This is a genomic window from Vitreimonas flagellata, from assembly GCF_004634425.1.
Lineage (GTDB): Bacteria > Pseudomonadota > Alphaproteobacteria > Caulobacterales > Aquidulcibacteraceae > Vitreimonas > Vitreimonas flagellata.
This window is the reverse complement of the sequence record NZ_SBJL01000002.1, coordinates 1-57,671: the sequence shown is the minus strand read 5'-3', so window position 1 is coordinate 57,671 and position 57,671 is coordinate 1. Positions and strand designations below refer to the sequence as shown.

The 57,671-nt window shown below is 62.4% G+C and carries 45 protein-coding genes and 1 pseudogene (1 of these 46 running past the window's edge); 19 read left to right on the top strand and 27 right to left on the bottom strand.

Annotated elements, in window-relative coordinates; genetic code table 11:
* The 8 genes from EPJ54_RS08355 to EPJ54_RS08320 form a co-directional block, all read right to left on the bottom strand.
* A protein-coding gene (locus tag EPJ54_RS08355; RefSeq protein WP_167755639.1) for an Atxe2 family lasso peptide isopeptidase crosses the window boundary here: on the bottom strand, positions 1-603 show its 5' portion. It extends 1,329 nt beyond the left edge of the window; only the first 603 of its 1,932 coding nucleotides appear in the window; its start codon is at positions 601-603; its stop codon lies beyond the left edge, outside the window.
* A 29-nt stretch (positions 604-632) separates the two neighbouring features.
* Positions 633-3,635, bottom strand: coding sequence for a TonB-dependent receptor domain-containing protein (locus EPJ54_RS08350; protein ID WP_167755638.1), 3,003 nt, complete (start codon positions 3,633-3,635; stop codon positions 633-635).
* A gap of 91 nt (positions 3,636-3,726) precedes the next feature.
* Positions 3,727-3,879, bottom strand: a complete 153-nt coding sequence (locus EPJ54_RS20035) for a DUF2958 domain-containing protein (protein ID WP_239590824.1) — start codon at positions 3,877-3,879, stop codon at positions 3,727-3,729.
* A gap of 153 nt (positions 3,880-4,032) precedes the next feature.
* Complete coding sequence (locus tag EPJ54_RS08340; RefSeq protein ID WP_135211261.1) at positions 4,033-5,352, bottom strand: type II toxin-antitoxin system HipA family toxin; 1,320 nt, start codon at positions 5,350-5,352, stop codon at positions 4,033-4,035.
* Positions 5,352-5,594, bottom strand: coding sequence for a helix-turn-helix domain-containing protein (locus EPJ54_RS08335; RefSeq protein WP_135211260.1), 243 nt, complete (start codon positions 5,592-5,594; stop codon positions 5,352-5,354). The genes EPJ54_RS08340 and EPJ54_RS08335 overlap by 1 nt, the downstream gene beginning before the upstream one ends.
* A gap of 69 nt (positions 5,595-5,663) precedes the next feature.
* Positions 5,664-6,614, bottom strand: a complete 951-nt coding sequence (locus tag EPJ54_RS08330; RefSeq protein WP_135211259.1) for a FecR family protein — start codon at positions 6,612-6,614, stop codon at positions 5,664-5,666.
* Between the two features lie 21 nt (positions 6,615-6,635).
* Positions 6,636-7,142 carry an RNA polymerase sigma factor gene (locus EPJ54_RS08325; protein ID WP_135211258.1) on the bottom strand — a complete coding sequence of 169 codons (507 nt, stop codon included), beginning with the start codon at positions 7,140-7,142 and terminating at the stop codon, positions 6,636-6,638.
* A complete protein-coding gene (locus EPJ54_RS08320) occupies positions 7,139-7,489 on the bottom strand; it encodes a hypothetical protein (protein WP_135211257.1) in 351 nt (116 codons plus the stop codon). Before EPJ54_RS08320 ends, EPJ54_RS08325 begins: the two co-directional genes overlap by 4 nt.
* 46 nt (positions 7,490-7,535) lie before the next feature.
* Between EPJ54_RS08320 and EPJ54_RS20410 the strand changes: the two genes are divergently transcribed.
* Positions 7,536-7,772, top strand: coding sequence for a helix-turn-helix domain-containing protein (locus EPJ54_RS20410; protein WP_135211256.1), 237 nt, complete (start codon positions 7,536-7,538; stop codon positions 7,770-7,772).
* 228 nt (positions 7,773-8,000) lie between these two features.
* On the opposite strand, the gene EPJ54_RS08310 is transcribed toward EPJ54_RS20410, so the two are convergent.
* From EPJ54_RS08310 to EPJ54_RS08270, 9 genes are read right to left on the bottom strand one after another with little or no spacing between them, the layout of a single operon-like run.
* Positions 8,001-8,873, bottom strand: a complete 873-nt coding sequence (locus tag EPJ54_RS08310; RefSeq protein WP_239590910.1) for an alpha/beta hydrolase fold domain-containing protein — start codon at positions 8,871-8,873, stop codon at positions 8,001-8,003.
* 38 nt (positions 8,874-8,911) lie between these two features.
* Positions 8,912-10,411, bottom strand: a complete 1,500-nt coding sequence (locus tag EPJ54_RS08305; protein WP_135211254.1) for an FGGY-family carbohydrate kinase — start codon at positions 10,409-10,411, stop codon at positions 8,912-8,914.
* Entirely contained in the window at positions 10,408-11,931 is a 1,524-nt protein-coding gene (locus EPJ54_RS08300) for a fucose isomerase (RefSeq protein WP_135211253.1), read from the bottom strand. Before EPJ54_RS08300 ends, EPJ54_RS08305 begins: the two co-directional genes overlap by 4 nt.
* 18 nt (positions 11,932-11,949) lie before the next feature.
* The gene (locus EPJ54_RS08295) at positions 11,950-13,020 is read right to left on the bottom strand and encodes a glycoside hydrolase family 172 protein (protein ID WP_135211252.1); all 1,071 of its coding nucleotides are present in this window, start codon (positions 13,018-13,020) and stop codon (positions 11,950-11,952) included.
* A gap of 7 nt (positions 13,021-13,027) precedes the next feature.
* Positions 13,028-15,283 (bottom strand): M28 family peptidase, encoded by a 2,256-nt coding sequence (locus EPJ54_RS08290; protein ID WP_135211251.1) that lies wholly within the window; start codon positions 15,281-15,283, stop codon positions 13,028-13,030.
* Positions 15,280-15,798: a TRAP transporter small permease gene (locus EPJ54_RS08285; RefSeq protein WP_135211250.1), complete on the bottom strand. Its 519-nt coding sequence runs from the start codon at positions 15,796-15,798 to the stop codon at positions 15,280-15,282. The genes EPJ54_RS08290 and EPJ54_RS08285 overlap by 4 nt, the downstream gene beginning before the upstream one ends.
* Positions 15,795-16,802 (bottom strand): TRAP transporter substrate-binding protein, encoded by a 1,008-nt coding sequence (locus tag EPJ54_RS08280; protein WP_135211249.1) that lies wholly within the window; start codon positions 16,800-16,802, stop codon positions 15,795-15,797. Before EPJ54_RS08280 ends, EPJ54_RS08285 begins: the two co-directional genes overlap by 4 nt.
* Entirely contained in the window at positions 16,799-18,082 is a 1,284-nt protein-coding gene (locus EPJ54_RS08275; protein WP_135211248.1) for a TRAP transporter large permease, read from the bottom strand. Before EPJ54_RS08275 ends, EPJ54_RS08280 begins: the two co-directional genes overlap by 4 nt.
* 6 nt (positions 18,083-18,088) lie before the next feature.
* On the bottom strand, positions 18,089-19,582 hold the full coding sequence (locus EPJ54_RS08270; protein ID WP_135211247.1) for a M81 family metallopeptidase: 1,494 nt from the start codon (positions 19,580-19,582) through the stop codon (positions 18,089-18,091).
* 154 nt (positions 19,583-19,736) lie between these two features.
* Between EPJ54_RS08270 and EPJ54_RS08265 the strand changes: the two genes are divergently transcribed.
* The gene (locus tag EPJ54_RS08265) at positions 19,737-20,987 is read left to right on the top strand and encodes an FAD-dependent oxidoreductase (protein WP_135211246.1); all 1,251 of its coding nucleotides are present in this window, start codon (positions 19,737-19,739) and stop codon (positions 20,985-20,987) included.
* Here the strand turns inward: EPJ54_RS08265 and EPJ54_RS08260 are convergent.
* Positions 20,984-21,610, bottom strand: a complete 627-nt coding sequence (locus tag EPJ54_RS08260) for a helix-turn-helix domain-containing protein (protein ID WP_135211245.1) — start codon at positions 21,608-21,610, stop codon at positions 20,984-20,986. The two genes, EPJ54_RS08265 and EPJ54_RS08260, sit on opposite strands and share 4 nt — an antisense overlap.
* Before the next feature lie 276 nt (positions 21,611-21,886).
* Here EPJ54_RS08260 and EPJ54_RS08255 point away from each other — a divergent pair, with 276 nt between their 5' ends.
* The 3 genes from EPJ54_RS08255 (at position 21,887) to EPJ54_RS08245 (ending at position 27,080) form a co-directional block, all read left to right on the top strand.
* Positions 21,887-24,121 carry a TonB-dependent receptor gene (locus EPJ54_RS08255; RefSeq protein ID WP_135211244.1) on the top strand — a complete coding sequence of 745 codons (2,235 nt, stop codon included), beginning with the start codon at positions 21,887-21,889 and terminating at the stop codon, positions 24,119-24,121.
* Between the two features lie 76 nt (positions 24,122-24,197).
* The gene (locus tag EPJ54_RS08250; protein ID WP_135211243.1) at positions 24,198-26,096 is read left to right on the top strand and encodes a serine hydrolase domain-containing protein; all 1,899 of its coding nucleotides are present in this window, start codon (positions 24,198-24,200) and stop codon (positions 26,094-26,096) included.
* A gap of 9 nt (positions 26,097-26,105) precedes the next feature.
* Positions 26,106-27,080 carry an ornithine cyclodeaminase family protein gene (locus tag EPJ54_RS08245; protein ID WP_135211242.1) on the top strand — a complete coding sequence of 325 codons (975 nt, stop codon included), beginning with the start codon at positions 26,106-26,108 and terminating at the stop codon, positions 27,078-27,080.
* A 703-nt stretch (positions 27,081-27,783) separates the two neighbouring features.
* On the opposite strand, the gene EPJ54_RS08240 is transcribed toward EPJ54_RS08245, so the two are convergent.
* Genes EPJ54_RS08240 through EPJ54_RS08230 form a run of 3 tightly spaced genes read right to left on the bottom strand, consistent with a single transcriptional unit; the run spans position 27,784 to position 31,941 of the window.
* Positions 27,784-29,115, bottom strand: coding sequence for a DUF1254 domain-containing protein (locus tag EPJ54_RS08240; protein WP_135211241.1), 1,332 nt, complete (start codon positions 29,113-29,115; stop codon positions 27,784-27,786).
* Positions 29,112-30,626: a carboxylesterase/lipase family protein gene (locus EPJ54_RS08235; protein ID WP_135211240.1), complete on the bottom strand. Its 1,515-nt coding sequence runs from the start codon at positions 30,624-30,626 to the stop codon at positions 29,112-29,114. Before EPJ54_RS08235 ends, EPJ54_RS08240 begins: the two co-directional genes overlap by 4 nt.
* Before the next feature lie 10 nt (positions 30,627-30,636).
* A complete protein-coding gene (locus EPJ54_RS08230; RefSeq protein WP_167755636.1) occupies positions 30,637-31,941 on the bottom strand; it encodes a hypothetical protein in 1,305 nt (434 codons plus the stop codon).
* A 158-nt stretch (positions 31,942-32,099) separates the two neighbouring features.
* Here EPJ54_RS08230 and EPJ54_RS08225 point away from each other — a divergent pair, with 158 nt between their 5' ends.
* Complete coding sequence (locus tag EPJ54_RS08225) at positions 32,100-32,930, top strand: hypothetical protein (protein ID WP_135211238.1); 831 nt, start codon at positions 32,100-32,102, stop codon at positions 32,928-32,930.
* Here the strand turns inward: EPJ54_RS08225 and EPJ54_RS08220 are convergent.
* Positions 32,927-33,661 carry a GntR family transcriptional regulator gene (locus EPJ54_RS08220; RefSeq protein WP_135211237.1) on the bottom strand — a complete coding sequence of 245 codons (735 nt, stop codon included), beginning with the start codon at positions 33,659-33,661 and terminating at the stop codon, positions 32,927-32,929. The genes EPJ54_RS08225 and EPJ54_RS08220 overlap by 4 nt on opposite strands.
* 245 nt (positions 33,662-33,906) lie before the next feature.
* On the opposite strand from EPJ54_RS08220, the gene EPJ54_RS08215 reads away from it, so the two are divergent.
* The 9 genes and pseudogenes from EPJ54_RS08215 to EPJ54_RS08175 all read left to right on the top strand — a co-directional run bounded on the left by EPJ54_RS08215 (position 33,907) and on the right by EPJ54_RS08175 (position 47,898).
* A complete protein-coding gene (locus EPJ54_RS08215) occupies positions 33,907-36,132 on the top strand; it encodes a TonB-dependent receptor (RefSeq protein WP_167755635.1) in 2,226 nt (741 codons plus the stop codon).
* Positions 36,133-36,278: 146 nt separating this feature from the next.
* Positions 36,279-37,640 (top strand): sulfatase-like hydrolase/transferase, encoded by a 1,362-nt coding sequence (locus tag EPJ54_RS08210; RefSeq protein WP_167755634.1) that lies wholly within the window; start codon positions 36,279-36,281, stop codon positions 37,638-37,640.
* A gap of 163 nt (positions 37,641-37,803) precedes the next feature.
* A pseudogene (locus tag EPJ54_RS20405) lies at positions 37,804-37,956 on the top strand (tyrosine-type recombinase/integrase); the annotation flags it as partial.
* A 77-nt stretch (positions 37,957-38,033) separates the two neighbouring features.
* Positions 38,034-39,125 carry an AraC family transcriptional regulator gene (locus EPJ54_RS08200; RefSeq protein WP_135211234.1) on the top strand — a complete coding sequence of 364 codons (1,092 nt, stop codon included), beginning with the start codon at positions 38,034-38,036 and terminating at the stop codon, positions 39,123-39,125.
* 128 nt (positions 39,126-39,253) lie between these two features.
* Positions 39,254-41,902, top strand: coding sequence for a TonB-dependent receptor plug domain-containing protein (locus EPJ54_RS08195; protein ID WP_239590822.1), 2,649 nt, complete (start codon positions 39,254-39,256; stop codon positions 41,900-41,902).
* Between the two features lie 124 nt (positions 41,903-42,026).
* A complete protein-coding gene (locus tag EPJ54_RS08190; protein ID WP_135211233.1) occupies positions 42,027-44,030 on the top strand; it encodes an acetoacetate--CoA ligase in 2,004 nt (667 codons plus the stop codon).
* Positions 44,027-44,872 (top strand): 3-hydroxyacyl-CoA dehydrogenase family protein, encoded by an 846-nt coding sequence (locus EPJ54_RS08185; RefSeq protein WP_135211232.1) that lies wholly within the window; start codon positions 44,027-44,029, stop codon positions 44,870-44,872. The genes EPJ54_RS08190 and EPJ54_RS08185 overlap by 4 nt, the downstream gene beginning before the upstream one ends.
* A gap of 51 nt (positions 44,873-44,923) precedes the next feature.
* A complete protein-coding gene (locus tag EPJ54_RS08180; protein WP_135211231.1) occupies positions 44,924-46,243 on the top strand; it encodes a spinster family MFS transporter in 1,320 nt (439 codons plus the stop codon).
* A complete protein-coding gene (locus EPJ54_RS08175; RefSeq protein ID WP_135211230.1) occupies positions 46,240-47,898 on the top strand; it encodes a carboxylesterase/lipase family protein in 1,659 nt (552 codons plus the stop codon). The genes EPJ54_RS08180 and EPJ54_RS08175 overlap by 4 nt, the downstream gene beginning before the upstream one ends.
* A gap of 105 nt (positions 47,899-48,003) precedes the next feature.
* Here EPJ54_RS08175 and EPJ54_RS08170 read toward each other — a convergent pair whose 3' ends face one another.
* Entirely contained in the window at positions 48,004-49,563 is a 1,560-nt protein-coding gene (locus tag EPJ54_RS08170) for a GMC family oxidoreductase (RefSeq protein ID WP_135211229.1), read from the bottom strand.
* 44 nt (positions 49,564-49,607) lie between these two features.
* Complete coding sequence (locus tag EPJ54_RS08165) at positions 49,608-50,195, bottom strand: TetR/AcrR family transcriptional regulator (RefSeq protein ID WP_135211228.1); 588 nt, start codon at positions 50,193-50,195, stop codon at positions 49,608-49,610.
* 370 nt (positions 50,196-50,565) lie between these two features.
* Here EPJ54_RS08165 and EPJ54_RS08160 point away from each other — a divergent pair, with 370 nt between their 5' ends.
* A complete protein-coding gene (locus EPJ54_RS08160) occupies positions 50,566-50,886 on the top strand; it encodes an ArsR/SmtB family transcription factor (protein ID WP_135211227.1) in 321 nt (106 codons plus the stop codon).
* A 2-nt stretch (positions 50,887-50,888) separates the two neighbouring features.
* Here the strand turns inward: EPJ54_RS08160 and EPJ54_RS08155 are convergent, their stop codons facing one another.
* The 3 genes from EPJ54_RS08155 to EPJ54_RS08145 are packed head-to-tail and all read right to left on the bottom strand — an operon-like array spanning position 50,889 to position 52,815.
* A complete protein-coding gene (locus EPJ54_RS08155; protein WP_135211226.1) occupies positions 50,889-51,092 on the bottom strand; it encodes a YgaP family membrane protein in 204 nt (67 codons plus the stop codon).
* Entirely contained in the window at positions 51,089-51,538 is a 450-nt protein-coding gene (gene trxC / locus EPJ54_RS08150) for a thioredoxin TrxC (RefSeq protein WP_135211225.1), read from the bottom strand. Before trxC ends, EPJ54_RS08155 begins: the two co-directional genes overlap by 4 nt.
* Positions 51,535-52,815, bottom strand: coding sequence for an NAD(P)/FAD-dependent oxidoreductase (locus EPJ54_RS08145; protein ID WP_135211224.1), 1,281 nt, complete (start codon positions 52,813-52,815; stop codon positions 51,535-51,537). Before EPJ54_RS08145 ends, trxC begins: the two co-directional genes overlap by 4 nt.
* A gap of 175 nt (positions 52,816-52,990) precedes the next feature.
* Between EPJ54_RS08145 and EPJ54_RS08140 the strand changes: the two genes are divergently transcribed.
* The 3 genes from EPJ54_RS08140 to EPJ54_RS08130 are packed head-to-tail and all read left to right on the top strand — an operon-like array spanning position 52,991 to position 57,479.
* Positions 52,991-54,022 (top strand): efflux RND transporter periplasmic adaptor subunit, encoded by a 1,032-nt coding sequence (locus EPJ54_RS08140; protein WP_135211223.1) that lies wholly within the window; start codon positions 52,991-52,993, stop codon positions 54,020-54,022.
* Entirely contained in the window at positions 54,019-57,273 is a 3,255-nt protein-coding gene (locus EPJ54_RS08135) for an efflux RND transporter permease subunit (RefSeq protein ID WP_135211222.1), read from the top strand. The genes EPJ54_RS08140 and EPJ54_RS08135 overlap by 4 nt, the downstream gene beginning before the upstream one ends.
* 11 nt (positions 57,274-57,284) lie before the next feature.
* Positions 57,285-57,479 (top strand): YgaP family membrane protein, encoded by a 195-nt coding sequence (locus tag EPJ54_RS08130; protein ID WP_135211221.1) that lies wholly within the window; start codon positions 57,285-57,287, stop codon positions 57,477-57,479.
* Positions 57,480-57,671 lie beyond the last annotated feature (192 nt).

Below are 57,671 nucleotides of genomic sequence, written 5' to 3'. Positions count from 1 at the left end.
GTCCAGGGTTTGATAGGATCGTCCGCTATCGACGTCCGGATTGGGCGTGAGTGAGAACGTGGCGTCAAAATCGTCGGTGACGAGAAACCCATCTCGGTCCTGCACGTCACGCATCGCCGCGAGCGTCGCCCGCGGCGTATCGAGATTGAGCAAGATTTCGTTGGTCGACAGCCAACGAAAGTCGCGCACGTCACCGGACGTTGTCGCCAGCATTCGGGATCGCCCTTGCAGGTCGCTCGTCCAAAGCTCGGCGCGGCCATCACGCTCGGCGATATAGGCGACGCTGCGACTGTCGGGCGCCCAGCGTACGACGCGATCGAGCCAAATGCCGCTGCGCCGCCCGCCCTCGTCATGTAGAAGCAAACCGCCGCCGTCGCCGATGACGCGCTGCGTGGATTCGGTTGCTGTGGCGGGCATGAGCAACAGCGTGTAGCGCCCGCCGGCCAGGTCATCGGTTTCTTCGGCTTGAAAGAACGCGAGCCAAGCGCCGTCTGGCGAGAGCGATAATCCCGCGCGATGCGTTCCGATCTCGCGGAGCGCCATAAGATCCTGGATTGTCGGCGATTGCGCCTGCGCGCATGTCGCGAGGGCGACGGCGGTCATAGAGACCGCCGTCGCAAGCAAGGACCGCATCACCATGCGTGGCGCACCTCGACTGCGATGAAGCGCCCGACAGGGGAGGCGATTTGTGAGTCGAACGCGTAGCCGATCGGGTTGTTGGCGAAGGGCGGATCTTCATCGAACAGGTTCTGGATATTGAGCGTGAGTTGCGTGCCGCGCTCATCCGGATTGTCGCGCCAGACATGGCCAAGCTGCACATCCCACGTGGTCCAGGATGCGATCCGGCGATTGGGCGAAGAGAAGGTGTCGCGGTAATCGTCGACGTAATTGGCTGCAAGCGACGCGCTCCAATCGTCGCGGCTCCAGGCCAAGCCAGCGCGCCCGCGCCAATCGACAGGGTTGAGCATGGTGTCGACGACATCGCGCGGGGCGCTGGCGGGACCCGCTTGTGTCGTGTGTTGCAAGACATGGCTTGCGCTGGCGAAGAATTGGAGATCGCCGAACCCGGTTTCCCATAGATAGCGCGCGGCAAGATCGACGCCGCGCATGCGCACGCCGGCCAGATTGGTCAGGCGGCCGTCGAAAATGACCTCGATGCCTTCGGGCGCAGAGCCTGTGAGCGCTGTCGGCAGCGACGAATAATAGGCGATCTGCTCAGGCGTGGGATTGCGGAAGAAGACGCCCTCGAATCCTGCGGGATTGCTCAAGGCGGCGACAATGCTTCCGGGATCGGAAATGCGATCCACGAAATCGATGTCGAAATACGTGGCCTCAAGACTGAAACCGTCAGCCCATGATGGATGGAAATCGAAGCCCGCAGTCCAATTGTCGGCGCGCTCGGGGCGAAGATCTGGATTTGTCCCCGACAAAATCAAAGCGCCGGTGGAGCCATCGGTGGCGAACGGATCGAGCGCGGGCGTGATGGATTGTAGGGAGCCGCCGATGCCGCCGAACAATTGTTGAAATTGCGGCGCCTTGAATGACTCACCCCACGAGCCGCGCAGGGAAAGATCATCATTCACCGACCAGGTCACGCCCAGTTTCGGCGTTGTCGCGCCGCCGAAATCGCTGGCCTCTTCGTAACGCAACGACATCGAGACATCGAGCGCGCGCACGAAGGGCACGGTATTGTTGGCGGAGAGGAGCGGCAGATAGAGCTCGGCGAAGATCGCATCGGTGGACCGCGACGCCGGGGCCACGATTTCATTGAAGGTCGTCCCGCTTGGCGCGTCGCGTGTGAGCAGGAGCTGGAATTCCTCCTCGCGCCGCTCCACACCGAATGCTGCGCGGGCGCGCCCGCCCCAAATTTGGAAGAGGGGGCCGTCCGCTTTCAGGCCGTAGGTGACGAGAGCCGATTCAGAGTCGAGATAATCATCATAGGTCAGGTTCTGCAGCACGGCGGCGGGAGAATTGGAGCCGTCGGCAAAAGGATTGAAGGCGGTGGCGGGATCATTGCTGGCAAGCGCCGCCGCAAGCAGACCCGCGCCGGCGAAGACATTGCCTTGATGGGCGTGATCTTCATTGTGGCTGTAGGACACACTGGCGTCGATGCGCCAATCATTGGCGAGCGCATAGATGCCGCCAAATGCAATCGAATAGGCGTCGGTGCGCGTGTCGTACCGCGTGGGCCCCAGATCCTCGCCCATATTGTAACGCATGGTGATGGCGCCTTGGCCGGGGAAGAGATTGTTCATCACCCGATAGGCGTTGGTCTCGGGAATGGTGAGCGTGACATTGTTCTGAAAGCGGCGCGCGGCCGCTTCGCGCCGTGTCGCCACGATATCGATGAACACTTCAAAGTCTGACGCCACTTCCTGACGCGCTGAGGCAAAGAGGCTCGAACTGGTTTGTTCGGGCAGCAGCGAATTGCCTTCGTTGAAGGGGCGATAATTCAAGACGCCCGGCAAGAGATCGCTCTCGCTCAGCGACGTGCCGTCCTGACCTTCAGGAATGGCGAGCACGACTGGGGTTGCGCCGATGCGCGTGATGTTGCCCGGGTTGCTGGCGATGGAGCCAAAATTCGACCCGCCCCAGGGGCGCAGATCGGAGGTCGCCGAGAATGCGCGATCAGCGGATTCCAAAGCACTGCGATCGCGATATTCATAACCGGCAACGATTGAGCCGGTGCGCCAGGCATTGCCCATGACATGCGAGAAGCCGATCTCGGCGGGATCGCCGCGCGTGGCCTCGCCATAGCGCAGCGATGTCTCCGCACCTTCGAAATCGCGGCGCAGGATTACATTGACCACCCCTGCGACCGCGTCGCTGCCATACGTCGCCGAGGCGCCGTCCGCCAGCACATCGATGCGTTCGACCGCCGCCAACGGAATAGTCGAGATGTCGACAAAATTACCCCAGCCCGAAGCGGCAAGGCGGCGGCCGTTGAGCAAAGTCAAAGTCGCATCGGCGCCAAGGCCGCGCAGATTGATGGTCGAACCAAAAGCGACATTGCGCCCGTAATCGATCGCGCCGATCTGGTTGCCGTCATTCTGTGAGCCCGCGAAATTCTGCGGCAGGGTTTGGACAACGTCGGCGAGCGTGGTGCGACCCGTCGCATCGATGTCGCCACGATCAAGGGTGATGACATTGGCGCCCGAGGGGGCCGCGCCGCGAATGCGCGTGCCTGTAATCACGAGATCGGCGTCAGCTTCATTGTGCGCCGCGGGAGCGCCGATGACGGGATCATCGGCGCTCCCGCTCTGGGGGTGGCGCTGGGGGACCTCGCGAATGACGAGGGTGTCGCCGGCGAATTCGGCGCGCACGCCGCTTTCGCCAAGGAGAAGTTGGAGCGCCTGCGTAGGTGCGTAGCGACCGCGCACGGCGTTTGAGGAAAAGCCTTCAATGTCATGCTGCGCGAACAGGATTTGGGTATTGGTCTGTTCGGCAAAGCGAAGCAGCGCCGAAGAGAGCGGTTGCGCCGGAATATCATAAGCGATTGCCGCTGCATCTTCCGCAGCGGCTTCAGCATAGGTCTGCGCCTGCGCCGCGCCGATCAAGGCAAGTCCCGACACTGACGCCAGCGCCATCGCCAACGCCGAGCGCACGCCAAAGCGGCGTGCATATGAATTCGTCATCCCAAATCTCCCCATTCGGCGTCTGAGCGCGCCTTCCTTGGGAGAAAGACCATCGAGCCGCGAAAACCCCGCAGCCCGATGGCGAGAAAGTTCAGGCTATAATCCGCCCAGCCAAGCGGGTCACATCCGCATAGGCGCAGAGCGGCTTGTCTGCTGCGAAGTGCAGATCGCGTTCCACGGCGAGGCCTGCAGTCCGAAGGACGAAGCTACGGGGTCCGGCGTGCTGGCGTCGTCTCCAGTCCATTTCGTCACCTCGGCGATGGCGCTCTGCTAGCGCTTGGGCTTCGCAGAAAGTTTCAGGTGGGCGCCTGAGGCTCGGCACAGATGCTCGCCTCGCGCCAAGTTGGTCACGATGCATTGGCGCATAGCGACACCGCGCCGACACGCCACAACTGGACTAGGCCGTGGCTGGCGCCTCTTCGATCTTCAATTCCGCGCGTTTGCGCGCGCCTTTGTCAATTGCATCGGCGAGGGCGCCAGGAAAATCGGCAGGAAGCTCTGCGCGAGCTTTGTCGAGCGCTGCGCCGATGCGCGCGCGCACGTCTTCGAAAAGATCTTTGGCCCGATCCGGCGCAATGGCAGATGCTTGCGCTGTTTCGACGAAGTGCCGCGGGACCAACCTGTTGACGCCGTAGTGCCGGCTTTTTCCTGCGGCCATGGCGAGTTTGTATTTGTTCCAGGGGAGCTGCTTGGCGTCGACCACGGGCTGGACTGACATGACATCATAGAGCGGCGCCATGTGAAAGCGATCGCCCGAAAAGAGTCGGATGCTGAAATTCTTGGCGTGGCCATCGGTTGCACCCAACAGCCAGAATGCAAAAACGGCTCTCAAGAAAAGGTCTTGATCTGCTTTGGGGTCGTCGCTGGCTTTGAGGAGCTGAAGCGCGTCGACAATGCCTGGCCCGCCATCGGTTTCGTATTTTTTCGTCGGGGCAACGCCCAAAGCTTGGCAGAAATCTTCCTGCGGCAGGCGAAGCAGGCGTCCATCTTTCGTCCATTCGCGATCGAATCGCTCGACTGAAAGTACGCGCACGTCTTCAAAATCGAGGATTGTCGTTTTAGCTGCGGGCAAATCAAGCGCGCGAAGAACCGCCAGGCAGAAGTGCTCGTTCTCAACGCTCTGGCTAAGATCAATCTCACCTCTCTTGCCGATTTGCGGTTTGATGATGTGTGTGGTTGGCGTTGCGCCCTTCGGGCGGAGCCAGGCGCCGTTCAAATAGAGAAGGGCGGTCTTTTCTTGCGCCCCAGCGAGCGAGATCCGGAAATCCCCATCCTCGCTAAGACCCAATGGCGATTGCGCCAGGTTTTTGATGATGGTCGCTATTTCAGCGTCGCTCAGTTTCTCACCGGCAATATCGTCGGTGGTGGACGCGGTCTCGCCTTCGGGTATGAATTGGAGCGCGCCCACGCAATCGCGACCTATGGCGGAGAGCAGGGAATAAGCGTCGCTACCCTCTGCGCGCACGCTCGAGGCAATTTGGCGACGGATGGCGTCATTGTCGGGCAAGAGATTGTCGAACACCGCGATGACTTCTGCGCCAACGTAGCGATCCTCGCGTAATGGCAGTGAGAGCGATACCGACATCGGGTCGGAGGAAGCGAGCCAGGCCGCATCGTATTGAAATTCGATCGCGCCATTGGTTTGGCGCTGCAGCACCCCGACCTGTTGGCCGTTCAGCAGGACGTTGAGCGGGACGTATGTTGCGCGCCTGGCCATTAGGCGTCACCGCCGCGCAGGACGCCCTTGGTTCTGGTGCGCAGAACAAGCTCAAGATCCAGAGCTGTGAGCAGACTAAAGAGCGTTTCAAGTTGCATTGGCTCGCCGGCCTCAGCCGATGAGACGGTGGCCTGACGCAGCGAAGCTTGGGTCGCAAGCGCCGCTTGGGTTAGCTTCAAAGCGCGGCGGCGCCGGCGCAGGGCAGCGCCAATTTGCTTGGGAGATCGGGCAAGTTGGTCCATGGCCGGCCTTCATGAATATACGCCCCACCGTATACGCTCATCTTATACGGTCAAGAGTATAAATCTGGTTTATACGCTGCGGCGCATGAGAATGATGCTCCCGTCGGCGCGTCGGAGCACCTCGACCCCTAGATTATTCTCCAGCAGCGATAAGAACGCTTCGCCGTCGCGCGCATCAATATAGCCCCCGACGCGCAGCGCCTCGAGTTCAGAATTAGCGAAGACAAAACGCATGCCCGTCTGAGCTGAGACATCAGCCGCCGCCTCGCGCAGACTTTCGCCAGCGAAAGCGAGGCGATGTTCGCGCCATGCCAAACGTTGAGAGGCGCGCTCTTCTGAGAGCGGCGCCACACTCGCAGCCTCGCGCGACAGCACCAGTTCTTGTGAGACACCCACGATGTCAGCTGCGTCGCGCGAAGAGACGCGCCCGGCAAACACGCTCGTGCGCACGAAGTCTGGGCCCACCTTGACCGAAAAGACGCCGGCCTCAGCCAGCACAGCGCCAAACGGCGTACGCACTTCAAACCCGCGCGGATCCTCCGCGACCGTGAACAAGGCTTCGCCACGGGAGAGCGTGGCGCGCCGCCGTTCGGCGGTGAAGGCCACGCGCAAATCAGTATCGGCATTGAGAGCGACAGAGCTGCCGTCCTGCAACTCAGCGGTCTCTCGTCCACCGACGGGAGTGCGGTAGCTCGCGGCAAAGGTGGTGGCAGGCGTCAGCGCCCAGAAGCTTAAAGCGCCTGCTCCAACAACGGCGCCGCCGCCGGCGAGGAGAACTCGCCGTGACAAGGTGCGCCGGCGCGGCCGAGCAGTGACTGGGAATTCAGGCGCCAAGAGCTTCAGCGCATCGAGCTTGTCCCAGGTGCGGCTCAAGGCCTCGTGGGCGATGCGGTTCTCTTCGGATGCGGCCAGCCATTGGCGAAACCGCTGATGGTCTTCGAGCGTGACGTCCGAGGCTTCGAGCCTGGCTATCCAGCGGCTCGCTTCCAGCTCGGCGTCGGTCAGTCGACGCTCACTCATCCGCCCAGGTCCGATCTTGGCTCAATCTTCAGCGCGGAACGCGCTCAGATATTCGTAGCAGAAGGCTATAGCGTCGGCGATGTAGCGTTCGACGGTGCGGTGCGAGACGCCGAGCCTTTGGCCGATTTCCTTATGCGAGAGACCCTCGACCTTGAACAGCACGAGGGCCGCCCGCTGGCGTTCGGGCAGGAGCTGCATGATCGCCCGAAGCCGCTCGGCCTCGTCGGTGCGCTCCAGCACCTCTTCAGGCGAGGGGCGCTCGCAAGGGTGCTCCAGAGAAGCGATATCGCCGACTGCGTCGGTGGCGGCGATCTTCTGCCGCTTCAGCTCATTCAGCGCGATATTGTGCGCGGTGCGGAAGAGCCAGGCGCGCGGCGCCTCGATCGATCCAGGCTTGGCAGCCGCCAGCCGCGCAAATGCATCCTGCGCCACATCATCAGCTGAGATCGCAGACCCAAACCGCGACAGATAACGCCGCAAACCCGGCGCCATCTCCTCGAACAATCGCATGAGATCCTTCTGGCTCATGACGCCATCTCTCGCTGGAGCTCTTGCAGGCGCTCAACGAGGCGGGGCAGTTCAGAGATGTGGAAGGTCTCGATGTGTGGTGACGCTTCTGAATTTCGCTGTCGGGAATAGAGCAGCCCCGCCCAGACGAAGTCACCTTCAGCCACCATTGTTGCGAGGGCGGCATAATCGTCTGGGTGGTCCTCCTCCGCGCAGCGCACGACCGCCAGGCGCGTGGGGGAGAGCGCGATCACCAGATCATGAGCGCGATCGCCGACGAGGACACGGGCGATGATGGTGAGGTCGCCCGTGCGTGTGATCCGGGACTGAACGAGCTCCGCAGGACCGTGGGACGCAGTGGAATACATATTATAGTTGATAACACTAAAGTGTGTGAATTGCCACCGTTCCCGCATGGATATGCGGGCGCTTGTTGGGCGCAACTTCTCGCGAATCCGACGGGAAAAGGGACTTACTCAGGAGCAGTTGGAGGAGCGGTCCGGCTTTAGCCAGCAGTATATCTCTGGCCTCGAGAACGGGATGCGCAATCCAACCGTTGTGACGCTCTTTGAGTTAGCTCAGGCGCTAGGCGTTGGACCTGTCGATCTCGTGATGCCCGATGGGAAGGGCAAGCAACCTCGAAAGAGGTGAGGCTGCTATGGGGCAAAAGCGGTCGTTCGCCCCATCTCAAAATGTCGGCAAGCGGACATCGATAGAGCGCGTCCTTGGTAAGGGAGAGGTCGAGGGGGCTGCTCGACGTCTTCAGGCCAAAAGCCGAAAAGCTTGGCCGCATGGCGCAGTCGCGTGCCCGATCTACATCTGTCCGGCGTTCGCATCTGGTGCCCGACGACCGCCCGCGCGCTTGCTCGGATGCAGCCGTCAACCTGCGCCGTCGATGAAACGTCGGATATGGGCGAGCGCCGCTCTGCTCTCCGGCGCGTGCGGCGCGATCGTGACGAAGGAGTGAAACAGTCCCTCGTGAAGCGCCAATTCGGCGCCGGAGCTTTTCAGGCGTTCATGCAGGCGCAGCGCGTCGGAAAGCAGGATTTCCTCCGATCCGCAGAGCAGCAGCGCGGGTGGGAAGCGGAGATCGAAGATTGCGTGGATCGGTGACGCGTCAGGATGAGCGAACTCTGCGCCCGCATAAGCCTCAGCGGCGACGCGCAGGCCCGGCTCGTAGGCGAGGATCGGATCGCGGTGGGCGTGGGTGCGATGGGTGTCGCTGTTGGCGCTGAGGTCGGCCCAGGGCGAGATCAGGACCAATCTGGGCGGTGGAGATTTATGCGATTGCAGCCCGTGCTGTGTTGAGGCGAGAGCCAAGCCGCCGCCAGCGGAATCGCCGATAAGCGCGGCGATTGGCGTTTCGGCGCAGATCGCTTCGATTGCTGCGGCTGTAACCGGTACAATGGTGCGGAAGCTTGCTTGTGGCGCCAGCGGATAATCGAGCGAGATCAGCGGACGTTCGAGCGCAAGCGCCATTGGAGCGCTGGCGAACAGGCTGGAGTGCGCGGAGAAGGTTGTATAGGCGCCGCCATGGAGGAAGATCGCAGGCGCTGCATCGCCTGCGTTCGGCGGCGCGATGAGCAGCGCCTTCATGCCGGCATAGATTCGCTCGTGCACACTCGCGCCGGTTTGCTTCAGCGCGATTTCGCAATGCATGCGCGCGCGCTCTTCGATGTCGGCCTGGACGGCGCGCCATCCGGCGATGTCGTCGGCGGCAGGAGGCGGCGCTCGTTCGGCGTGCGGCTGCACCCGCGCCAATATTGCCTGAAGCTCCTGCGACAGCATAGCTAAGCGGAGATCGATTTTAGCGCGACATAGGCGCGGCAATATTTTTCGTAAGGCGCGGCATAGGCGGCGTGCGCGTCGGCGCTTGGTTCGACCACGCGATGATCGCCGACCATGGCGTACGCTGCGGCGTCCAGATTTTCGAATAAACCAGCGCCCATCGCAGCGAACATGGCGCTGCCGAGGGCGGGCGCGCAGGCCGCGGATGAGACGCGGATCGGGCGGCCGATGACCTCCGCATGAATTTGGGTCCAAAGCGGAGAACGTGCGACGCCGCCGCAGAGCGCGATGTCATCGCAGGCGACGCCGCGCGTTTGCATGGTTTCGAGCACCAGCCGCGTGCCATAGGCGACGCTCTCCAGCAGCGCACGGAAGGCGTGGCCGCGCGTATGTGTCAGTGAAAGTCCGGTGAAGGCGCCGCGTGAGGCTGCGTCGGTGTGCGGCGTGCGATTGCCTTGAAAATGATCCTGCGCGATCATGCCGTCGCAGCCGATTGGGACCTGCGCGGCTTCTCGATCCAATTCGGCGTAAGCGGCGTTGCCGGCCAAGGTGCGTCGAAACCAATTGACGGCCGAGCCGGTCGAAGTTTGTCCGCCTTCAACGACGAATGCCCCCAGGCGGAGCACATCGGCATATGCGCCCCAGATTCCGGGGCCATGCAGGGCCACGTCGGTGACAGCGAGCTGCAGATGCGATGAACCGGTGACGAGCGCGATCGCGCCGGGGCGTACAACGCCTAGCCCGGCCATGGCGATGAAGGCGTCGGCGCCGCCTTGGACGACAGGAATGCCGGCCGGCAGATTGAGCGCTTCCGCCGCGGATGAAGAGAGACCAGCGATGACAGAACCTGGATCGACAATAGTGCGTGGCCATTTGTCGAGCAGCGCTTCAAGCTCAAGCTTCCGCAGCATTGCGTGTGGCGCACCGCCGGTGGCGTGGCGGAAATGCCAGCGCACGCCTGTATTGTTGGCGCTCGCCGTCATCTCGCCGGTCAGGCGGAAGTTCAGATAGTCCTGATACTCGCAGATATAGGCGGCGCGCTCGAACAGGTCGGGCTGGTGACGTTTCAGCCAGAGCGCTTTGGGGATCATCCATTCCGCCGAAACGGGACCCGCGCCGCCATTGTTGACGTCGAGCGCGGCATCCTTGGTCGCTAACACGTCGGCGGCTTCGGCGCTGGCGCGCACGTCCATCCAAAGCAGAGCGGGTCGCAGCGGCGCGCCGTTGCGATCGAGCACGCAGACGGTGCAGCAAGTGGTGTCGAGCGCGATGGCGCGAATGGCGTTCGCGGAGATGCCTGCCTTCTTCACCGCCTCCGGCAGCGCCGTGCAGAGCGCACGCCACCAATCCTCCGGGGCCTGCTCGGCTTGGCCAGGCGCTGGAAAGTCCGTTGCGTAAGGCGCGCTGGCGACGCCAAGCTCAAATCCGTTCAGATCAAACACAGCGACGCGCAGACTCTCGGTGCCGCCGTCGACGCCGATGACGACAGGGCGCTCGCTCATGACGCCTTGTCCGAGACGAAGCGCACGCGATAGCCCAAGGCCTCGCTGAGCGCGACCATTTCGCCGAGGATGTCGCCATAGGCGACTGCGACGTGGTTGCTCAAATAGTGCGCCATCAGCGTATCCCGCGACATGCCGAGGTCGGCGGCCATGAACGGCCATTCGCGCGTTGTCGAGTTCCACCAGCGGTCGCGTGTTTCCGGCGCTAGCGCCAGCACTTCGCCGCGGCCGACATCCATCCAGAGCTCGCCGCGGCGCACATAAGCGCGCGCCCAGGTGATCTGGCCCGGCAAGCTTTCGCCGGCGAACGTGCCGCCGGGGATCGGGAAGTAGGCCGAAGGCTGGCGATAGCAGTGCACGCCTTTGAGCGTGTCGGGATCGTGATTGAAGGCGTAGGCGCCGCTTGAGCCCGAATTGAGCAGCAGCCAAACGAAGCGCCTGTCGACTTCTTCGCCCCAGCGTATATCGTGGAAGAACACCGATTGATGCAGACCGCGAGCCTTCAGGATGCGCTTCATCATCTCCATCGGTAGAAGATTGCCTTGGTCGGCTTCGGTGGAGTCGATGATGGTGTCGCCGTTGGATTCTGGTCGGCAGGTGGAATTCAACAGACCTTCGGCGAAATCCGAGGGCGGGCGTGAGCCGATCAGGCCGAGCTGGTATTGCCAGCCAATGCAATCGGCCTTGAACTCGGCGGCGAGATCAAGCACGGCGAGATAATCGCGCAATTGTTCGCGTGTCGCCGCTTCGTTGAAGTCTTCCGCCCCCGGCGCGCTGTAATGAAATTCGACGCCGCGATCGACGACGAAGCGATAGGCGTCGTCGATGCGCGTTTGCGCGATGGTCTTGCCGCGCTCGATGATCCAAGCTTGATCGACCTTGTGTTCGGCGAAGCCGACCTTCGAAAGTAGGCGCGGACCAAAATAGCCGTTCGTCATGCCCATCGACGTGTCGCCCAGCATCATGGCCAGCGGCCTGCGCCGCTTCATCCCGGCGGCGATTGTGTTGGCGATGGCTTGCGCCTGCGCCGATGGTCTAGGCGGCGCACGCAGCGATGTTTCATCATAAGAAATGGCGCCGTTGGCGGTCCACGCTTCAAGCCGCTGCATGAAGGGTTCGTCGTCGCGCCAATCGGCGGCGTCGGACCAGATTCGGCTGGCGGCGCGGTCGATCATCTCCAGGCACGCGCCGGTGTTGAGCAGGCCGACGAGCCCCGGCCATTGGCCGGAGAAATTACTGGCGAGCAGCAGCGGGTTGTCTTTGCCCGCGACGCCGTCGGTCGTATGCGGACCATAGACCCAGTGCGCATAGATGCCGATGATCGGATCATCGACCGTGCTGAGGCGTTCGATGGCTTCGTGCGGGCGCGTCAGCATGCCTGGGATGCGCTTGTGCTTGCGTCCGAGGCGGTCGAGCGCGCGCTCAATCTGCTGCGTCGCCGCTTCAACCTGCGGCTCCGCCAGCTTATTCGGTGTGGGGCGATAATCGCCGGGGCAGAAGATCTGAATGGTGTCGGACATAGCGGACTCCGCGAACGATCACGGTGGAGGAACGAAAATGCCGGCAAGTCGCAGCGCAGGTTCAGCGCATGGCGGCAGGGGCGAAGAGGGCGAGGACTCGTACCAGAACGTCGCAGACGACCAGTCGTCGGCGCGTTCGAACAGCTCGGCCTTATAGTCGTCGATCGTGCGCGCTTTGTAAGTCGGGCGATGCCCTATCTGCTGAATGGTGACGCGCATTCGGCGTTGGCACAGGATCGGATCGGCGACGTGCCAGCGATAGATCGACACCATGCCGGTGTCGGTGACGTCGGCCTTCTCGCGGAAATTGCAGCCATTGTGCAGGAAGGCTTCGTCCTGGATGCCAAAAGCGTGGCCGACATAATCTTCCGTGCCGGTGCCGACGATGGTGGCGAACTCGGTGTCGTTGTCGATGTAGGCTTTTAGCTCGCCTTCGCCCCACCACAGCGGGTCGTGCGGACGAATGCCGAGCACGGCGCCGAGATAACGGATGCGGCCCTGGCGCTCCGGCAGGATTTCGAGGTCGCGGGTCTTGGTGGTTGGGTTCTCGCGATTGAACCACGCATGCAAGCGTCCGACCTCTTCCTCGTGGCCGTCACCGAGGGTGTAATCGATCTGGTAGAAGAGCGGCAGGCGCGCGCCGGATTGATTGACGAACTCGATGCGCGCATGCTTCGTGAACGGCATCGGCAGCCATGAATTCATGCCTTTGGTGGAGCTGACCGAGTGAAACACGCTCTGGAAGGCGTTGGCCTTACCGTTGGCGAAGCCGAAGAACTCGCCGAGCGGTAGTTCGACGCTTGGGTGTTTTTGCCCCTCCCAATAGATGCGGATCAGTGCGCCGCGCAGCAGATGCGCTTTGTCGTGCGTGGTGAGCCAGATATGGCGGATCGTGCCGTTGCCGGTGATGTCGGCGAGCGTGATGGTTTCGCCGTTCTGGACATGGCGCACGGCCGAGCCTTTGCGGCCGTGCCCGAGCGGGCTTGCTTCCATGCCGCCAGCGCCGGGCGCGCCGGTGGGATTCTCAAACGAGATCGAGCGCGACACCAGGCCTGGCTGAATCCGGAACGGGTTATCGAAGAGGGTCATCGTGTCCTCAGAAGGCGATGCGGCGTTGAATCTCGGCGTGGTCGCCGAATTGAATGGGTGCGGCGGTTCTGGGCCGTTCGGCGATGATGGCGGCGGACTCCGGATGCTCAGGCGCCGCGGAGAGCTCAAACAAAGTAGCCGGGATCGGTTCGGCGGCGTTGGTTGTCAGCCGGAAGCGCATCACGCGCTCGCTGACGCCGCTAAACGTCACCGCTACGCCACGCGGACGCATGAACGCTTCGGCTTCAGCGATGAGCGTGCCTTCCACGCTGAGCGTTTCGACATTGGCGCCGCGCGCGAAGGTGAGGCCGTAGAGAAAGCCGCTGCGTCCGGCTTGCATTTCGCCTTCGATGGTGCGCAGGCCGGCTTCGTCGCGTGTATCGGTGAGGATGCGCAGCTGAGGTCCCGGCAGGTCGAGATCTGGCGCGGGCTTCAGATGCGCGCGCGAGTCACGCAGGCCCCAGCGCAGATATTCGACCTGATCTTCGTTGAAGCCGGCGCGTTCGGCGTAGGCGGCGTCGGCCGGGCCGTAGGTGTCGATCCGCCATTGCGATTGCCGCGCGTCGTCGGTGTCGATCTGGAGATAATCAACATTGACCGAACGTGGACGCGTCTCGCTATAGGCCGGCGCGAGATATCCGCCGATCGTGGCGGCGAGTATCGCGGCAGCCACGAGCGCCAGCGGCAGACGCGCGGCTCTGAAACTTTGCGCATACCACGCCGCCAACGCCGTCGCTGGCGCCGCCATCACAATGAGGATAGGCGTCTTCAGATACGACACCTGGAAGTTGAAAACGACGTCGAACGACAGGAAATGATACAGCGCGATATAGGCGGCGGCGATGAAGCCGGCGTGGGCGGCGATAATCGGCGGACGTCGCGCGCTGATCTCGATGGCGGCGATCGGCGCAAACGCCGCCAGCGGCAAGAGCGTGAGATACGCGCCGCCGGGCAATAGCGCCGCGAGTGCGATGCTGATAAGGGCGAACAGCGCCCAGCTCAGCCAAAGCAGCGCCTGCCAGCCGGCTTTGCGGCCGACCGATGCACCGACCAGAAGCGCCGCGAGGACGCTGGAGGCAAAGAGCGCGATACGCGCTGGCCAGGGGTGCGGGTGATCGAGCGGGTGAATGCCGGGCCAGAGGCCAAGCGGATAAGAGAGCAACCAGCCGAAAAGCCCATGCAGCGCGAGAACAAGGACAATGCCGGCCAGCGCCCAAGCTGTGCTCTTTACGCCAAATCCGCGCTGCGTCGCGCCCAGGCCGACGACCAGCAAGAGAAGGATTGTTGCGGCGGGCAAGTTTATGACTGACGGCCAGTGCAACAGCGTGACGCCGAAGAGATCGATGTAGGTCGCGTCGCCTTCGCCGCGCAGCGTATCCATCGGCGCGTCAGCGGCATTGCTCAGCACCGTGAACACGTTGTCGCCGTGGTGGGCGAGGCTGGCTTGCGACAAGTTTTGATTGGTATCGCGCGATGAATGATAGAGCGCGACGCCGCGGGAGAAGGCGAAATTCAGCGCCATCGCGTCCGCGTTCTTGTAGATGGTGACGTCGGTGTTGTTCGGCATGCGCTGATAGATTTCGAACATCAGAGAGTTCGCGACAGGGCGAGAAGCCGAGCGGGCCAGCAGGGAAATGAGTTCGCTGTTGGCGAGGCTGGTCTCGAACATGCCGCTGGGGCCAGAGACGCCGCGCGCTTCCATGTTGAGCACAAGCTCGACCGATTGCATCAAAGGATGACGTTCGGCGAAGGCCATGGCGCCGCGGAGGCCCGCTTCTTCGCCGTCGGCGAACAGGAAGATGATGTCGTTCTGCGTCGGCCGATCGGCAAAGAGACGCGCGATCTCCAGCATCGCCGCGATCCCGGCCAGATCGTCGCCGGCGCCCGGCGCGATTGGGGCGCTATCGTAATGGGCGGTGACCAAAATGGCGTCGTCGCCCGCGCCGTCTTTGACGGCGATGATGTTCTCAACCCAGCTGCAGCCCGGCGCCAAGTCAGTGCAGATCAGCTCCGATTGGAGCTGGGGTGTGTACCCCAATTCGCGCAACCGCGTTTCAATGCGAGAGCGGATTAACTGGTTGTGCGCCGAGCCCACCGGGTGGGGCAGGCTCTCGCTGTTGAGATCCTCCAGCGCCGCCACGGCGCGGCTGAGATCAAACGCGTCGGCAGGCACGCGCGGCGCCTCTTCGGCGCAGCGCAGGCCCACTAGTAGAATGGCGAGCGTCACGCAGACAAAGCCAAGCCAGGTCCAGACAGATTTCATGGCTGCGCCTCCAGGCCTTGGTCGTCGGCCTCTTCTTCGCCGCTCAGAAGCCGTAGTGCGCGCGCCAGCGCGTGCACGAGCATCAGGGAGAAGCTGATCGGGACAATCGACACAACGAGCGCAGCAGGCGCTTGCAGCGTCTCGGTGGTGCGCGCTGCGGCGAGCGTCAGAAAGCCGGGCGACGCCGCGACGATGCTGGTCGACAGCATGGTCAGCGCGATGAGTTCAAGCCATTGCGCGGGCTTGCGCAGCCAACGCGGCAGGCTGGTGCGTCGCAGCAGCACCGGGTCGGCGCGGCGGTGAAAGGCGACGGTGGCGCCGAGCAGGCCGGCCCACACCATGGCGAAGCGGGCGAGTTCTTCTGTCCAAGCCAGCGGCGCCGCCAACATGTAGCGTGAAACCACCTGCACCAACATGCAGAAGACCAAGATCAACAGCCCCACGCACGATAGGGCGAGCGCGATCTTGGCCAGCCAAGCCGAGATCGTACTGGCGATACGCGCGAGCGTCTTCATTGTGACGTCTCCCGCGTTTGTTCGATCCACCGATTGTACAGCGCAGTGGCGTCGGGGTGGTCCCAGCGGCTGGGCGGAATGGCGGCGCTCGCACGCATCCACTCGCCGCGTTGTTCATCGCTGAGGTCGATCCATTCGATACCTACTTGCTCCAGTCGGATGCGATCGCGCGAAATGGTTTCGTTGATCCAGGCGCGATTGGCGCTGCGGCCTGCGGCGAAGGCGGTTTCGAGCGCCTGGCGCTGATCGCCGCTCAATTGCGCCAGCCATTTTGTTGAGACGACGATGAACCGCCCGGCCGGGCCCATGCGCAGATCGGTGAAATAGTCGAGCACAGACCCATGCCCGAACATCGGCGCGATATTGGGCGGGTTGAGATAGGCGTCAACCATGCCCGATTGCAGCGCTTGGGCGACCTCTTCCCACGCCACTTGAACGCCGCGCACTTTCCAAGCCTGCAGCAGGCTGAAATCGGCGGAGCTCAACACGCGCAAACGCAATCGGCGCAGGTCCGCCATCGTGCGCACGGGCGTGCCGCGCGTGAAGAGGCCGACCATTGACCCAGTATGGGCGACATCAATGAGCCGCAGGCCGTGGCGATCGAGATCGCGCGAGACTTGTTCGAGATAGGGTGTGTCCGCCAGAAAGCGGTTCATGTGATCATAGGAATTGATCAGAAAGGGCCTCGCGCTGGCGTGCGCAAGCGGCGACCAGCGGCCGATTTCGTCGCCGCCTGTTTCGTTGATCTCAAGCAGGCCAAGCTGAGTCTGATAGACCCGATCGCGTTCATTGCCGATCGAACTGTTCGGATAGATTCGCACAGGCCAGTTCTGCGCACGTAAGGCTTCGACGCAGGCGCCGATCCAGGCATAGACCCCATTGTGCGTGGCGTTGGCCGGCGTCGACATGCCGATCTTGATCGCATGCTCCAGTTCGGCGTTGTCGCATGCGCTGAGCATGAGGCCGCCGCCGCCGAGGGCGAGGAGAAGGTCGCGCCGGTTCATAACATTCCCATCGCGCGCGGCAGCGCAAGAATGATTTCCGGGAAGAACGCCAGCACAAACAGCACCACGAGCTCAGCCGCCACGAACGGCAGCGCGCGCATGCAAAGGCGCCAATAGCTCTGCCCGGTGATGGTGGAGACCATAAGCAGTCCCTCGCCCATCGGCGGCAGGATAAGGCCGATGGCGATGTTGACGCAGATGAGAACGCCAAGCGCCACAGGGTGCGCGCCTTGCGCGACAGCGATCGGCGCAAGCAGGGGCACCACAACGAGCAAGCCCAGCATGAAGTCAAACGTCATGCCCAGGATGATGAAGAGCACCATGATGAGCAGCACAAACCAAATGCCTTCGAGATTCCATGAGGTGACGATGTCGACGAGCGCGTCCGGAATCTGGTGCAGAACGATGAGGTAACTGAGCAACGTGGCGGCTGACACAATCATGAAGATCGAGCCGGTCAGCGTTGCTGTGCGCGAAATACTTTTCGCTACTTCCGCCCAGGTGAGTTCGCGATACGCGAAGCCAAGCAATAGCGCGGCTGCGCAAGCAAGCGCGCCCGCCTCGATCGGCGTGGTGACGCCAAAAACGATGCCGCCCAGAATAATCCCCGGCAAGGACAAGGCAGGCAGCGCGCGGCGCAGCGTCGGCCACAGGGGCGGCAATTCGGCCGTGGCGCCGCCCGGGTGGTTTTCCCTGCGGGCGATGATGGCGTTGGTGATGAAGAGGCTCGCCGCAAGCAAAAGCCCCGGCACGATGCCGCCGACAAAAAGCGCAGCGACGTCCGTAGAGGTGATCGCGCCATACATGATGAGGATGATAGAGGGCGGAATGATCGGCGCGATCACGGAAGCCGAGGCTGTCAGCGCGCCGGCGTAATAGCGGTCATAGCCATGCCGCTCCATCTGCGGCACGAACGTGTTGGTGAGGGCGGCGATATCGGCGGACGCCGATCCGCTAATGCCGGCGAAAAACACCGAGGTCAGAATATTGACGTGACCCAGACCGCCGCGCAGCCGTCCTAGAAGCAACATGGAAAAATCGATCAGCGCGCGCGTCACGCCGGAGCGATTCATCAATTCGCCCGCCAGCACGAAGAGCGGCATCGCCATGATCGCAAACACGTCGAGCTGGGAGAAAATGCGCTGCGGCGCAGCCGCGAGGAAGCGCAGGCTGTCGGTCAGCCAGAAGGCAAAAACGGCCGAGGCGCCGAGCGCATAGGCCATCGCCATGCCGCTGAACAGGAGCGCCAGGATAAGCCCAAGAACGACGATGGCTTTCATCGGCAGCTATTCCGCCGCCGCGAGGGCGTGGATTGATTGGATGTCGTCCAACGGCCAGATCGGCCTGCGAATGCGCGTGTAGGGGCGTGCGGCGACATCGCCGTTTAGCGCTCCGGGCGTGTCGCAATAAATGATGGCCGCGGCGCGCTCATGGAATCCAGCGTAGAAATGATGCGTCGATTTCACCACGACGATGCGCTTGGACCAGACATCCATGCCTGAAGCGATCAGTCCGTCCGGTGAGAAGGGCTGCTGACGCACATCGTTCAGAATGATCTCGACGCCGTTGGTGGAGATCAGCGCCGTGCGCCCGAGCGGGGTCTGTCCGGTGGCGATGTGCGGCTGGGTGGCGTCGGTACGTAGGTGAATGATCTTGGCTTCCACATCGACGGGATCGCCAGACCAGATGCCGACCTTGCCGCCGATCCGCAACGGCAACTCCGCGCCTTCGCCGGCCGCGAACGCCAGATCGAGTGCAGCAGGATCCCACATATAGGCGATGCCCACATCGGTGAGGCCACGGCGGAGTATTTCGCGGAGCAGGAAGGTTGAATCCGACGGCGCGCCGCCGCCCGGATTGTCGGCGATGTCAGCAATCACCACCGTGCCGCTCTTATGCGCGCTGGCTTGATCCAGCGCTTCATGAACATCGGCCATCGTCGCCTGGCCGCTGGCGCGCAGCTCGAAGAAGCGGTTGGCGATCTCATGGGCGGTGCGCTCGGCGAGTTTTTGATCATTGTCGCCGACGACGATGACGCTCGCGCCTGCGTCGGGAAAATCCGACCACGGAAAGCCGTGCGCCAATGTGATCGAGCGAAGCCCAGGCTCTTGCTCGCGGCGCATGATCTCATCGATGAATGGGCGCATGGGGGCGTGCGCGGTCTGGTAGAGGCCAAGCATCGGCACGCGCTGGAACGCGATCGTGGGTTTCACTTTGCGCTCACGGATGTCGGCGCAGAGCGCATAAAGTTCGCGCGCGCGCGCGTCGAAATCGGTGTGCGGATATTCCTTGCAGGCTTTAACGATGGTGGCGTTCTTCAGCATCGCCGCTGTCACGTTGCAATGCAGGTCGAGCAAGAGACCGATCGCGACGTCTGGGCCGACGATGGCGCGCATCGCAGCCATGATGTCGCCCTCACAATCATCGCATCCCTCAGCCATCATCGAGCCGTGCATCATGATGAGCACGAGGTCGAGCGGCTGGGCGGCCGCCGCCTTCAAGTCCTCAAGCAGCCAGGTGCGCAGCGTCTGATAATCGGTGCGATTGAGCGGCCGGCTAGGTTGGGCTTGCGCGCACAGGCCGAGCGTGACCTCATCGCCGCGGCGGCAGGCCTCTTCATAGAAATAGCCCGCGCCCAACAATTGCGCCGATTTCCCCGGCACCGGCGCCTCGCATTGGCCCGGCCGGAACAAGCCCGAATCCTCGAAACTGGCCAGGGTGGTGGGAATGGGGGAAAACGAATTGGTTTCGTGCGCCAGATAAGCGGTGAAAATTCTCATGGCGTTTCCCGGGGCGGGCGATGCCTACCCTTATCTCATTATTTTACAACAACATCGCTGCATAGGCGTGGCGTGTCACTGCGTCTCCATGTATCAGTATTGAAAATATTTTCGTTTGTGAAGTAGAGTTTTCGGGGCGACCGAGGCGGATTGCATGAGGGTGGCGGTAGTTGGAGCCGGCTTGGCCGGCGTGGCAAGCGCCTATGCGCTGGCGCGGCGCGGCGTCGAGGTCACCATCATTGAGGCGAGTGTGGGCCCGGCCCTGGGCGCGAGTTTCGCCAATGCCGGCATGCTAACGCCGTCGATGTCGGATCCTTGGAATGCGCCTGGGGTTTGGCGTGATCTGCTGCGTTGGCTGGGGCGCGAGGACGCGCCCATGCTGCTGCGCCTGAAGGCGATGCCGGGGCTTGCGCCGTGGGGCCTGCGCTTCTTGGCAGCCAGCCGGGAATCCACCTTCACGCGTGCGATCGCGCACAATGTGCGGCTGGGCCTGTTCAGCATCGAGGTGATGAACGCGTGGCGCGACGAGGCGGCGTTCGACTACGAAGGCGCGCGCGTCGGCACGATGAAAGTCTATCGCAGCGCCGCGAGCTTTGCGCAGGGCGTCGTCAAAGCCACGGCGATGGCCGAACTGGGCGTGCCCTTTCGCGCGCTCAACCGCCAAGAGACGGTCGCCTTTGAACCGACGCTCTTGCCCATCGAGGCGGAAATCGAAGGCGCGGTGCATTTCCCGCATGATCAATCCGGCGACGCGCAGCGTTTTGTCGAGGGCTTGAGCCGGGCCTGCGCCGCGCGTGGCGCGGTGTTGCGTTGGGGCGCACCCGCGCGCGCTTTGAGGATTGAAGCAGCCGCAGTGAACGGTGTTGTGCTGGAAAGCAGCGAAGTGATCGAGGCTGACGCCGTCGTTTTGGCTGCAGGCGCGCGCACGCCGGCGCTTGCGTCAAGCGTTGGCGTTCATCTGCCAATCAGTCCAGTGAAGGGCTATTCTATTACCTATGAGGCTGGCGGACTTGCGCTGCCCGGTCTGCCCATCGTTGACGACGCGCTGCACGCGGCGGTGACGCCGTTCCGTGAGCGCCTGCGTGTGGCGGGAACTGCTGAATTTGCAGGGTTTGACGCAAAATTGCAGCCGCGCCGGATCGAGAATCTGTGCGGTCTATTGCAGCGCATTCTGCCGGCGCAGGCAGATGAATTGGAACGTCGCGGCGCGAAAGCTTGGGCGGGTTTTCGGCCAATGCATGCGCGCGGCCTGCCAGCGATCGGCGCCGCACGACGCGGTCTCTTTATCAACGCCGGGCACGGTCATCTTGGCTGGACGCAAGCCGCAGGGTCAGGCGAAGCGCTTGCGCGCGCGATTTTGGGCGAGGGCGGGTTTGACCTGAGCCCGTTCCAGCCGGGGCGTTAGATGTCGCTTGCGCGCGGTGTCGAAGAGACGTTGAGCACGCGCGCGGGCTTGCCATCGAGCGCGCGCACATTGTGGGCCATGGTCGAGTCGATATAGAGGCTTTCTCCGACTTCGAGGACAGCGGGCTCGTAAAACTCCGTGAGCACCTCGACGCGGCCCTCAATCACGAAAATGAATTCCTCGCCCTGGTGCTTCACTGGCTCTGGATTGCGGCCAGGCAGAACTTCAATCACCACTGGTGTCAGCAAGCGGCGCGAAAAATCCGATGCGTGGTATTCGTAACGGGTGTTTTCTGTTTGCGTGATTTTGGCGTCGCCGTGCCGAGTGAGGCTGCGCCGACCGGTGACGAGCGCGGCAGGCGCTTCAGGCTCTGCGGGCTGCACCAATTGCATGACGTCGATGCCTAAGGCCGAGCTGACGCGCAGCAATTTCTCAAGCTTCAGCGACATCTGGCCGTTCTCGACCTTAGATAAGGTTGAGAGCGGCACGCCGCTGTGCTCGCTGAGCTCTTTCAGCGACCACTTCTTCTGCAGGCGAAAGCGTTTGATGCCGGCGCCGATGGCGTTCTGGCTAGGATCGAGCGCCATCACCTCAGCGAGTGTTGCGCTGCCGCGCGCTGTCATGGGTCATCCTTCCTTGGCGCCAAAGTGTAGGCCCTCCCGGGTTCTTTCTCAATAACGAAAATTTCGTCTTAGAGAAGCGCTCGGGGACGCCTTACGCTACGGTTTTGATTGCGCATAAAAGCTCAAATAAACAGCTAGATAGTCCAGGCTTGGCGCTGGTAAGCGTTTCCCGCCCCCTCCTGTCCCGCTTGACTCGCTGCGCTTCATAGTTTCTAAAATGAAAAGCTTATCCGCAGAGAAACTTCTAGAGAATTGTGCGGCGAGGGGAGGAAGCGAATGAAAATCCGTGGTTATGGGCCGATCGCTGCTGCTGGGGTGTCACTGCTCGCTTTTACAGCGATGGGCCATACCGCAGCGTCGGCCCAGGAGGCGGTGGTCGAGGGGGAGACGATCGTCGTCACCGCTTCCCGGCGCGAGCAATCGCTGCAGGACACGCCGTTGGCCGTGACGGCCATAGATCCCGAGGAGCTTTCGCGGACGGGGCTTAACCGCTTGCGTGAGGTCGTCGAGGTGTCGCCCGGCGTCCATTATTCGGGCGGCGGTCTGCCGAACGGCAACACCATCACCATGCGCGGCGTCGCTCAGACCGGTCGCGCGACGACTGTCGGCATCTATGTCGATGACGTGCCGATCGGGTCTTCGAACTCCTTCGCTGCGGGACCTTCGCTGCACTATGATGCGGTTCAAGGCGACGTTGAACGCATCGAATTGGTGCGCGGCCCGCAAGGCACGCTCTACGGTAGTTCCTCGATGGGCGGCGTTGTGCGCTACATCAGCCGCGATCCTTCAACCTCGGACTTTGAAGGCAACATTCGCGCTGACCTTTCGGAGACCGAAGAGGGCGAAACCAACACCACCTACAGCGCGCGGGTTGGGATTCCGATCGTCAGCGATCGACTTGGTCTCAGCGTCGCCGGCTATCAAGAAGATTTCGGCGGATTCATCGACCGCATCCCCGCCTCGCCAACGGGTGCGGCTGAGAATGTCGACGCCTATGAGCGCACCGGCTTGTCCGCGCGATTGGTCGCGCGACCGACGGATCGTCTCGAATTCTCTTTGATGGGGATGCGAAGCGATCTGGAATCGACCGGCGCCAACACGGTGGCGCTCGTCGGCCCGCCCTTCGCGCCAGCCAACGGCCCCTTCAACACCGACGAAGGCGCGATGCAGCTGACCGATGAGTTCGAGCTCTATGCCGGCACGGTGAGTTATGATTTCGGCTGGGCGCGGCTCTTGTCATCGACAAGCGAGCAGACCCGCGACGTCGCCAACGCTTCAGACCTCGTGGCGACGTTTGGCTCGTTGATCGATCTGCTTTCCGGTGAGGCTGCGGGCACAACCACGCAGGCGTTGTTCACTGGCCGGACGTTGACGGATCGGTTCGTGCAGGAAATCCGCCTGGAATCGCCCGTGAACGAGCAATTCGAGTGGGTCGTTGGAGCGATCTATTCGCGCGAAGAAAGCAGCAATATTCAATCCTTGCTCGGGCAGCCGGGTAACTTCCTGGCGCTCGACGTCGATCTGGGGAGTGAGCTGGTTGAAACGGCGGTGTTTGGTCAGGCGACGTTCTATCTGACCCCGAATTTCGACATCGCCGTCGGTGCGCGCGTCGCCGAGATTGAGTCTTCGGTCGCGCTTACTGACGGGCCGGGCCTGATCGTCGCCAACCTGCCGGAAACCACTGATTCAGATACGGTTGACACCTATAGCCTCACCGCGCGTTTCCGTCCGACCGACGATTTGTCGCTCTATGCGCGCATCGCCAGCGGCTATCGTCCGCAGAACGCCAACCTGCCGCTGATGAGCGGCGGCGTAAACGTTGCGCCGCTGATCATCGCCACCGATACGCTGTGGAGCTACGAAGCGGGCGCGAAGGGCTCGTTGATGGATGGCGTTCTCCGCTATGATTTGGCCGTTTGGTACAATCAATGGTCGGATCCGCAAGCCGTCACGTTCGTGAACGCGGCCACAACGGGCGGCAACGCCAATAGCGACATCACCGCATATGGCTTTGAAGGCGCCGTGGAGCTTACGCCGACGCGCGGTTTGTCGATTATCGGCAGCCTGAGCTACGCGCACTCCACGCTCGACAGCGATGAAACCGCTGCTTTCGGCGCGCTCGAAGGCGAGAACCTGGCTATGTTGCCGGAATGGTCAGCGGCGCTGCGTGCGCAATACAATTTCCCGATCACCGCAAACGTTGACGGCTTTGTCGGCGGCGGCGTCCGCTACGTGGGCGAGCGCGATACGGGCTATGATGGCGGCGTCGGCAGCGGCGGCGTGGTGATTGTGCCGAAGATCGCCAATTTCACGCTCGACGAATACGTCGTCGCCAACCTGGCGGCGGGCGTGCGCGCAGGGCCAGTGGAAGCGCGCGTCTACGTCAACAACCTGTTCGACGAATACGGCTATACAGGCGGCACGGCGCGCCCGATCGTCGGCGGCGTCCGGGCGACGGCGAACGTGCTGCAGCCGCGCACGATCGGCGTGGGGCTTTCCTACGCGTTCTGATCGGGCAAAGAGGGACAAGCCGAGCGCGCTGGCGGCGTCTGACGCCAGCGCGCTCTTGTTCTGGGGAGGGCGCGCAATGCGCAACGTATTGGCTTCGCTTGCGTTCCTGACGAGCGCTTTGGCGTCGGCGCATGCACAAGATCTCCCTGCACTTGAGCCGGCCAATGTGCAGGCTTGGGCCGATCGTCATCTGGGCGCGATGGTCGAGAATGGCGGCGCAAGCGGCGTCGTAGTGAGCGTCGTGCGTGGTGGCGAGATCATCTATGAGGGCGGCTATGGGCTAGGCGACGTCGTCGCTCAAACGCCTGCCGATCCTGTCGCCACGCGTGTGCGGATCGGCTCCAACACCAAAACCTTCACCGCGACGCTGATCGCGCAATTGATGGACGAAGGGCGCATCGCCTCGCTCGATGATCCCGCCAATCGCTATCTCCAGCGTTATCAATTGCCGCCGAATGGACAATCGCCGATTCTGCTGCGCCATCTCTTGACGCATACGGCCGGCTATAGCGATCGCTTCTTTTTTATCGGCGCCGATCGCCCCGTGGACATACCGGTGTCAGCGCAGGTGTTTGATCGGCTGCGCCCATCCTTTGCCCGCCCAGTCGAAGAGCAGGTCGTTTATTCAAATTTCGGCGTGGCGACGCTCGGGCTGGTGATTGAAGACTTGACCGATGCGCCGATCGACGAGGCGATGCGGACGCGTCTGTTTGAGCCGTTCGGCATGACGCAAACAGAATTGGCGACGACGATTGAGGCGCCGTCAAACCTCGCACGCCCAGGGCTGATCGCAGCTGGCGGGCGTATCGTGGGGCCGACGCCGTTTACCGCCATCAATCCCGCTGTCGCGCAGACGGGCTCGATCGTCAGCACCGCCCATGACATGGCGCTCTATATGAATGCGCAGCTTGGCCACGGCGATTTGCTGAGCGCGGAGGCGCGCGGCCGCTTGCGGCAACGGCTTGCGGCCAATGCGGCCGAAGGCGCGGGCGTGGCCATGGTGTTTATTGAAGACAGCTGGGCCGGGCGCCAGACGATCAGTCACGGCGGCAATTGGGCGGGCTTCCATTCATGGTTCACTTTGGCGCCGGATGAAGATGTCGGCGTGTTCGTGGCGATCATCGGCGAAGCGGCGCCGGTGGGCATGTGGGACCGGCTGCGCGGCGCCATCCATGCCGATTGGGCGCCGCCGCCGTCGCCCGCGGTGCTTTCCGCAAGCGGCGCCACCAGCGCTTTCATGAGCGAATTCTTCGGCGCCAAGCGGGCATTCGTGCCGGTGACGATATCGGCGGAAGACCTCGCGGCTTATGCGGGGTTCTACCGCGCCGATCGCAGACCCTACACAACCAGCGAGCGGCTTTCGGCGCTGACCTATTTTGGCGCTGATGTTGTCGAGCTCAGCGTCGGCGAAGGCGGGCTCTATCTGAATGGCGCAGGCCCCTGGGCGCCGCAGGGCGATGGACGCTTCATGCTGGACGCACCGACGCGGCCGCAAATCATCATACGCCCCAATCCGCGCACCGGCGAATTTGTGCTGACGCCCGACATTGGCCTCTACACGATGACGCGCATTGATGATGTGGCGCATCCGAAACTGCACGCCATCTTGGCGCACCTTCTGGCCCCGCTCGCGCTTCTGGGTCTGCTGGCGCCGCTGACATTGGGTAGGACTTGGCGCGCATGGCCGCCGATTCTTGTAGGCCTGGGCGCTGCGGGCGTCATTGGCGCCAGCTTGGTCGGGCTTGGCGCGGGCGAGTCCTTGATGACCGGCTATTTTGCGGGCCATGTAGGGCGCATCGGCGTGCTTGTGGCGAGCGCGGACATCATGCTGCTCGCGGGATTGGGCTGTGTTTGGGGCGCGATCACCGCCTCCGGCGCGTTCGCGCGGATTTGGCTTGCGCTGATCGCAAGTATCGCGCTCGTCTTCACCGGCCTGCTGGCGCTCTATGGCGGCGTGGCCCTGGGCGTGAGCTGAAGCCGCAAAATGAGGCCAAAAGTGCGCTTCATCGATCATGCCGAGGTGGCGCGCCGCCTGAGTTATCCGCGCGCGATCGAACTCGTGCGCGACGCCATGATGGCGCTGTCGCGCGGCGACACGCTGCAATTGCCGCGCGCCATCATGGCGCTTTCCGAGCAGAGATTGTTCGGGATTATGAGCGGCGCGCTGGGCGCGCGCGCAGTGTTTGGGACAAAGCTCATCAGCGTGTTTCGCGAGAACGCCGCCAAAGGCGCGCCCTCGCATCAGGGCGTGATTGTCATTTTCGATCCTGATAGCGGCGCACCGCTCGGCGTCGTCGACGCCGGCGAGGTCACCGCGATCCGCACCGCCGCAGCAAGCGCAGTCGCGACCGATTGCTTAGCCCGCCGCGACGCTACGCGCCTCGTTATCGCCGGAACTGGTGAGCAGGCCCTCACCCATGCCAAGGCCATCGATTGCGTGCGCCCGCTGTCGTCGATCGCCGTGTGGGGCCGCAACGCCACGCGCGCAGCTGAGCTCGCGTTGCAGATGGAGACTGCGCTCCAGGTGGCAGCGGCGCCTGTGGATGACCTCGAAGTCGCGGCCCGCGACGCTGACATCATCTGCACAGTCACGGCCGCAATTGAGCCGATCCTGTTTGGCGCATGGATCAAACCGGGCGCGCACGTGAACATCATCGGATCCAGCCACGCCGGACCGTCCGAGGTGGATTCCGACCTTGTCGCGCGCAGCCGCTACATCGCCGACAGCCGCGCCAATGTGCTGCAGCAGGGCGCGGAGTTTTTGCACGCGAAGGCCGCGGGCGTGGTCGGCGACGATCACATCGTCGCCGAGATTGGCGAAGTGCTGCTGGGGCGCGTCACAGGCCGGCGCGCCGATGCCGAGATCACCGCCTACAAATCGCTCGGCCACGTAGTGCAAGACATCGCCTGCGCGGCCGCCGTGGTTGGCGCGGCTGTCGCCGATGACCTCCGCGCGTGAAGCGCAACGGAGGCGGCCTGATGGCTGTTGATTCTTTGCTCTTGGCCGCGTGAGAGGGCGGACGCTGTCGACAGACGCATGCAGGAGAGGGTGGGCTTGCTCACGCCCGCGCGCGTTCGCGCTTCCGATTGATCGCTTCGGAGACGACGCTGAGAGGCTTGTGAGGTCTGCTCTTGCGAGAAGCGGAAATTCCATGTCCGCTTTAAGGCGCTCGAACGCCAATGTCGGGTTTTGGGATTGAGCGGCCGAAGTTTAGTTGCATCCCTCCAGCGAACGACCGCAGCTTATCACCCCTCCCGCTCCATCGCTTTTGAAGTAGCGCCACGAGAAGTCGCTGCATTCAACGATGTAGGCGTCGGGGATCACCGTTCCATCTGACGCAGGTGCGAGCATGGAGCTGTGCACGCTAGCGCACTCTCCGGAAGCTAAAAGCATGTCTGCAGCTGCTTGGATCGCCACAACATCCGCAGGCGTGGCGTCCGGATCCGAAGCTGGATCAAACGGGCCTTGAAGGGAAGGCGCGGTGGAGGAGGTGGTCGGCGGAGATGCGGGACTGCAACCACCCGCCAACAAGAAAAGCGAAATCAACATTCGATGCATCATGAGCGCAGGGTACGACCGTGCAATTCAGATTGCGAGCGTCTGCTTTGCGATGCGCTACGCTTGATTTCTGCTTTTGGGATGCTTCCGACTTTGTCCAACATCACAGGCGTACGACGGCCGGGAGCCGCCACGTCCCATTCAGCATCGGCGTCTGAGGGAGATAGGCGCGGAAGGTAATTACGAATGCGCCAGCAGGCGTGGGCAGCCAATTGGCCCGACCGGCGCCTGGCTCGTTCCGCTGCAGTGAAATCGTGTAGGAGCCGTCGGCGTTGGCCATGAGGCCCCGCGTTCGATCGCCGATAGCAAAGCGGTTGATAGCGTTCTCGGTGAAGAAAAGCCGCCCGTCGTTTTCGCGTTGATACATCGACAATGACCAGAACGCGCCGGCGGGGACGTTCGCCGGAATTGTCAGTGTGTAAGCGTGCTCGCCCGTGAGCGGATCACCGTGATTGTCGTCGTCAGCTCGGGCATAGGTGGCTTCCACGGCTTCGAGAGCCGCGAGACCCGAAAGCGCGACAGCCGCGCGCACATCATCTGCGTCGCCCGGCGCACCCACGCCTGCTGGGGGATAATGCCAGCCATTGAGTGTCTCGCCGCGCAGTGCAAAGCCCGTGCGCAATGTCTGCTGTGCACGCGCTGCGGCGACGGTCCAGCGATCGCGCTGAGCCTGCGTGAGCGACGACCACGCATCAACATCGCCTGGCCGTAAGCCCGTGTCGTTATAATCGGACGCGCGTCGCCCAACGGGATCGACCAACGGTCCGCGCGCAAGCATGGCGTTCGTAACCGCAAGGAAGTTCTCTAGCTCGTCCGAGCTTGTGGGCGCGAGCGGCAACAGGCTTGGCTCCGGCGCGTCGAGGAAGCGGATTTGATCTTGCGCCGCATTGGCGGCGGCCAAATCTTCGGGCCCGTCGACCAAGATTCGCGCCAGCAGCCACACATCGTCGGTTTGTGAGCGAATGATGCGAATGCCCGCTGGCGACTGGCCTTGCCATGTCGGACCAACGATTAACGCCCGCCCGCCCTCGCCGCCTGTCGCTCGGGTGCCGACATAAGCGAAATTGTCTGTGTAGGCGTTCATGAACGCGATCGAGAAATACCGATCAGGCAACGTTGGCAATTCCGCGAGCAGGGGGCCGTTGCTGAGATCGAGGCGCGCCGATGTATAAACCGTGTCATTGTTTGGTGTGGTGATGTTGCGCCCTGTGTGATCAGTCAGCGTGCGCCGATGCATGGGTTGATTGAAGCGATGCGCGCGTTGCGCGGTCGGTCCTGCAGAGGCCCAGGCAGTGCGCGCGAACTCATAGATTGGGAAGGCATAAAAATACGCGGCTACATAATGATCGATCGGATCAGCGGGCGCTGTGGCGCAAGCGCCAAGCGTGACAGACGCGACGCCATTCAGCAGGGCGCGGCGTGAGAGAGAGATCATTGCGGACGCTCCGTAAGGGTGTTGAGCAGAAGGTTGATGGCCTGCCGACGCGGCTGAGGCGTCACCCGTGTCTGCGGCCCAAAAAGCATGATTTGATCACTATCAGACGCATAGGCTGGCCAAGCCGCATCGCCGCAGGTCGGTGCGCCATCGCGAGCAAAACTCACCCAGCACGACGAGATCAAAGCTGAAAAGGCGCGGTCCTCATCCGTGATGAAGCCCGGCGGGATCGGCAGGCGTTGCCAGGTTCGGAAGATGTAGGGAATCTCACTGCCGTGCGAAGCGCCCGGGGCAATCCCGCGCCGGCGCGCCGCCACATAAGTGAAATTGTATAGAAAGCTTGGCGCGCCATCGGCCGTTTGCGCCGCCACCCAAGCGGCTGGCGCCACGAAGAAGGCGTCGCCCAAAGCCTGGCGCTGGAATTCTTCCTCAGCGATTTCGCCATACAACGTACGCAGTTCAGAAAGGCGCGGACCAAGGACGCCAAGCACGCTAGGCGAAACGCCAAGCGTGCCCATCACGCTCGCCTCATTGTCATTGGCGCCGATCATCAGCGGCACGTCATGGGCGCGGTCGTCGGCAAACGCTCGCGACGGAGGTTCGGTAATGAGCCGTCCATCGATGAACGGTCCAAAGCCTAAGCCTTCAAGGGCGCCAAGCGCTTCGATCCATTGATCCGCGGAAGCGGCGCGCAAATCTTCAGCACGCGCGTCGGCGGCGATACCGATCCGGCTTGCCGCGTCGACGCCGCTTTGTTCTTGCGCCGCAAGCGTCGTAGGGCGTTGCAGGCCGCCGCCGGACTGGACGATGGCTTGCTGAAAAAGGCCACGCGTGTGGGGCGAGGCCAGCAAGTACAACGTGCTTGCCGCGCCCGCGCTTTCGCCGAACACGGTGACGCGCTGCGGGTCGCCGCCAAAAGCGCGGATATTGCGTTGGACCCATTCGAGTGCGGCGATCTGGTCCATGAAGCCGTAATTGCCGAGCGGTGCGTCGGGCGCGGCCTCTTGGGTAAGTGCAGGGTGCGCAAAATAGCCCAAGAGTCCGATGCGATAATTGATGGTGACCAACACCACGCCTTGGCGCGCGAGCGCTGCGCCATCGTAAAGCAAATACGCCCCAGAGCCGATGCGATGGCCCCCGCCATGTATCCACACCATCACAGGCAGATCGCGCGCGCCCTGTGGGGCCCACACATTGAGCTGAAGGCAATCCTCGCTTTGCCGCTCGGCGCGGCCCCCGCCAACGCCGCTATTGCGCTCGGGCTGCGGGCAGGCGGGGCCGTACGCGCTCGCATCACGCATGCCTTGCCATGCCGGCGCAGGGGCCGGTGGGCGCCAACGCAAATCGCCAACGGGTGGTGCTGCGAACGGAATGTTGCGGTGCACGACAATCCCGTCTTCGATCACACCGCGCAGGCGTCCGCTTTCAATGCGCACCTCTGTCTGCGCCGCAGCGCTGGTCGCGCACGCGCCGAGCACAAGCGATGCAGCCATGGCCTGCAGCATTTTCATCGCGGATCTCCTAGCCAAGCGCGCGCGCCAGCGTGACTTTCAACGCATCGATCGCGGCCTGAATCCAATCAGGGTCGGTTTTGTCCACGCGATCTTGTTCAACGTGGTGATAGCGATGCGCGGCGAAGAGCCCGAACGCGGGCGCATAGCCGCGCGCGAGCACTTCACCGAGTTCGCCTGCGGCGCCGGCGGAAGCCGGGTATGCGGCCTCTAAGCCAATTTGGCCCGCAAAGGCTTGGCGCAGTATGGCCACGAGCGTATCAGAACCGAGCAGGAAACGCTGCGGATCTGGGCTTGGCAGTGGCGCGAGCGCAAATCGGCCGACCTCGTGAAAATCGCGCGCGGCGAAGCCTGCGCCAAGATGCAGCCATAGCGCCACGCGATCGGGCGGCGGTGCATGGCGCTCGAAGAACATATGGCTGCCAGCGTTGTCGTATTCGTGCGCAGTGGTTGAAACAAACATGAGGCTGTGCGCGGGCAAAGCCTGCGGCGCCCAAGCGGCCAGCGCGTTGAACGCCGCAAGCCCCGGGCCGCGCTCGGCGACGGCGCGGGTCCAAGCCGTGCGGGGCGTCGACACAACGAGGTAGGGCGCGTCACGCTCGATCGCACCCCAGATGTTTGGACTGCGTACGCGGCGCACGTCGCCGTCGATGATCAGTGTGGCCTCGCCGCCCGCGCGCGCGACGCTCAGGGCGCCGGCGCCGGGTTTAGGTCCAAGCACCGCGATCGGGATCGCAGGCAGACCAGCGCCGTCGATCGGCGCGTTCAGCATGATCGTCTCCCCGGTCGGGCCGTTGGTGACGAGCACTATGCCACGCGGGGCCGCGCCCGCGACTTGCGCGAGGATGGAACGAATGGGCTCACCAAGAAGCTGTGAATGGCGGCCCATGGGGAGCATTACCAGGGCAATGGCGTCGGCCATCATCGCCGTATCGCTCGCATCGCGCCAAAGGCGCAGCGCGCCACGAACGCCGCCGGCGCCGGTTGTGCGCACAATCGGCTGAGGCTCAACGGCGACTTCGCCGCCCGCCCACACCAAAGCTGCGCGACGCGCATCAAAGGCGGGCGCGTCAACACGCTGCGAGGATGTGCGAAAGCCCGCGGCGCGCAGATTTGCGCGCACCTGATCGGCTACCGCCAAATCTCCCGCACCGCCCGTGCGCAGATCCGCTTGGCGATCGAGTAGGGCAAGGCTCTGGCTGATCAACGCGCCATTGTCTTGCGCATGCGCCGGCAAAGCCGCCATGGCCGCGGGCGTCGCGCCCAATATGGTGCGTCGCGTGATCATCGCGCGTTCGTCTCCCCTCGGCGGCATCTTCCGTCTTGTGCGCGCGAGCTTAACGCGACATCCTGCAAAGAGTCGACAATCTTGTTGGATCTCAGATGGGGCCCTCATTTCACTTATCTCGGCGCGCCGTGTTGGCGGCCGCGCCCGCTTCAGGGTGTGCGTCCTTAGCGCGCGAGGAGCTCTTCATGCCGCCGCAAGGTATCGAAACGCCAAGCGAGTCCGTGATGCTGTCGGTGACGGATGAGGGCGCTGGAATACATTTCAGCGCGCGCCTTTGCCGCTATCCTGCCTATCGTGTTGCGTGGATCTGGACCCATGTGCAAACGCCGGACGGCTTTTTCGCACACGTTGATCACGCCGCGCCCTGCGCGGGGGACGAGACATCAGCGGATGAAACGCGCACGACGTATGCGGATGCGAGCTCCGTGCTCACCTTCACACGCGAAGGAGCGTCAGGAGCGCTCGATGTGGCGAACTTGGCTGCGCGCTTTGAGGCGGCCGCAAGCGGATCATTGCAGGCGGACATGCGCTTTGCGCCGAGGCTCTCCCGTGCGGGATTGCTGCCAGGGCGTGTCGAAGCGTTTGGTCGCGTCGAGGGGGATTTGCGCGTGAACGGCCGCGCATGGCGCCTGCGCGGCATGGGCCAGTTTCACGAACAGCGGCAAACCGAAGCACGATTTACCACGCCATTTTGTTTTGCAAGTTTGTGGGGCGATGGCGTGGGTGCAACCTTGCTGCAGATACCGGACGATTCCGGCGGCTATATTCTACGCGATGGCGAACCTGCGCGGCCCGGCCGTGTGCGCTTCGGTCCGCCAAGTGACCACCGGCAATTGCGCATCGATTTCGGCGCAAACGATTACATCGAAGGTCGCGCGACAGCGATCACGCGCTATACGATCCCAATCTATGGGCAAGCTTGGCACGGCGCCTTCGTCACCGCCGAGCTTGGCGGGCAGCGGCTTCATGGCGCGCTCAATGATTGGCGTCCTGAGCTGCTTTTCGTGCAAAACTAGACGCGCTTACTGAGTTTCGCCGCGCTTTTTCGTGTAGCTTTCGCGGGCTCGCGCGTGCTCTCGATATAGGCGCGTGAATAGTCGAAGATGGCCTCCATGGCTGCGCGCGCGCCAGTGGCGTCACCGACGCTTGCTGCTTCGCTCATTTGGGCCCAATAACGCGCCTGGGTGATGCGGTTCTTCCTTGAATCGACGATCTCATCCTGAAATGCCTCATGCCCGAAGGTCAGGCTGTTGACCAGCTGAACGGTTCGCGGTGTTTGCGCCGCTTCGATCAGCGCGCGTATCACTTGGCGAACGTCGGCCGCGAACTCGTGGCCGTTGGCGGCCTTCTCAGCGCGTTTTGGCAATTCGCTCGTCAACACAATGAAGTGACTCTTGTTCTTCGATTTTGGCGCGTTCGCGACCTGCTGGGCCATGAGACCTGCAAGCGCGCGGCGAATGAGGAAGACTTCAAGGAAGTTGGCGTCGTCTGGCGTCGCCACGCGGGCGCCCTTCATGGGCTCGATCACCACGCTGCCTTGGCTCTCCAACAATCGCAGCGCCTCGCGCACCGGCGCCCGCGAGCATTTGAAACGATCCGCCAATTCCTGTTCGCGCAGACGCGCACCCGGCAGGTAGACGCCGCGCTCGATATCGCGTGCCGTGGCGCGGGCGATGCCGAGCGCGGATACGCGCGCGTCGGGAGTGCGCAGCGGGACGATCTTTGGTTTGGAAGTCGGTCTGGCCATTGCAATTCGGTTCATGCTGGTGCGGCGCCATTTAGGCAAGAGGTGCGCCCGCCGCGTCAATCGTAAGTTCGACTAAAGATGCTGTTCAGTTGTCTTCTCCAGGCGCGCGATTGAGGCTTTGAGGCGGCGCGCAAGGTGGGATGTTTGCGCGAAGGAGTGGACATGATGGCGGACAGGGGTCTATACATTGTCGACAATCCGGCGAGGGGAAAACCTCAGACCGGCGACCAGGGGAGGGTCATTTGATGCGCCAGGTTTTGTTAGCCACCGTGCCCGCCTGCTTCTTCGCATTCGCGGCGTCAGCCTTCGCGCAAGACGTGCCGAGTGCGGCCCAAGACGAAGCGGCCAGCGAAGGCGACATCGTCGTCACCGCGCGTCGGCGCGAAGAGACGCTGATTGAAGTGCCCGGCGCGGTTTCGGCGATCACGGCGGCGGATCAACAGAATTACGTCATCAGCAACACCGCCGACATGCTGCGCCAATTGCCAAGCGCAGCTTTGGTCAACGGCGGCCCGGCCTACACAAATGAAATCTCGTTGCGCGGTCAGGGCGGTGGGCGCAATGGCTTTTCGGAATCGGCGGTGGGGGTCTATCGCGACGGTCACTATATCGCCGGCGGCGGCTTCGGCGGTCGCGGTTTCAACGCCGTCGACTTGTTTGATCTGCAGCGCATCGAGGTGCTGCGTGGTCCTCAAGGCGCGCTCTATGGGCGCAACGCAGTGGGCGGCGCCGTCAATGCTGTCGCCAACCGCCCAGATTATGACGCCTTCGGCGTACGCGGCTCTGTGTCCTACAATGACATTGAACGCACCGAGGTCGAGGCGGTTGTAAACGTGCCGCTCACCCAAGACGCGGCGTTGCGTATTGGCGGTTTCTGGTATGACCAGGAGGGCGGCTTTGTCGAACAATTGTCGACGGGCGACACTATCGATACCGAGGAAACCAGCGGCGCCCGCGCGGTCTTCCAGGTTTCGCCGACCAATGACACCACCATCCGCGTCACATACGAATATTATGATTCCACCGCGCCGAGCTTTGGCATCAACGGCTATCGCGCGCTGCGCAACAATCTAACACCGCTCGATCCAGATCCATTCGTGCGCGATCTCAATCGCTTGGGCTACGCCGACATTCTGGAAAACTCCGGTTATCTCGACATCGAGCACGATTTCGGCTGGGCCAATCTCGAATTGCGCGGCAGCTTCAAAATCCGCGAAGCAGGGCGAACCAACGACGACCTTGACCATTATCTCGGGTTCCAGGGCATCACATCTGTATTTCCGCCGGCGACCCCAGCGCAGCCGATTGATCTGGTCTCCAACCAATATGAGGATTTCGACCGCGCGGGTCTCATCGGCGTGCTGACCTCGCCGTCGACGCAGGGCCGCTTCACTTGGCTCGTTGGCGCCGAGCTGCAGCAAAATTCCTCGGCTGTTCTTTTGCAGAACGTAGGTTTTGCTGGCGCCGCCGCGGGCCTGCGTGCGCAATTGCGCGATGACGATTCCAAGGAAGAATTGGATTCATGGGCGCTCTTTGGCGCGGTGGAATACGACATCACTGATCGCCTAGCGCTGGGCGTCGAAGCCCGCGTGCAAACCGACGACAAGACCTTCACCTTCGATCGCACGCGCAATTCCTCAGCCTCTACGGCGGTCGAAATTCTCGGCGTTGATCTTAGCGAATCCTGGACGCGGGTCATGCCGGTCGCCACGCTGCGCTATTCTTTGAGCGATGACGCTTCGATCTACGGCCGCATCGCCACGGGCTATCGTCCCGGCGGCTTCAATGTTGGCATCCCCTCCGACATTCCGGGCTCAGGCAATCTCATCCCATACGATCCGGAATTTGCGACGTCGTACGAGGCTGGTTTCAAGCTTGGTCTTTTTGGCGGGCGTGTGTTTCTGGAGGGGGCTGCATACTTCACTGAGACCGACGACGTGCAGATCGTCACTGCGGCCAGCACGACCAACACCGCCTTCATCCTGCAAAATGGCGAGGGCGCTGAAGTGTGGGGCGCCGAGTTGGAGGCGCGCGGCAATTTCGACCTTGCCGGCGGTCGCTTGAATTTCGGCGTTGGCCTTTCGACCAGCGATGGTGAGTTCAATGACGGCACCAGCGCGATTATAAGCGGCGTGCCGACCGACATTTCGGGCAATCGGATGAATCGCACGCGCGACCTTATCGGCACGCTGAACCTCACTTACCGTCATGACATTGGCGCGGGGTTCGAGGGTTTTGCTTCGACCAGCTACCAAACCCAATTGGGCGGGTTCGAGAACGCCGAGAATTCCCGTGAGTTCGAGGATTTCTCCCGCGTGGATGCACGCATCGGCGTTGACAACGGCAATTGGCGGTTCTCGATTTTCGGCAAGAACCTCACCGACGAGATCTACACGATCCAAACTATCGCCAGTAACGTCTATCTCAGCGACCCGCGCACCTATGGCGCGGAGCTGAGCTTCAGCTATTGAGGCCGTCTCCTCAACGTCGGCGGGATGCGCGTGTCGTGTCCCGCCGGCGCCTCCCACTCTAACCGGGTGATGCGATGCTTAGACGCTTGATACTAATCTGCGCTGCGTCCGTTCTCAGCGCCTGCGTTTCGGCAAGCAGTCCAGAAATGGTGTCGGGGCCGCCCAATATCGTGCTGATTATCGCCGACGATTTGGGCTATGGCGATCTGTCCGTATATGGCGGACACCGCGTTGAGACGCCGAATATCGACGCGCTCGCGGAGCGGGGCGTGCGCTTCACCAACGGATATGTGACATCCGCCGTGTGCGCGCCATCGCGCGCGAGCTTGCTCAGCGGACGCTATCAGCAGCGCTTCGGCTACGAATTCAATCCGGTTCGGCGCGACCTTGAAGGAATTGGCATCCCCGAAGGTGTGCGCATCCTGCCCCAATTTCTGCGTGAGCGCGGCTATCGCACAGCCTTGATCGGCAAATGGCATCTTGGACGCACGCGCGAGACGCATCCGCTCAGCCACGGCTTTGATCGCTTCTACGGCTTTTCGCCGGGAGCGACGGGATATATGGCCGCGCCCGCCGACGATGACGCTTGGCTGCCCGATCCCGTGCCTGGCGCCCCGCAAGGCTTTTTCGCCATGCGGCTGGAGGATGGTTTTGAACGCGCGCTGCCGCGTGAAGGCTATCTTACCGACATTCTCACCGATGAAGCGCTGAGCTTCATCGACGCTGACCGGACACAACCCTTCTTTTTGACCTTGGCTTACAACGCACCGCACTCGCCGCTACAGGCGACGAGCGCTTATTTGCAGCGTGTGGCGCACATCGAGAATGAGGGTGAGCGCATCTATGCGGCCATGCTGCTCGCACTGGACGACAATGTCGGGCGTTTGCTTTCGGCGCTGGAAGAGCGCGGGCTTCGCGAAAACACGCTTGTGCTTTTTATCTCGGACAATGGGTGTCCGGACTATATCGGCCCGGGCGTCTGCTCGAACGCGCCCTTTCGCGGCTTCAAGGCCATGTACCTTGAGGGCGGTGTGCGGGTGCCGATGATCGCGTCTTGGCCGGGGCGTTTGCCGGAAGGGGCGGTCTATGGCGCGCCCGTTGTCAGCTTCGATTGGAGCCGGAGCATCTTGGCCTTGGCTGGTGGTGAAGCGGGCGATCAGGTGCTCGACGGCATTGACATTTTGCCGCTGGTGGCGCGCGGGGCCGCACCGCCGCCGCGCGCCATCGTCTGGCGCACCGGCCCCAACTACGCAGTGCGCAGCGGCGATTGGAAACTGATCGTATCGGAACGCACCGATGGCCAGGGCGCACTCACCTATTTGTTCGACCTGCGTGAGGATCCGCAGGAGTCGAATAATATTGCGGCGCAAAGGCCCGACGTGGTGGCGCGCTTGCGCCGAGAATTCAACCAATGGAACGCCCAGATGCGCGCCCCATCATTCGACAGCGAACGCCGCTTGTCCGCGCCTTTGGCGCCGGGGGAACCACCGGTCAATCTTTACAATTGAGCGTCCGCAGAAAAGGCGTCCGCCATTGGCGTCTGCTTTGCGACGCGGGAAGGGCAAGGACTGTTATTGGGATTTCGCCGCCCTTCGTCACATGAACTCTTGGTCGGCAAGCACCCGCCAGCGATCAAATCTCGCTGGGTGGAGACGGACGTTCGCGTGCGGCTCCGCCTGTGGCGCCCACTCCCTGCGCCGAACCGAGGCGGCGCTGATCTACCGAAAGACCGGCAACATCAGGGCAGTGCAGCTACTTCTGGGCCATGCGAAGCTGGACAGCACCGTCCGATACTTAGGCGTCGAGGTGGAGGATGCGTCAGCTCGGTTACTTGCTGGCGCATTTGCCAACCGATGCTATGAGAGCGCCCGCAACGACAAAAAAGCGGGCGCGAAACCCAGATGGACGCTTTGGGCCAGAGAGAACCCGGCCTGGATGGTGAGGCAGTCAAGAAATTGCTTGGGGGCGCAGTCCTAAAGGGACGTGATCCTCTGGCGATTTTGCAGGACGCCGCAATCAATCCCGCGATCTATGGAGACGCCAAGCGCGCGATTGATGGGCCGTCGCTGGTGCGGCTGGTGCGCGCCATCCAGCTTTCAATCGATGACGTCTATCTGGGCTTCCTGCCGCACGGCATCAGGATGGCGTTGGAGACAGAACGTCTCTTGTCCTTCCTGCATTGCAGCACATTTGGCGAAGCCTTGCGTGTGAGCATTCGCTTTACAGATGCAATGTCGACCGATGTCGGACCAGTCATCGCCGAAGAGCACGGCGCGGGGCTGCATCATATTTGCAAGTATCATACGGTCGAAGGCGTCGATCGCGACATCCTCGTCTGGATTCGCTTCGTTTGGATTTATCACCTGTTTTCGTGGCTGATCGGCCGCCCAATCGCGCTGCGCGGTCTTTCGATTCAGGGGCCGCGGCCTGTGCAAGAAAATGGGTTCGATCGATTTGCGCTGTTCAATTGTCCGGTGACATTCAATGCGCCTTACGACGCGCTTTGCTATGATTGGAGCGACCTCACGGTGCGCTTGGTGCACTCGTCCATTCAGGAATACGACGATTACTATGCCGGCGCGCCGGATTGGTTTGCCTCGCCCAGCGGTGGGCTCAACTGGCAAATCAAGACGCAGCAAGTGCTGATCGAGTTGCAGAAGGCGGGCATGTGGTCGGCGCCGATCGAAGTCGTCGCGGCGCGGTTGCGCACGCGGCCACGGCGCTTGCGTCAGGATTTGGCGCAAGAGGGCGAGAGCTTTCAAGATATTCGCACGCGCCTACGCGGCGAATTGGCGGGCGCATATCTCCTGGGGAGCGACATGCCCATCACCGCGATTGGCTCGCTGTTGGGCTTCAGTGAGCCCGGCAGTTTCTCGCGCCATTTCATTGCCTGGGCGGGTGTGTCGCCCTCGGCATACCGCACTCAGTATGCGGGCGATGCGTCAAAGATCGCGGCGGCCACCGCCCTATTGAACGAGCGGCGGGTTTCTTAGCCCGTAGGTCATTGGCGCCAAATGCCAGCGTCAATCCTGTCATGGCGTTTGGAGGCGCCGATGTCAGTTTTCCCCTAACGACCGTGGGCTCTCGATAGCCCCGGCGAGAACGACGATAGGGGGACGACATGACGTTCAATCGCACCGCAAGGTTGCTGCGCAGCAGCATGCTCAGCCTGGGCGCTACGACACTGTTTTGCGGGGTCGGCTTTACGACGCTCGCCCTTGCGCAAACCGCTGAGGAAGCGGTGGAGGCCGACGAGGAGATCGTCGTGACGGGCACAAGCATTCGCGGTGTGCCGCCGACAGGCTCCAATCTGATCAGCCTGACGCGCGAAGACATCGAGACGCACGGCGGCGCGAATACGCCGGACCTGAGCGCCAGTATTCCCCAGCTCAATTCGTTCAACACCGCACCGCAAACCAGCGCGGGCACGGGCCCGGGGCTTGGGTCGTTCGCGCCAGCAATGCGCGGCCTGCCGGCGAACGCGACGTTGCCGCTGATGAATGGTCACCGTCTGGTGAGTGCGGCTGTGCAGGTGACGAACCCAGACTTTCCGCTTGTGCCGAATTTGGCGATGGAGCGCATTGAGGTCGTCGCCGATGGCGCCTCGGCGATCTATGGTTCAGACGCCGTTGCGGGCGTTGTGAACTTCATCACCCGCCGCGAGGTCGATGGTTTCGAGGTGTCGACGAGCTTCGGCGTCGCCGACGACTACTATGCCGCGCACATCGGCGCGATCGCCGGCCAGACATGGTCGACCGGTTCGATCTACGCCGCTTATCAATACACCGAGAACAGCAATCTGCTCGCGGGCGACCGAGATTATCGCGTCACCGATTTCACACCGTATGGCGGCATCGACTCGCGTTCTGTGGCTTGCGTCTCGCCGACTGTTTACCCCAACCCGACCTACACCGCGCCCTATCAGGCGCCGACGTTCACGCCCGGCGCCAATCGTTGCGACAGCGGCGCGCTGAATGATCTGCTGCCGAGTTCGAGCATCCATGCGCTCTTTGTTTCCGCACACCAGGAACTCAGCGATTCCGCCACGCTGTGGGGCGAGATTCTGTATTCGCAACGCCACGACGAATATCAGGTCGCGCCGCCCGCCCAGACTGTCGCCATGTTGGCGCCGGCGTTCGGCGGCAACCCATTTTTCCAAGGTCCGCCTGGCTCGTTCTACGAATTCGTTTCCTTCCGCCCTGACAATCTCATCGGCGCCGATCACTTCACCAACAGCAACGATAAGGATGTCGGCAATTCTTCATTCGGCGTCGATTTCGAACTGCCGCGCGACCTCAATCTCACCCTATCCGCGACGGTGGATTGGGCGCGCAATGAGTCCTTCGTGCCGGGCATCAGTAAGGCAGCGCTTGACGCCGCTGCCGCGGGTACGACGACGGCGACCGCCTTGGATCCGTTCGGCACGGGCACCGCGCCCGACGTGATCGCGGCGATCCTCGACTATCCGACGTACGCCAGCGAAGAGCAGGGGGTGAACGTGCTTGCCGCGAAACTCGATGGGCCGCTTGCCGATCTGCCGGGCGGGCAATTGAGATTTGCGGCGGGCGTCGAGGTTCGCAACGAGACGTTCGAGCAGCGAGGCTATATCGGCACGCCAAGCAACGATATTCCCGAAGACATGGATCGCGATGTGCAATCCGTCTATGGCGAGCTCTTCATCCCGATTATCGGCGAAGGCAATGCCACGCCGTTCGCACACAGCCTCGTGCTCTCGCTGTCGGGTCGTTATGACGAGTACAGCGATTTCGGTGAGACCACGAACCCCAAGGTTGGTTTGAGTTGGGCGCCGATCGAGGGGCTCAATCTACGAGGCTCGTACGGCACGTCGTTTCGGGCGCCGGGTTTGCGCCAGATCGGCGCCACAGTGGGCGCGTATTACCTGAGCGCAATAAATTCCGCCACGTACGCCAACGATCCGACGCGGGGCGCAGCGCAAGTTGAAACCATCTATCTTTTGGGCGGCAACGACAATCTTGAGCCGGAAGAGGCGACGACATACTCGTTCGGCGTCGATTTCAATCCGACATGGCTGCCCGACCTGCGCGCCAGCCTCACGTACTATGATATCGAATACACAGGCGTGATCGGCACGCCGGCGGTGCCCTATGTGTTCGAGGACCCCACCTTCGCTTCGCTCATCCATCGTGGCGATCCGACTACGCCGGAATTCACGGATCTGCTGGCGATCGCCACGCCGGTGAATCTGCCGGCAGGACCGTACGGGTCCGACATCAACCTGCTCGACTTGCGCAACAACAATTTCGGCGTGCGCAACACGGACGGCTTGGACTTCGATATCAATTATCGCTGGACCACGAGCTTCGGTTCGGTATTCGCCGATCTGGCTGGCAACTACATCCTCAATTTCGAGACGCAATTCTCACCGGGCGCGCCGGTCGCCAATTCACTCGATCTTGGCGTGCCGCGCTGGACAGCGCGCGCGACACTCGCGGCCAACATCGATCAGATCTCGTTGGCCGGTTTCGTCAATTATCGCGACGGGATCACCAACAATTTCACGACGCCGACGGGTGTAAGTTCGTACTCGGCTGATCCTTACGTCACGGTGGATTTGCGTCTCGGGTGGACGCTGCCGGACAGCGGCTGGACCCAAGGCACGATGCTTGCGCTTCAGGTCAACGACGCCTTCGATGAAGCACCACCCTTCTTCCCAGGCACGGACGGTATCGGCGGTCCCTACAATCCAATCGGGCGCTACGTCGCGCTCAATTTGCGCCGGACCTTCTAATCGCAGCGATGCTGGTGGTGGAAGCGCCTCTCGCCGAGGCCGCTTCCACCACCAGCATCGCGCGGTCCTTCAAAGAATAGCTCCTCCCCACAGCGCACGCAGCGCGCAGGTCCACGCCCTCCGAATGTCGAGAGATCCGCCAATCTCCCAGATGCAGCTCTATCGCGACTGGCTCGAGCGCGAGAAGGGTCTGCGCTTCAGCAACTACGCAGAGATGTGGACATGGTCGACGACGGACCTGGCCGCGTTCTGGCGCAGCATCTGGGATTTCCACCAGATACAATCGCGCACGCCGTTTGAAGCCGTGCTTGGCGATGAACGCATGCCCGGCGCCAAATGGTTCGAGGGTGCGGAGGTCAATTACGCGCGCGAAGTCTTCCGCCATATCGAGGCGGCGGACGCTATGGGCCTGCCGGCAATTGTCGCTGAAGATGAGTGCGGGCAGGTCAGGGAAATTGCGTGGCCTGAGCTGCGCCGGCGAGCCGTGTCGCTCGCTTTGGCGATGCGCGAGAGCGGTGTGGTGCGCGGCGATCGAGTCGCTGCGTATTTGCCCAATATTCCAGAGGCCGTGATCGCGCTGCTGGCCTGCGCCAGTCTTGGTGCGATCTGGACCATTTGTTCGCCGGACATGGGCGCGCCCGCCGTACTCGATCGTTTCCGCCAAATCGCGCCGAAGGTGCTCATCGCCGTCGATGGCGTACATTATGCGGGCAAAGCGCTTGATCGGAGCGCCGCGATCGCGGAATTGCGCCAGGCGCTTCCCAGCGTCGAGACGCTCTTCGTGGTCGAGAGCGGACTTGCGCAAACCGATATTCCCGGCGCTCGCAGTCTTGAGGCTGCGCTTGCGCGCGACGATGCGGTGGTCGCTGCGTTCGAGCCTGAATGGCTGCCCTTCGATCATCCCTTATGGATATTGTATTCCAGCGGCACCACCGGCCTGCCGAAGGCGATCGTGCATGGCCACGGCGGCGTCATCGTCACGACGCATGTGGGGCGGCTGCACTTCGATCTGGGCGCGAGCTACGCGCCCAACACGTTCGGGGAGCGCTTTCACTGGTACAGCGCCACTGGCTGGGTGATGTGGAACCAGCAAGTCGGCGGCCTGCTCTTTGGCACGACCATTTGCCTATTCGACGGCGCGCCAAGCGGTTCGAAAGGAAGCCACGACTGGGGCACGCTCTGGGCGTTCGCTGCGCGCCATCGCGTAACGTGGTTTGGCGCCGGAGCGGCGTTCTACAGCGCTTGTCGCAAAGCCGAGATCAGGATTAGCGATCACGGCGATCTCAGCGCCATTCGCTCGCTCGGCACGACAGGCTCGCCACTACCTGCGGAAGTGCAGTCGTGGGGCTCGGCGCAGTTCGCCGCCATCAAGGGCGGCGAGATGTGGTGGTGCAACATTAGCGGCGGCACCGATGTGGCGGCGGCGTTCTTCGCGGGACATCGCGAATTGCCGCCGCATCCGGGCAAGCTGCAATGTCGTCATCTGGGCGCTGCGGTCGAGGCCTGGGACGATGCGGGTAAACCGCTCGTGGGGCAGGTGGGCGAGCTTGTCGTCACGCGTCCGTTTCCGAGCATGCCGCTCTATTTCTGGGGCGATGAAGACGGCAGCCGCTATCGTTCATCCTACTTCAAAGCTTGGCCCGGCATCTGGCGCCACGGCGATTGGCTGCAAATCGATGCCGATGGCGCCTGCACGATCACCGGGCGTAGCGACGCCACGATCAATCGCCACGGTCTTCGCATGGGCACGGCTGACATCTACGCCGCCGTCGAACATTTAGGCGATGTCGCTGATAGCCTTGTCATCGATATCGAAGACGGGCAGGGCGACAGCAAGCTCTTGATGTTCGTCGTACCGAGCGATGGCCGCGCGCTGGACTCGGATATGGAAGCCGCGATGAGTTCTGCCATCCGGCGCGCGTTGTCGCCGCGCTTTGTGCCGGACCGCTTCATCAACGCGCCGGGAATTCCTCGAACCTTGTCAGGCAAGAAACAAGAGCTACCGATCAAACGGCTCTTCCAAGGCTGGCCAATCGCCAAGGTCGTCAATCTCGACGCGATCGCCAACCCTGAGATCATTCCTTGGTACAGCGCCCGCGCGAAGGATTGGCTGGAGGGTGCGCGATGAAGGTAGGGGTAGTGGGCGCCGGCCTCATGGGCGGCGAGATCGCGCTGACGTTTGCGCTCGCCGGCGACACAGTCATCCTGCACGATCTTGATCAAGTACGGCTGGAGCAGGCGCGCGCACGCTTGCGGACGATCGTCGATAAGGGCGCGGCGCGCGGCGCCTATACGGACGATCAACGCGAATTCGCGCTGACACGCATCTTGGCCACGACGCGCCTTGAGGGCATGGCCGAGTGCGATCTGGTGACGGAGGCCGTGTTTGAGTCCGCTGACGTGAAGCAAAGCGTACTCCAATCCCTGGACGCGATCTGCGCGCCAAGCTGTGTCCTCGCCTCGAACACCTCGACCCTGCCGATTTCGACTTTAGCCGCCGCGCTTTCACCCAGCCGTCGCCCTACCTTCATCGGTACGCACTATTTCTCACCCGTCTCGCGTATGGCTTTGGTGGAAGTCATTCCTGGCTTTGAAACCAGCGCGGCGACGACCGCCTTCGCGCTCGAAGCCATGCGCAGAATTGGCAAATCGCCTGTTCTGGTGAAGGACGTTGCAGGTTTTGCCGTCAATCGCATGCTGCACGCCATGCTGATCGAGGCGGTGAAACTGGTCGAAGAGGGCGTGGCGACGCCGCAGGATTTGGACATCGCCTGCAAACTTGGCCTCGGTCATCCGATCGGCCCGTTTGCGCTGATGGATGCGGTGAGTTCGGGCTTGTGCTTGCAGGTGCAAGATATTCTGCATGAGGCCTATGGCGAACGCTTTCGTCCGCCCGCATTGCTGAACCAGCGGGTGGCGGCGGGCTATGGCGGGGGCAAGGGGCGGCCGGGTTGGCTTGATCATCACTAGACAAGAAAGCGAGCCAACGCGCCAAAGAACGCGCGGGGCAAGGGGGACGGAATGAGCGAGACTGCGGTTGAGACGGGCGGCGCCAAATCGGGCGTGGCGAATCCAGGACAGCGCGGGCTGGTGCTTGGGCTGCTTTGTTTCGTCTATGTGTTGAATTTCCTCGACCGTCAGCTCTTATCCATCCTGGCCAAACCTATTCAGGACGCGCTGCAAATCAGCGACGGCCAACTCGGCCTGATCACCGGCTTTTACTTCGCGCTCTTCTATTGCTTCATCGCCATTCCCGTGGGCTGGCTCGCTGATCGCACCAATCGCGTGCGGGTGCTGTCCATCGCGTGTGGCTTGTGGAGTGCGGCGACGGCAGCCTGTGGCATGGCGAACAATTACGGTCAGCTGGTCGTTGCGCGCATGGCGGTGGGCGTGGGTGAGGCAGGCGGCGTACCGCCATCTTATGCGATCATCTCGGACTATTTCCCGCGCGAGCAGCGCGGCACGGCGTTGGCCATTTTTAATTTGGGGCCACCGCTGGGCTCCGCTTTGGGTGTGGCGTTCGGCGCTTCGCTCGCGGCAGCGTTCGATTGGCGTTTGCCGTTCTATGTGATTGGCGGCATCGGTGTGATCACGGCGATCATTGTCTGGCTGGTGATCGCTGAACCCAAGCGCGGCGCATTTGACACAGCACCCGACGCCAACGCCACCCCAACGCCGCGCGAGCCATTCTTCACCACCATCGCGCGCTTCTTTACAAACCCTGTTCTCTTGCTTGCCGCGCTTGCGAGTGGCGCGGCGAACTTCATCACCTATGGCCTCAGCAATTTCGCGACACTCTTTCTCATGCGCGAGAAGGGCATGGAGCTCAGCGAAGTTGCGATCTGGTACGCGCTGGTTGTCGGCCTTGGTATGGGCGGCGGTATCTTTGTTTCGGGGCGCTTGATCGACAAATTCGGGCCGCGCGCCAAGGCCGCCTATGCGATCATTCCAGCGCTTTCGCTCGTGTTGGCGCTTCCGTTCTTCCTTGGCTTCGCATGGGCGCCGCAATGGGAGCTGGCGTTGGCCTTCTTGATGGTCCCGATGTTCTTAAACTCGTTCTTCCTGACGGCCACGGTGACCTTGGTGCAAGGCGAGGTGAGCGCCGACCAACGAGTCATGGCCGGCGCATTGTTGTTGCTGGTGATGAACTTCATCGGCCTCGGCCTTGGGCCGACATTTGTCGGCGCGGCCAGCGATTTTTTTGCGCCGGACTATGGGCCGCACGCCCTGCAGGCAGCGCTCTACGCGCTGTCACCCATGTATCTGATCGCAGCACTCCTCTATTTCGCCTTGGCGCGTCTCATCAAAACATCGACGACTTCCGGAGTGCTCGCACGATGAAAAATCCCTCACTTGTGCTGGCCTGCGTCTCGCTGTGCGCCTTCCTACTCTCATGCGCGACGCCTCAGGCCGCCATACAAACCGCCGCGCCCGTCGTCGATGCGCCCGCTGGTGCGGTGCGCGGCGTGCGGGAGGACGATGCAAATGTGTTTCGCGCCATTCCGTATGCGCGCGCGCCGATCGGCGATCTGAGATGGCGCGCGCCGCAATCTCTGCCACGCTGGAGCGGAGTGCGCGCCGCTGAGCAGCGCGGCGTGGCCTGCATGCAGCCGGCAATGGCGGCGGGGCCCTACAATCGCGGTCAGGTCGCGATGTCCGAAGATTGCCTGACGCTAGATGTCACAGCGCCTGCTAACGCGCGCAATGCACCGGTCATGGTGTGGATTCACGGCGGCACGCTGATCTGGGGCAGCGGGCACTCGCCGATGTATTCCGGCCGCGAATTCGCCGAACGCGGCGTCGTGCTTGTGTCGATCAATTATCGCTTGGGTGTGCTCGGCTATCTGGCGCACCCGGAATTGAGCGCAGAATCCACGGACGCCATATCGGGCAATTACGGCCTCATGGATCAGATCGCCGCGCTGCAATGGGTGCGTGACAATATCGCCGCGTTCGGCGGCGATCCGAATAATGTGACCATCTTCGGCGAATCCGCCGGCGCGTTGAGCACCGAAATGCTCCTCGCGTCGCCTGCCGCGCGAGGCCTGTTCGATCGGGCGATTGTGCAGAGCGGCTATCTCTTCACAATGCCGGAACTCAAGAACGGGCGGTACGAGGAATATTCAGCCGAAGCCATCGGCGCGTGGGTGGCCACACAAGTCGCGGCGCCCGATCTGGCGCATCTGCGTGCGATGGATGCGCGCGACCTGATCGATCGCGCCGCCGCGGCTGGCTACGCGCCTCTCGGCACCATCGATGGGAGAATTCTTCCACGCCAGCTCGTCGATACCTTCGAGCGCGGCGAACAGGCGCCTGTGCCGTTGATGGCGGGACTCACGAGTGGCGAAATCCGTGGGCTGCGCTTCCTGCTGCCGCCGCTCGCCGCCAATGCGGACGCCTATGTTGCAGAGATTAGAGCGCGCTACGGCGATCTTGCCGACGAATATCTGCGACTCTACCCGCCGACGGACCTTGAACAGACGCGGCTTGCGGCTTCGCGCGACGTGGTGTTCGGTTGGGCGTCCGAGCGATTGGTGCGCAACCAAAGCGCCATCGGCCAGCCTTCCTTCCTCTATTACTTCGACCAGGATTATCCTGCGGCCGCCGAAGCGGACCTAACCGCCTTTCACGCGAGCGAGGTACCGTTTGTGTTCGGCACCTTCGATGCAACGCCAGCCCACTGGCCGCAAATCCCTGATACCGCCGATCAGCGCAGCGTCTCGGATGCGATGATCGATTATTGGACGAGCTTCGCACGCAACGGCGGGCCCGTAGCCACGAATGGGCCTGCTTGGGCGCCGTATGCGCGAGAGCGCGCCTTCATGCGGTTCAATCAAGGCGCGCGCCTCGAAACGCAATTCATGCCGGGCATGTACGAATTGCATGAAGAGGTGATGTGCCGCCGTCGTCAAAGCGGCGCACAATCCTGGAACTGGCGCTCCGGCTCCACAGCGCCCGTGCTTCCGGCGTCAGCGGCGGCGTGCGTGGCGGAGTGATGCGCGCCGAGAGGCTACTGAGGCGCGCGATACGCGCATTTCGGACGTGGGGAGTCTGTTGTCCGGCGTGGGACTGTTGATTTCCGCTTCTGGGATTGAAGGGATTCAAGCGGTGCTCGATCTCGCATGGCGCAGAGTTGAAGTATCCAGAGCCTGAGCGCCGACCAAATGCGCCGCGCGGTCGGCGATGGCGGTGATCACGGCGTTGGGGTGACCGCTGGGGATGGCAGGCATCACCGACGCATCCGCGATCCACAGTCGCTCGACGCCGCGCACCGCGAGGCTTGGATCGACCACAGAGTTTTCGTCCACGCCCATGCGGCACGTGCCAACGGGGTGATAGATCGTTTGTGCGGTGGCGCGGATGGCGGTCGTGATCGCTTCATCGTCCAGCGCGCGCGGCAGCATCATTCCGGTGTTCTCGTTGGCAAGCGGCGGCTGCGTGGCGATTGCGTGCGCGCGGCGGGCGCCGATGATGATGCGCGCGAGGTCCGAGCCGTCCGGATCGCTAAGATAGCCGGGATCGATCAGCGGCGCTGAATGCGGATCGGACGACTCGAGTGTGACGCGGCCGCGTGATTTGGGCGCCAGCAAGACGACGCCCATGCTGAAGCCGTGCGCAGACGGAGGCGTGAGGCCCTCGTTCTCGAACAAGGCAGGGGCGAAGACGATCTCAAGATCGGGCGCTGCGCCCTCGGTGCTGGCGAAGAAGGCAATGGCTTCGGCGATGTTGGAAGCAAGCATGCCGCGGCGCTTCAGGATGTAGCGGAGCAGGTTGGCCGGGCTTTCGGCCGAGCGCAGCGAGATCGGCCGCTTGGCGCGATAATGCATCACGAACATCAAATGATCTTGCAGGTTGGCGCCGACGTCGGGAGCGTGATGTCTCGCTTCAATGCCAAGTGCTTTGAGCTGAGCCGCTGGGCCAATGCCGGAGAGCATGAGCGTTTGCGGCGTGTTTACAGCGCCGCCGCACAGGATCACGCCCGCGTTTGCGGTGACGCGCTGGACGTCGCGGCCTTGGCGGAGTTCGACGCCGATGGCGCGTTTGCCGTCGAACAGGACGCGCTCGGCGTGCGCGTGGGTAAGGATGCGAACGCCAGCGGTCTTGGCCTTGCCGAGATAGGCGTCAGCGGCGCTGAGACGCGCGCCATCGCGGTGCGCGACTTCGGCGACCCAGGCGCCGGATTCTAGCACGCCGCTATTGTAGCTACCTTTTGTGCGCAAACCCCTAGCCGCCGCGGATTGGATGAAGGCGTGGGTGAGCGGATTGGGTTCACGCAGGGCGCCGCCATTGAGCTCGCCATCGACGCGCTTCAGCGCGGGCGCCAAATCCGCGCTGCGCCAGCCTTCGATATTCCAATCATCGAAATCGTGCGCGCTGCACCATTGATGGATTTGCGCGTTCATCGATGAGGAGCCGCCCAGCATTTTGCCACGCGGCCAGAAGATCGCGCGGTTGTTGAGTGCTGCCTGCGGGGTTGTGCTGTAGGCCCAATCGCGTTGCGTCTTGAACAGCTTGGGGAACGCGGCGGGGATTTGCACATGCATATGGCGATGATCGCCGCCAGCTTCGAGCAGCAGGATGCGGAAGCCGCGCGCGCTCAAGCGTTCTGCGAGGACGCAGCCCGCCGTGCCCGCGCCGACGATGATATAGTCGGCGGACATGGGTTACTCCGAGAAATGTAGTCACCCGACTACACTCGGTGTCGTTAGGCGTCAACCAAGCCTTGAAACAGCGCGCCCATGCGCTTGCGCAACTTCTCGTGATCCACGCCGTCGAGCTTCAGCACCGGCGAGAGGTAGGATTCGAGCAGCAGCCAGCCGATTCCGCCGGCAATGATGGCGCCGGCGATGGTGCGGCTGGCCTCGTTGCGGGAGCCGCGTCGCGCCGCCACGTGATCAACGACAGCGCCGGTGATCGGAAACTCGAATCCGGCAGTTTGGAAGTCGAAGCCGTCGAGCACGGCGCGCATCAGGATTTGCCAATCCTGTTTGCGTGCGGCGGCGAGCGGGTAGAGGCGCTCGATGAAGTCTGGGTCGCCTGGCTTGAGATTGGCGCGAACAAGACCGCCAACGTCCTCGAACATGCCTTGCAGCACGGCGTGCAACACAGCATCCTTGGCGCCGAAATGGCGGTGGACGAGGCCGTGGTTGACGCGCGCGGTTTCGGCGATGTCGCGCACGCTGACGGCGGCGTAGCCACGCTCGGCGAAAAGATCGCGCGCGGCGGCGATGATCGCGGTGCGGACTTCGTGCTTGCCGGTGGGCGTTTTGGTGGAGCGTTTAGGTGTAGCCATGTGGCTACGTTAGAATGACGCGTCAGCTGTGACTATCGTTCTCGATACATCGGTCAGCTGGTTTCGCGACGTAGGGCTTGGTGAGTGCCATAGGAAAGATGGCGCCCTGTTGGCTCTCAACCCCCGGCGTCGGCCCAGGAGCTTCGCTCCAATGTCGCGACCCATCGTCTGCACTTTGTAGACAGCAGAAGGCCAATGTCAGCTGTTCGGTGGCGAGGGGCTAGGGTCTCTTGTTGGGATTTTGCTGCCCCGCCTGGCGTCGCGTCATTGTATGCAAGCGCGCGCGATCGGCGCAGCTGAGATGGGTTTGATCTGCGTCAAGAAGCTTGGAAAAATATGCGCGAACGCTAATATAAGCCAAGGAGTGATTATGGCGACGGCTGCGAAGAGCAAAAAGGCGATCCGGGACCTTGAGAGCCGGGCAGGTGAGGCGGCCGATCTCTTGAAGCTGCTGGCTAACGATCAGCGCCTGATCATCTTATGCAGATTGAGTGATGTCGAAATGTCTGTGTCGGAGCTCGGCGAGCATGTGAGCTTGGCGCAATCGGCCCTATCGCAGCACCTGGCCAAATTGCGTGCACATGGATTGGTGGCCACGCGTCGCGACGGGCAGAGCATCTATTATCGTCTGGCCAATCCCACCGCCCAGAAGCTGGTGGGCGCGCTCTGCGAACTCTACGGCGGCAAATAGCGCTATTTAAAGAGGATGCCGGGCTTGAAGCCCAGGCGCTTGAACACGATCGCGGCTGGACAGAATCCGGTGAACGCGGCCTGAAACATGTTGAGGCCCGCAAACGCTGACAGAAGCGACCAATAGGGGTGCACCCAAGTCGCCAGCGCAAGGCCGACGAGAACGACAAGGCCGGCAAAGGCGAACACGGCGCGGTCGATAGTCATGATTGGTTCTCCGCTAAAGATCTGGCGTGTGCTCGGTTAAGCCACGCATTCAGTTGATCGGCGCTCATCAGGCCGGCTTGGCGATCGATTTCACGACCTTCATGAAACAGAATAAGGGTAGGAATGCCGCGTACGCCGAGCTTCGCCGGCGTCTCGTTCTGATCGGCGTTGAGTTTCAGAAAGCGAACCCGTGGCTCAAACTTACTGGCCGCCGCCGCGAAGGTCGGCGCCATCATCCGGCATGGGCCGCACCAAGGCGCCCAAATATCGACGAGCACCGGCATGGAACTCACCTTCAAATGAGCGGCAAGCGCCGCGTCGTCGACGTTGATCGGCGCCCCAGTGAATAGTTTGGCGCCGCAGCGCCCGCACTTGGCCGCTTGGGGTTCGCCGTCGCCGACACGGTTGCCCGTGCTACAGCTCGGACAGGCGGTGAGAAGCGTCATCTCTTGGTCTCTTTAAGTTTGGCGATGCCCAGCACTTTGAGGGCGAGCGCTTCGTAGAAGGTCTCGCTTTGACCACGCCGGAGTTTGCCGAGGAAATATTTCTCGAACTGCTCCTTAGCGAGATGCACCCACTTGCCGTGCGCGGACCAATTGACGTTGCGCGGCGGGATTTGCGGTTGCGCGATAAACGCAACCCCTTCATCGCCGAAATCCGCAAGACAGACGGCGTTCCAAGTGGCTTGTTCCTCTGGAGGCTTCCCGCGCAACAGAGCGCCGATGTTGCGCGCCGTGGCGGTCACCATCGACTCGATCATAAAGCCAGTCTTCGGCACACCGACAGGGACTGGCGTCTTGCCCGTGGGCGGAATGGCGACGGTGACGCCAATGCCAAAGATGTTGGGGAAGGTCGGGTTGCGCTGGTGTTTGTCCACGAGCACGAAGCCGCGCGGATTGACCAGACCTTCGACGCCGATGATCGCCGGCACGCCGCGGAAAGCGGGCAGCATCATGGCATATTTGAACGGCAGCTCATGGGTAGCTTTGACAGCGCCTTCTTCGGTCAATTCCTCGACGATCATTTTGTCGGCGGCGATTGTGGCGACGCGGGCATTGGTGATCCACTTGATGTGTCGCTCGCGCATTTCGCTTTCGAGCAGACCTTTGGTGTCGCCGACGCCATCGAGGCCAAGGTGGCCTACATAGGGCTCGGCGGTCACGAACGTCATCGGCACTTGGTCGCGCAATTTGCGGCGGCGCAGCTCTGTGTCGAGGATCATGGCGAATTCGTAGGCTGGCCCATAGCAAGATGCGCCCTGGACTGCGCCGACAATGATCGGCCCCGGCGCTTCGCAGAACACATCGAATGCTGTGGCGGCGCGCTCGGCATGGTCGACGTGACAAATAGATTGGGTGAACCGCTCCGGTCCCAGACCCTCGATCTCATCGAAGGCGAGATCGGGGCCCGTCGCGATCACAAGATAGTCGTACGCGAGCGATGTCCCGTCGTTCAGTTCGACCCGATTGTCGCCGGGATGAACACGTTTTGCACCCGCCGCTGTGAACTCAATACCCTTTCGCTTCATCACTGAAGGCAGCTTCACCTCAATGGCGTCGCGTTTGCGCCAATGCACCGCCACCCAAGGGTTGGAGGGAACGAAATGATAGGTGTCGCCCTTGGAGATCAGCACGACCCTATCCGACGCGCGCGCTTCAGCTTTGATTTCATAGGCCGCCAGGACGCCGCCTAGACCGGCGCCGACAATTGCTATGGTCGCCATCTTTGTTCCTCCCGGCGCATGGAGCGCCGTTGCATATATATTAGCACATGCGTATATACGCAAATACGTGGATGAAACGCAAAGCAAGGATCGCAGCCGCGCAGGCGCAGCGCCTTGATCTGGCGCAACGTCAGGAACGCTTTGGTGTCGCAGGGTTTGGCCCAGGGAGTGCGCAATGAGACGGGTTCATGGATGGCTTGCGGCCTTGGCGCTGCTTGGCGCGTGCGCCCAGCCTGAGCGAGCGGTCGAGGCGCCTGCGCAACAGCATGCCGAACCGTTCACGGTCGAGCGGGCCTTAGCGCCTCATTATAAGACTGCTGCTGCTGTTCTCACGAGCCGCGACGTTGGCGACGCACGTGCGCGAATAGGGGGCACTCTTACCCGGCTCATGGTTCGCGAAGGCGAGCAGGTGCGGCGCGGTCAAGTGGTGGCCATCATCAGCGATCAACGCCTGGCCCTAGAGGCGCAAGCCGGCTCGGCTGGGATTGCGGCGGCAGAAGCGTCGGCCGAGCGCGCGCGCGCCGATCAGGCGCGCTTTCAGGTTCTCTTCGAACGCGGATTTCTTTCGCAAGCGCGGATGGATCAAGTCAACGCTGAAACGCGCGCAGCGGAAGCGCAACTGCGCGCCGCTCGATCACAAGGCGGTGCGCTCTCGGAGGCCAGTGCGCAAGGTCGCGTGCTGGCGCCGGCGGATGGGCGCGTCACACGCGCGCCGATCCCGCAAGGTGCTGTTGTGATGCCTGGTGAAGTCGTGGTCGCTATCGCGACCGGCGCGCGTGTGCTGCGTCTTGAATTGCCAGAAGCGCAGGCGGAATTTCTGAGCGAAGGGCAAGAGATTCGGATTTTCGATGCGCAAGAGGACGGCGCCGCCCGTCTGGTGCGCGTGCGTCAGGTCTATCCAGCGATCGAGAATGGTCGCGTCATGGCCGACTTGGACGCGCAAGGCCTGGGCGGCGAATTCGTAGGCGCACGTGTTAGGGTGCTGATCCCCGCAGGCGATCGCGAAGCGATCGTGATCCCGGCGCGCTATATCGAGACGCGCTATGGCGTTGATTATGTGCGTCTGATGCGCAGGGGCGGAGCCGTGATCGATGCGCCGGTCCAACGCGGCGGCGCGATGCCGACGGACGCTTCACCCGATGGCGTGGAGATTCTGTCGGGCCTTGAACCCGGCGATGTCATCGTTTTGCCGGAGCCCGAGGCATGAATCTCGGCATTTCCGGCTTTCTCACGAAAAGCACAATTCGCTCACCCCTGACGCCGCTCTTTCTGCTGACCGCGCTCGCGGTCGGACTTTTGGCGTTGTTCACCATCCCGCGCGAGGAAGAGCCACAGATTTCCGTGCCCTTGGTGGATATCAGCGTGCGCGCAGATGGTCTGCGCGCGCCGGACGCGGTTGAACTGATCACCAAGCCGCTGGAGACGATCGTCAAGGGCGTGGAAGGCGTCGAGCACGTCTACAGCCAAACCGAGGATGACCGCGTGCTGGTCACCGCGCGTTTCCTCGTCGGCACCGATCCAGACGACGCGATCGTGCGCATTCAGCAAGAGATCCGAGCCAATTACGATCGCATCCCGGTCGGCATTCCAGAGCCGCATATCGTTGCGCGCGGCGTGAACGATGTGCCGATCATGGTGATCACGCTCTCGCCCAACGCGGAAGCCGCGGATCGTTGGGACGATAGCGCGCTCTATCAGGTCGCCGACGAATTGCAGAGCGAGCTGATGAAGGTCGATGATGTCGGGCTTACCTTCATCGTTGGCGGTCGCCCGCAGGAAATTCGGATCGCCCCCGATCCTGGTCGGTTGGCGCTCTACGACGTGCCGCTTGGCCGCGTTATCGAGGCTGTTCAGAACGCCAATCGCGCGTTCCCAGGCGGTGATCTGCGCGGTCGTGACGGCACAACCTCCACCGCCATTGGCCAAACCCTCGACGATCCTGCGGAAATTGGCTTGCTGACCGTGCAGGCCGCCGATGGGCGAGCCGTGTATGTCCGCGACATCGCTGAAGTGACGCTCGGGCCACGCGAAGATCAGGCCCGCGTGTGGCGCTTCACGCGTGATGGCCAACATCAGCGCGTGGCGCCAGCGGTCAGCCTCGCGATCGCCAAGCGCGACGGCGCCAATGCGGTGCTCGTTTCGCAAGCTATTGAAGCGCGCCTGCATGCGCTCGAGGGAAGTTTGATACCGGAAGGTGTCGAAGTAGCGGTCACCCGCAATTACGGCGAGACCGCTAACGAGAAGGCCAACGAACTCTTATTCCATCTTGGTCTCGCCACGCTCTCGATTGTCGCGCTCATCTTCTTCGCCATCGGCCGCCGCGAAGCCATGGTGACAGCGGTCGTTATCCCGACCACCATTCTACTCACGCTCTTCGCCTCGAATTTGATGGGCTACACCATCAATCGCGTCAGTCTCTTCGCCATCATCTTCTCAATTGGCATCCTGGTCGACGACGCTATCGTCATTATCGAGAACATTGCGCGCCACTGGGCCATGCGCGACGGCCGGTCGCGTGTCGATGCCGCGATCGCGGCGGTGGCGGAAGTGGGCAATCCGACGATCGTCGCGACTCTGACGGTTGTCGCTGCACTGCTGCCGATGATGTTCGTCTCAGGTCTGATGGGCCCCTATATGGCGCCGATCCCAGCTAACGCTTCGGCGGCCATGCTCTTTTCGTTTTTCGTCGCCGTGGTTATCGCACCTTGGCTGATGATCAAATTCGCGCCCAAGGCCGACGGACCAGTTTCGTCGGCTCACGACCATGACGAGGAGGGTTTCTTCGGCCGCATGTACCGGCGCGTCGCCGCGCCGATTGTCCGCTCCCGCAAGGGCGCGCGAAAATTCCTCGTGATTGTGGGTGTCGCCACCTTGGTGGCTTGCGCGCTGTTTGCGACGCGAACTGTTCGCGTGAAGTTGCTGCCGTTCGACAATAAATCAGAATTGCAGGTCGTGCTCGATTTGCCGGAGGGCGCGTCGTTGGAGGCGACGGAGCGTGTTCTCATCGAGGCGGCGACAATTTCAGCCGCGGTGCCTGAAGTGGTCTCCGTCGATGCGTACGCAGGCACAGCAGCGCCCTTCAACTTTAACGGCCTCGTGCGCCACTATTACATGCGCCAGCGGCCGGAGCTTGGGGATCTCCAGCTGACACTTTTGCCAAAGGGAGAGCGCAGTCGCACCAGCCACGCCATCGCGCTTGATCTACGAGAGCGACTACAGGCGCTAAGCATACCGGCTGGGACGGTGGTGCGCGTCGTCGAGGTGCCGCCTGGGCCGCCCGTGATCGCCACCTTGCTTGCCGAGATTTATGGTCCGGACGCCCAAACGCGCCGGGAGGTCGCGCGCGAGCTTCAAGGCATCTTTGCTGAAGTGCCGTACTTGGTCGATATCGACAACGGGTTCGGCATCGAGCGCCCGCGCCTGCGCCTCACGCCCAATCGCGAACAGCTGGAATTCTTCGGTGTGTCCGAGCGCGACATGATGGATTCCGTGGCCGTCGCAATGGGCGGACAAATCATCGGCTATTCGCATCGCGGGGAGGGGCGCAATCCAATCGAGATTTCCGTTCGCCTGCCCCAAGCGGCGCGTTCCTGGAATCAGAACTTGGCTTCGATGCCGGTTGCCGCGAGCCAAGACGGCGCCCGGCTGGTTGAGCTCGGCGAACTTGTGACTGCGGAAAATGAAGCGGGCTCCTATCCCATCTTTCGCCGCAACGGGCGTTACGCCGAAATGGTGATGGCTGAGCTCGCCGGCGCTTATGAGGCGCCGATTTACGGCATGCTCGACGTTGAGCGGCTCGTGCGCGATCACGATTGGGGTGAGCTGCCGGCGCCGAAGATCATAATGTACGGGCAACCTGGAGACGAAAGCGTCCCGTCCTTGTTGTGGGACGGGGAATGGGAAATCACCTATGTCACATTCCGCGACATGGGCGCAGCCTTCGCGGTGGCGATCCTGGCGATCTACATTCTCGTTGTCGCCCAATTCAAAAGCTTCAAGCTGCCGCTTGTCATTCTGACGCCGATACCGCTCACGCTCATCGGCATTGTCATCGGTCACATCCTATTCAATGCGCCATTCACGGCGACGTCGATGATCGGCTTCATAGCGCTCGCTGGCATCATCGTCAGGAACTCGATCCTGCTGGTGGATTTTATTCGTCACGCCAAGACCGCAGATCGCCCACTGCGCGAGGTTTTGCTCGAAGCCGGCGCTATTCGCTTCAAGCCCATCATGTTGACCGCACTTGCAGCTATGATCGGCGCTGCCGTCATCCTCTTTGATCCGATTTTTCAGGGGCTGGCGATTTCGCTGTTGTTTGGGTTGGCGTCATCGACGCTGCTCACCGTGCTGGTGATCCCTGCCATTTACATCGTCATGCGCGACGACGAGAAGCCGCACGATGCGCGGCCTGTGCCCGAGGCGCCGCACGTCGCGAGACTTAAAGCTGCTGAGTAAGGAGAAGAGCAATGCCGACCAATGAAGGCGCCTTGGACCGCATTATCCGTGTGATCGCGGGCCTCGCAATCATTTCGCTCGTCTTTGTTGGACCGCAGAGTCCGTGGGGATGGCTTGGTCTTGTGCCGTTAGCAACAGGCTTGGTGGGGTTTTGCCCAGCCTATGCGTTGTTTGGCTTCAATACTTGTGGTTTGGCCAAGCGGTAGCGCAGAACGGGAGGTGCGCCGCTGACGTCCGCTTTCGGGCGGACAATGGCTAAGGTCTCAAATTGGCCAATTTTGTTGAAAAAGTCGATGCGCATTTCAGCGAACGCTGATTCCCTTGCGTTGTGAGCAAGGGAGGCGGCGATGATGGGAGAGAAATCGGGCGCGCAGGGCCAGCTGTTCTATCAGTTCAAC

What these genes read in the sequence shown, in the direction of transcription:
- EPJ54_RS08195 (WP_239590822.1), top strand. Translation starts at nt 39,254, where the DNA reads ATGACGTTCAATCGCACCGCAAGGTTGCTGCGCAGCAGCATGCTCAGC.
- EPJ54_RS08335 (WP_135211260.1), bottom strand. Translation starts at nt 5,594, where the DNA reads ATGGACCAACTTGCCCGATCTCCCAAGCAAATTGGCGCTGCCCTGCGC.
- EPJ54_RS08330 (WP_135211259.1), bottom strand. Translation starts at nt 6,614, where the DNA reads ATGAGTGAGCGTCGACTGACCGACGCCGAGCTGGAAGCGAGCCGCTGG.
- EPJ54_RS08295 (WP_135211252.1), bottom strand. Translation starts at nt 13,020, where the DNA reads ATGACCCTCTTCGATAACCCGTTCCGGATTCAGCCAGGCCTGGTGTCG.
- EPJ54_RS08155 (WP_135211226.1), bottom strand. Translation starts at nt 51,092, where the DNA reads ATGACTATCGACCGCGCCGTGTTCGCCTTTGCCGGCCTTGTCGTTCTC.
- EPJ54_RS08280 (WP_135211249.1), bottom strand. Translation starts at nt 16,802, where the DNA reads ATGAACCGGCGCGACCTTCTCCTCGCCCTCGGCGGCGGCGGCCTCATG.
- EPJ54_RS08290 (WP_135211251.1), bottom strand. Translation starts at nt 15,283, where the DNA reads ATGAAATCTGTCTGGACCTGGCTTGGCTTTGTCTGCGTGACGCTCGCC.
- trxC (WP_135211225.1), bottom strand. Translation starts at nt 51,538, where the DNA reads ATGACGCTTCTCACCGCCTGTCCGAGCTGTAGCACGGGCAACCGTGTC.
- EPJ54_RS08285 (WP_135211250.1), bottom strand. Translation starts at nt 15,798, where the DNA reads ATGAAGACGCTCGCGCGTATCGCCAGTACGATCTCGGCTTGGCTGGCC.
- EPJ54_RS08260 (WP_135211245.1), bottom strand. Translation starts at nt 21,610, where the DNA reads ATGACAGCGCGCGGCAGCGCAACACTCGCTGAGGTGATGGCGCTCGAT.
- EPJ54_RS08215 (WP_167755635.1), top strand. Translation starts at nt 33,907, where the DNA reads ATGCGCCAGGTTTTGTTAGCCACCGTGCCCGCCTGCTTCTTCGCATTC.
- EPJ54_RS08175 (WP_135211230.1), top strand. Translation starts at nt 46,240, where the DNA reads ATGAAAAATCCCTCACTTGTGCTGGCCTGCGTCTCGCTGTGCGCCTTC.
- EPJ54_RS08275 (WP_135211248.1), bottom strand. Translation starts at nt 18,082, where the DNA reads ATGAAAGCCATCGTCGTTCTTGGGCTTATCCTGGCGCTCCTGTTCAGC.
- EPJ54_RS08270 (WP_135211247.1), bottom strand. Translation starts at nt 19,582, where the DNA reads ATGAGAATTTTCACCGCTTATCTGGCGCACGAAACCAATTCGTTTTCC.
- EPJ54_RS08320 (WP_135211257.1), bottom strand. Translation starts at nt 7,489, where the DNA reads ATGTATTCCACTGCGTCCCACGGTCCTGCGGAGCTCGTTCAGTCCCGG.
- EPJ54_RS08160 (WP_135211227.1), top strand. Translation starts at nt 50,566, where the DNA reads ATGGCGACGGCTGCGAAGAGCAAAAAGGCGATCCGGGACCTTGAGAGC.
- EPJ54_RS08305 (WP_135211254.1), bottom strand. Translation starts at nt 10,411, where the DNA reads ATGAGCGAGCGCCCTGTCGTCATCGGCGTCGACGGCGGCACCGAGAGT.
- EPJ54_RS08235 (WP_135211240.1), bottom strand. Translation starts at nt 30,626, where the DNA reads ATGAAAATGCTGCAGGCCATGGCTGCATCGCTTGTGCTCGGCGCGTGC.
- EPJ54_RS08180 (WP_135211231.1), top strand. Translation starts at nt 44,924, where the DNA reads ATGAGCGAGACTGCGGTTGAGACGGGCGGCGCCAAATCGGGCGTGGCG.
- EPJ54_RS08250 (WP_135211243.1), top strand. Translation starts at nt 24,198, where the DNA reads ATGCGCAACGTATTGGCTTCGCTTGCGTTCCTGACGAGCGCTTTGGCG.
- EPJ54_RS08340 (WP_135211261.1), bottom strand. Translation starts at nt 5,352, where the DNA reads ATGGCCAGGCGCGCAACATACGTCCCGCTCAACGTCCTGCTGAACGGC.
- EPJ54_RS08165 (WP_135211228.1), bottom strand. Translation starts at nt 50,195, where the DNA reads ATGGCTACACCTAAACGCTCCACCAAAACGCCCACCGGCAAGCACGAA.
- EPJ54_RS08200 (WP_135211234.1), top strand. Translation starts at nt 38,034, where the DNA reads ATGGACGCTTTGGGCCAGAGAGAACCCGGCCTGGATGGTGAGGCAGTC.
- EPJ54_RS08145 (WP_135211224.1), bottom strand. Translation starts at nt 52,815, where the DNA reads ATGGCGACCATAGCAATTGTCGGCGCCGGTCTAGGCGGCGTCCTGGCG.
- EPJ54_RS08185 (WP_135211232.1), top strand. Translation starts at nt 44,027, where the DNA reads ATGAAGGTAGGGGTAGTGGGCGCCGGCCTCATGGGCGGCGAGATCGCG.
- EPJ54_RS08130 (WP_135211221.1), top strand. Translation starts at nt 57,285, where the DNA reads ATGCCGACCAATGAAGGCGCCTTGGACCGCATTATCCGTGTGATCGCG.
- EPJ54_RS08230 (WP_167755636.1), bottom strand. Translation starts at nt 31,941, where the DNA reads ATGCCGCCGAGGGGAGACGAACGCGCGATGATCACGCGACGCACCATA.
- EPJ54_RS08255 (WP_135211244.1), top strand. Translation starts at nt 21,887, where the DNA reads ATGAAAATCCGTGGTTATGGGCCGATCGCTGCTGCTGGGGTGTCACTG.
- EPJ54_RS08300 (WP_135211253.1), bottom strand. Translation starts at nt 11,931, where the DNA reads ATGTCCGACACCATTCAGATCTTCTGCCCCGGCGATTATCGCCCCACA.
- EPJ54_RS08140 (WP_135211223.1), top strand. Translation starts at nt 52,991, where the DNA reads ATGAGACGGGTTCATGGATGGCTTGCGGCCTTGGCGCTGCTTGGCGCG.
- EPJ54_RS20410 (WP_135211256.1), top strand. Translation starts at nt 7,536, where the DNA reads ATGGATATGCGGGCGCTTGTTGGGCGCAACTTCTCGCGAATCCGACGG.
- EPJ54_RS08265 (WP_135211246.1), top strand. Translation starts at nt 19,737, where the DNA reads ATGAGGGTGGCGGTAGTTGGAGCCGGCTTGGCCGGCGTGGCAAGCGCC.
- EPJ54_RS08210 (WP_167755634.1), top strand. Translation starts at nt 36,279, where the DNA reads ATGGTGTCGGGGCCGCCCAATATCGTGCTGATTATCGCCGACGATTTG.
- EPJ54_RS20035 (WP_239590824.1), bottom strand. Translation starts at nt 3,879, where the DNA reads ATGGACTGGAGACGACGCCAGCACGCCGGACCCCGTAGCTTCGTCCTT.
- EPJ54_RS08325 (WP_135211258.1), bottom strand. Translation starts at nt 7,142, where the DNA reads ATGAGCCAGAAGGATCTCATGCGATTGTTCGAGGAGATGGCGCCGGGT.
- EPJ54_RS08170 (WP_135211229.1), bottom strand. Translation starts at nt 49,563, where the DNA reads ATGTCCGCCGACTATATCATCGTCGGCGCGGGCACGGCGGGCTGCGTC.
- EPJ54_RS08245 (WP_135211242.1), top strand. Translation starts at nt 26,106, where the DNA reads ATGAGGCCAAAAGTGCGCTTCATCGATCATGCCGAGGTGGCGCGCCGC.
- EPJ54_RS08225 (WP_135211238.1), top strand. Translation starts at nt 32,100, where the DNA reads ATGCCGCCGCAAGGTATCGAAACGCCAAGCGAGTCCGTGATGCTGTCG.
- EPJ54_RS08220 (WP_135211237.1), bottom strand. Translation starts at nt 33,661, where the DNA reads ATGGCCAGACCGACTTCCAAACCAAAGATCGTCCCGCTGCGCACTCCC.
- EPJ54_RS08350 (WP_167755638.1), bottom strand. Translation starts at nt 3,635, where the DNA reads ATGACGAATTCATATGCACGCCGCTTTGGCGTGCGCTCGGCGTTGGCG.
- EPJ54_RS08240 (WP_135211241.1), bottom strand. Translation starts at nt 29,115, where the DNA reads ATGATCTCTCTCTCACGCCGCGCCCTGCTGAATGGCGTCGCGTCTGTC.
- EPJ54_RS08190 (WP_135211233.1), top strand. Translation starts at nt 42,027, where the DNA reads ATGTCGAGAGATCCGCCAATCTCCCAGATGCAGCTCTATCGCGACTGG.
- EPJ54_RS08135 (WP_135211222.1), top strand. Translation starts at nt 54,019, where the DNA reads ATGAATCTCGGCATTTCCGGCTTTCTCACGAAAAGCACAATTCGCTCA.